General features: G+C 66.5%; 54 protein-coding genes, 1 tRNA gene and 1 other RNA gene (2 of these 56 running past the window's edge). 31 read left to right on the top strand and 25 right to left on the bottom strand.

The window, feature by feature from the left end:
• From ACQY78_RS21275 to ssrA, 3 genes are all read right to left on the bottom strand, one after another.
• A protein-coding gene (locus tag ACQY78_RS21275; protein WP_428678368.1) for a fumarate hydratase crosses the window boundary here: on the bottom strand, window positions 1-34 show its beginning. 1,583 nt of this gene lie to the left of the window's left edge; the window shows 34 of its 1,617 coding nt (coding positions 1-34); the start codon lies at window positions 32-34; the stop codon falls past the left edge of the window.
• A 67-nt stretch (window positions 35-101) separates the two neighbouring features.
• Complete coding sequence (locus ACQY78_RS21280; RefSeq protein ID WP_428678371.1) at window positions 102-662, bottom strand: SspB family protein; 561 nt, start codon at window positions 660-662, stop codon at window positions 102-104.
• A 105-nt stretch (window positions 663-767) separates the two neighbouring features.
• Window positions 768-1,089: a transfer-messenger RNA gene (gene ssrA / locus ACQY78_RS21285) on the bottom strand.
• A gap of 100 nt (window positions 1,090-1,189) precedes the next feature.
• Here ssrA and thyX point away from each other — a divergent pair.
• Both thyX and ACQY78_RS21295 read left to right on the top strand, forming a co-directional pair.
• Window positions 1,190-2,128, top strand: coding sequence for an FAD-dependent thymidylate synthase (thyX, locus tag ACQY78_RS21290; protein ID WP_428678374.1), 939 nt, complete (start codon window positions 1,190-1,192; stop codon window positions 2,126-2,128).
• Window positions 2,125-2,673 carry a GNAT family N-acetyltransferase gene (locus tag ACQY78_RS21295; protein WP_428678377.1) on the top strand — a complete coding sequence of 183 codons (549 nt, stop codon included), beginning with the start codon at window positions 2,125-2,127 and terminating at the stop codon, window positions 2,671-2,673. The genes thyX and ACQY78_RS21295 overlap by 4 nt, the downstream gene beginning before the upstream one ends.
• Window positions 2,674-2,773: 100 nt before the next feature.
• Here ACQY78_RS21295 and apbC read toward each other — a convergent pair whose 3' ends face one another.
• Complete coding sequence (gene apbC, locus ACQY78_RS21300) at window positions 2,774-3,919, bottom strand: iron-sulfur cluster carrier protein ApbC (RefSeq protein ID WP_428678379.1); 1,146 nt, start codon at window positions 3,917-3,919, stop codon at window positions 2,774-2,776.
• A 150-nt stretch (window positions 3,920-4,069) separates the two neighbouring features.
• Here apbC and hflK point away from each other — a divergent pair, with 150 nt between their 5' ends.
• The 3 genes from hflK to ACQY78_RS21315 all read left to right on the top strand — a co-directional run bounded on the left by hflK (window position 4,070) and on the right by ACQY78_RS21315 (window position 7,877).
• Entirely contained in the window at window positions 4,070-5,296 is a 1,227-nt protein-coding gene (hflK, locus tag ACQY78_RS21305) for an FtsH protease activity modulator HflK (RefSeq protein WP_428678382.1), read from the top strand.
• Window positions 5,293-6,180 (top strand): protease modulator HflC, encoded by an 888-nt coding sequence (hflC, locus tag ACQY78_RS21310; protein ID WP_428678385.1) that lies wholly within the window; start codon window positions 5,293-5,295, stop codon window positions 6,178-6,180. Before hflK ends, hflC begins: the two co-directional genes overlap by 4 nt.
• A gap of 209 nt (window positions 6,181-6,389) precedes the next feature.
• Window positions 6,390-7,877, top strand: coding sequence for a DegQ family serine endoprotease (locus tag ACQY78_RS21315; RefSeq protein WP_428678387.1), 1,488 nt, complete (start codon window positions 6,390-6,392; stop codon window positions 7,875-7,877).
• A gap of 155 nt (window positions 7,878-8,032) precedes the next feature.
• Here the strand turns inward: ACQY78_RS21315 and ACQY78_RS21320 are convergent, their stop codons facing one another.
• Window positions 8,033-9,037, bottom strand: a complete 1,005-nt coding sequence (locus tag ACQY78_RS21320; RefSeq protein WP_428678390.1) for an NADP-dependent oxidoreductase — start codon at window positions 9,035-9,037, stop codon at window positions 8,033-8,035.
• Window positions 9,034-9,915: a phosphoserine phosphatase SerB gene (gene serB, locus ACQY78_RS21325; protein WP_428678393.1), complete on the bottom strand. Its 882-nt coding sequence runs from the start codon at window positions 9,913-9,915 to the stop codon at window positions 9,034-9,036. The genes ACQY78_RS21320 and serB overlap by 4 nt, the downstream gene beginning before the upstream one ends.
• 49 nt (window positions 9,916-9,964) lie before the next feature.
• Between serB and miaA the strand changes: the two genes are divergently transcribed.
• From miaA to ilvN, 3 genes are all read left to right on the top strand, one after another.
• Window positions 9,965-10,900: a tRNA (adenosine(37)-N6)-dimethylallyltransferase MiaA gene (gene miaA, locus ACQY78_RS21330; RefSeq protein WP_428678395.1), complete on the top strand. Its 936-nt coding sequence runs from the start codon at window positions 9,965-9,967 to the stop codon at window positions 10,898-10,900.
• 107 nt (window positions 10,901-11,007) lie between these two features.
• Window positions 11,008-12,783 carry an acetolactate synthase 3 large subunit gene (locus ACQY78_RS21335; protein WP_428678397.1) on the top strand — a complete coding sequence of 592 codons (1,776 nt, stop codon included), beginning with the start codon at window positions 11,008-11,010 and terminating at the stop codon, window positions 12,781-12,783.
• Window positions 12,780-13,292 carry an acetolactate synthase small subunit gene (gene ilvN / locus ACQY78_RS21340; protein WP_428678400.1) on the top strand — a complete coding sequence of 171 codons (513 nt, stop codon included), beginning with the start codon at window positions 12,780-12,782 and terminating at the stop codon, window positions 13,290-13,292. The genes ACQY78_RS21335 and ilvN overlap by 4 nt, the downstream gene beginning before the upstream one ends.
• A 62-nt stretch (window positions 13,293-13,354) precedes the next feature.
• Here ilvN and ACQY78_RS21345 read toward each other — a convergent pair whose 3' ends face one another.
• Window positions 13,355-13,897: a hypothetical protein gene (locus ACQY78_RS21345; protein WP_428678403.1), complete on the bottom strand. Its 543-nt coding sequence runs from the start codon at window positions 13,895-13,897 to the stop codon at window positions 13,355-13,357.
• A gap of 174 nt (window positions 13,898-14,071) precedes the next feature.
• On the opposite strand from ACQY78_RS21345, the gene ilvC reads away from it, so the two are divergent.
• Complete coding sequence (ilvC, locus tag ACQY78_RS21350; RefSeq protein ID WP_428678405.1) at window positions 14,072-15,091, top strand: ketol-acid reductoisomerase; 1,020 nt, start codon at window positions 14,072-14,074, stop codon at window positions 15,089-15,091.
• Window positions 15,092-15,228: 137 nt separating this feature from the next.
• On the opposite strand, the gene ACQY78_RS21355 is transcribed toward ilvC, so the two are convergent.
• Window positions 15,229-15,987 carry an SDR family oxidoreductase gene (locus ACQY78_RS21355; RefSeq protein WP_428678408.1) on the bottom strand — a complete coding sequence of 253 codons (759 nt, stop codon included), beginning with the start codon at window positions 15,985-15,987 and terminating at the stop codon, window positions 15,229-15,231.
• A 114-nt stretch (window positions 15,988-16,101) separates the two neighbouring features.
• Entirely contained in the window at window positions 16,102-16,860 is a 759-nt protein-coding gene (locus tag ACQY78_RS21360; RefSeq protein WP_428678411.1) for an SDR family oxidoreductase, read from the bottom strand.
• Window positions 16,861-16,902: 42 nt separating this feature from the next.
• On the opposite strand from ACQY78_RS21360, the gene ACQY78_RS21365 reads away from it, so the two are divergent.
• The 9 genes from ACQY78_RS21365 (at window position 16,903) to ACQY78_RS21405 (ending at window position 25,705) form a co-directional block, all read left to right on the top strand.
• Window positions 16,903-18,003, top strand: a complete 1,101-nt coding sequence (locus ACQY78_RS21365) for a Zn-dependent alcohol dehydrogenase (RefSeq protein WP_428678414.1) — start codon at window positions 16,903-16,905, stop codon at window positions 18,001-18,003.
• 95 nt (window positions 18,004-18,098) lie between these two features.
• Window positions 18,099-19,250, top strand: coding sequence for an acyl-CoA dehydrogenase family protein (locus ACQY78_RS21370; RefSeq protein WP_428678416.1), 1,152 nt, complete (start codon window positions 18,099-18,101; stop codon window positions 19,248-19,250).
• A 156-nt stretch (window positions 19,251-19,406) separates the two neighbouring features.
• Window positions 19,407-19,745, top strand: a complete 339-nt coding sequence (locus ACQY78_RS21375) for a hypothetical protein (protein WP_428678418.1) — start codon at window positions 19,407-19,409, stop codon at window positions 19,743-19,745.
• Window positions 19,746-19,937: 192 nt separating this feature from the next.
• The gene (locus ACQY78_RS21380; protein WP_068189726.1) at window positions 19,938-20,978 is read left to right on the top strand and encodes a rod shape-determining protein; all 1,041 of its coding nucleotides are present in this window, start codon (window positions 19,938-19,940) and stop codon (window positions 20,976-20,978) included.
• A gap of 41 nt (window positions 20,979-21,019) precedes the next feature.
• Entirely contained in the window at window positions 21,020-21,916 is an 897-nt protein-coding gene (mreC, locus tag ACQY78_RS21385; RefSeq protein ID WP_428678421.1) for a rod shape-determining protein MreC, read from the top strand.
• Window position 21,917: 1 nt separating this feature from the next.
• Entirely contained in the window at window positions 21,918-22,490 is a 573-nt protein-coding gene (locus tag ACQY78_RS21390) for a hypothetical protein (protein ID WP_428678423.1), read from the top strand.
• Window positions 22,487-24,382, top strand: coding sequence for a penicillin-binding protein 2 (gene mrdA, locus ACQY78_RS21395; RefSeq protein WP_428678425.1), 1,896 nt, complete (start codon window positions 22,487-22,489; stop codon window positions 24,380-24,382). The genes ACQY78_RS21390 and mrdA overlap by 4 nt, the downstream gene beginning before the upstream one ends.
• A complete protein-coding gene (gene rodA / locus ACQY78_RS21400) occupies window positions 24,379-25,533 on the top strand; it encodes a rod shape-determining protein RodA (protein WP_428678428.1) in 1,155 nt (384 codons plus the stop codon). The genes mrdA and rodA overlap by 4 nt, the downstream gene beginning before the upstream one ends.
• A gap of 96 nt (window positions 25,534-25,629) precedes the next feature.
• Window positions 25,630-25,705, top strand: a tRNA-Lys gene (locus tag ACQY78_RS21405).
• A 380-nt stretch (window positions 25,706-26,085) separates the two neighbouring features.
• Here ACQY78_RS21405 and ACQY78_RS21410 read toward each other — a convergent pair.
• Window positions 26,086-26,535: a potassium channel family protein gene (locus ACQY78_RS21410; RefSeq protein ID WP_428678431.1), complete on the bottom strand. Its 450-nt coding sequence runs from the start codon at window positions 26,533-26,535 to the stop codon at window positions 26,086-26,088.
• 1,181 nt (window positions 26,536-27,716) lie between these two features.
• Here ACQY78_RS21410 and ACQY78_RS21415 point away from each other — a divergent pair.
• Window positions 27,717-28,562, top strand: a complete 846-nt coding sequence (locus tag ACQY78_RS21415) for a hypothetical protein (RefSeq protein WP_428678433.1) — start codon at window positions 27,717-27,719, stop codon at window positions 28,560-28,562.
• A gap of 92 nt (window positions 28,563-28,654) precedes the next feature.
• Window positions 28,655-29,512, top strand: coding sequence for a hypothetical protein (locus tag ACQY78_RS21420; protein ID WP_428678436.1), 858 nt, complete (start codon window positions 28,655-28,657; stop codon window positions 29,510-29,512).
• A gap of 97 nt (window positions 29,513-29,609) precedes the next feature.
• Here the strand turns inward: ACQY78_RS21420 and ACQY78_RS21425 are convergent, their stop codons facing one another.
• Complete coding sequence (locus tag ACQY78_RS21425) at window positions 29,610-30,257, bottom strand: TetR/AcrR family transcriptional regulator (RefSeq protein WP_428678438.1); 648 nt, start codon at window positions 30,255-30,257, stop codon at window positions 29,610-29,612.
• A gap of 80 nt (window positions 30,258-30,337) precedes the next feature.
• On the opposite strand from ACQY78_RS21425, the gene ACQY78_RS21430 reads away from it, so the two are divergent.
• Both ACQY78_RS21430 and ACQY78_RS21435 read left to right on the top strand, forming a co-directional pair.
• Window positions 30,338-32,131 (top strand): sulfatase-like hydrolase/transferase, encoded by a 1,794-nt coding sequence (locus tag ACQY78_RS21430; RefSeq protein ID WP_428678441.1) that lies wholly within the window; start codon window positions 30,338-30,340, stop codon window positions 32,129-32,131.
• Window positions 32,132-32,250: 119 nt separating this feature from the next.
• Window positions 32,251-33,828: a metallophosphoesterase gene (locus ACQY78_RS21435; RefSeq protein WP_428678444.1), complete on the top strand. Its 1,578-nt coding sequence runs from the start codon at window positions 32,251-32,253 to the stop codon at window positions 33,826-33,828.
• Between the two features lie 3 nt (window positions 33,829-33,831).
• Here ACQY78_RS21435 and ACQY78_RS21440 read toward each other — a convergent pair whose 3' ends face one another.
• Window positions 33,832-34,347 carry a DinB family protein gene (locus ACQY78_RS21440; RefSeq protein WP_428678446.1) on the bottom strand — a complete coding sequence of 172 codons (516 nt, stop codon included), beginning with the start codon at window positions 34,345-34,347 and terminating at the stop codon, window positions 33,832-33,834.
• Window positions 34,348-34,431: 84 nt separating this feature from the next.
• On the opposite strand from ACQY78_RS21440, the gene ACQY78_RS21445 reads away from it, so the two are divergent.
• The gene (locus ACQY78_RS21445; RefSeq protein WP_428678449.1) at window positions 34,432-35,505 is read left to right on the top strand and encodes an ATP-dependent 6-phosphofructokinase; all 1,074 of its coding nucleotides are present in this window, start codon (window positions 34,432-34,434) and stop codon (window positions 35,503-35,505) included.
• Between the two features lie 299 nt (window positions 35,506-35,804).
• On the opposite strand, the gene prmB is transcribed toward ACQY78_RS21445, so the two are convergent.
• Window positions 35,805-36,686 (bottom strand): 50S ribosomal protein L3 N(5)-glutamine methyltransferase, encoded by an 882-nt coding sequence (gene prmB / locus ACQY78_RS21450; protein WP_428678452.1) that lies wholly within the window; start codon window positions 36,684-36,686, stop codon window positions 35,805-35,807.
• Between the two features lie 20 nt (window positions 36,687-36,706).
• Between prmB and ACQY78_RS21455 the strand changes: the two genes are divergently transcribed.
• A complete protein-coding gene (locus ACQY78_RS21455; protein ID WP_428678455.1) occupies window positions 36,707-37,099 on the top strand; it encodes a hypothetical protein in 393 nt (130 codons plus the stop codon).
• 17 nt (window positions 37,100-37,116) lie between these two features.
• Window positions 37,117-38,256: a CaiB/BaiF CoA transferase family protein gene (locus tag ACQY78_RS21460; protein WP_428678457.1), complete on the top strand. Its 1,140-nt coding sequence runs from the start codon at window positions 37,117-37,119 to the stop codon at window positions 38,254-38,256.
• A gap of 26 nt (window positions 38,257-38,282) precedes the next feature.
• Here ACQY78_RS21460 and ACQY78_RS21465 read toward each other — a convergent pair whose 3' ends face one another.
• The 4 genes from ACQY78_RS21465 to ACQY78_RS21480 all read right to left on the bottom strand — a co-directional run bounded on the left by ACQY78_RS21465 (window position 38,283) and on the right by ACQY78_RS21480 (window position 42,124).
• A complete protein-coding gene (locus ACQY78_RS21465) occupies window positions 38,283-38,654 on the bottom strand; it encodes a thrombospondin type 3 repeat-containing protein (protein ID WP_428678460.1) in 372 nt (123 codons plus the stop codon).
• Window positions 38,655-38,839: 185 nt separating this feature from the next.
• Window positions 38,840-39,160, bottom strand: coding sequence for a hypothetical protein (locus tag ACQY78_RS21470; protein ID WP_428678463.1), 321 nt, complete (start codon window positions 39,158-39,160; stop codon window positions 38,840-38,842).
• Window positions 39,161-39,336: 176 nt separating this feature from the next.
• Window positions 39,337-40,860: an amidase gene (locus tag ACQY78_RS21475; protein WP_428678465.1), complete on the bottom strand. Its 1,524-nt coding sequence runs from the start codon at window positions 40,858-40,860 to the stop codon at window positions 39,337-39,339.
• 22 nt (window positions 40,861-40,882) lie between these two features.
• Window positions 40,883-42,124, bottom strand: a complete 1,242-nt coding sequence (locus tag ACQY78_RS21480; RefSeq protein WP_428678468.1) for an amidohydrolase family protein — start codon at window positions 42,122-42,124, stop codon at window positions 40,883-40,885.
• A 93-nt stretch (window positions 42,125-42,217) separates the two neighbouring features.
• Here ACQY78_RS21480 and ACQY78_RS21485 point away from each other — a divergent pair, with 93 nt between their 5' ends.
• Genes ACQY78_RS21485 through ACQY78_RS21500 form a run of 4 tightly spaced genes read left to right on the top strand, consistent with a single transcriptional unit; the run spans window position 42,218 to window position 45,838 of the window.
• On the top strand, window positions 42,218-43,201 hold the full coding sequence (locus tag ACQY78_RS21485; RefSeq protein ID WP_428678471.1) for a Bug family tripartite tricarboxylate transporter substrate binding protein: 984 nt from the start codon (window positions 42,218-42,220) through the stop codon (window positions 43,199-43,201).
• 48 nt (window positions 43,202-43,249) lie between these two features.
• A complete protein-coding gene (locus ACQY78_RS21490) occupies window positions 43,250-44,410 on the top strand; it encodes a thiolase family protein (RefSeq protein ID WP_428678473.1) in 1,161 nt (386 codons plus the stop codon).
• A complete protein-coding gene (locus ACQY78_RS21495; protein ID WP_428678476.1) occupies window positions 44,407-44,838 on the top strand; it encodes a Zn-ribbon domain-containing OB-fold protein in 432 nt (143 codons plus the stop codon). Before ACQY78_RS21490 ends, ACQY78_RS21495 begins: the two co-directional genes overlap by 4 nt.
• A gap of 28 nt (window positions 44,839-44,866) precedes the next feature.
• Window positions 44,867-45,838, top strand: coding sequence for a Bug family tripartite tricarboxylate transporter substrate binding protein (locus ACQY78_RS21500; RefSeq protein WP_428678479.1), 972 nt, complete (start codon window positions 44,867-44,869; stop codon window positions 45,836-45,838).
• A 91-nt stretch (window positions 45,839-45,929) separates the two neighbouring features.
• Here the strand turns inward: ACQY78_RS21500 and alkB are convergent, their stop codons facing one another.
• A complete protein-coding gene (gene alkB / locus ACQY78_RS21505; protein WP_428686458.1) occupies window positions 45,930-46,571 on the bottom strand; it encodes a DNA oxidative demethylase AlkB in 642 nt (213 codons plus the stop codon).
• A 47-nt stretch (window positions 46,572-46,618) separates the two neighbouring features.
• On the opposite strand from alkB, the gene ACQY78_RS21510 reads away from it, so the two are divergent.
• Window positions 46,619-47,008, top strand: coding sequence for a c-type cytochrome (locus tag ACQY78_RS21510; RefSeq protein WP_428678482.1), 390 nt, complete (start codon window positions 46,619-46,621; stop codon window positions 47,006-47,008).
• Between the two features lie 6 nt (window positions 47,009-47,014).
• On the opposite strand, the gene ACQY78_RS21515 is transcribed toward ACQY78_RS21510, so the two are convergent.
• The 3 genes from ACQY78_RS21515 to ACQY78_RS21525 form a co-directional block, all read right to left on the bottom strand.
• Window positions 47,015-48,220 carry an MFS transporter gene (locus tag ACQY78_RS21515; RefSeq protein ID WP_428678484.1) on the bottom strand — a complete coding sequence of 402 codons (1,206 nt, stop codon included), beginning with the start codon at window positions 48,218-48,220 and terminating at the stop codon, window positions 47,015-47,017.
• 63 nt (window positions 48,221-48,283) lie between these two features.
• Window positions 48,284-49,012: a class I SAM-dependent methyltransferase gene (locus ACQY78_RS21520; RefSeq protein ID WP_428678487.1), complete on the bottom strand. Its 729-nt coding sequence runs from the start codon at window positions 49,010-49,012 to the stop codon at window positions 48,284-48,286.
• A gap of 4 nt (window positions 49,013-49,016) precedes the next feature.
• Window positions 49,017-49,586: an NADPH-dependent FMN reductase gene (locus ACQY78_RS21525; RefSeq protein WP_428678489.1), complete on the bottom strand. Its 570-nt coding sequence runs from the start codon at window positions 49,584-49,586 to the stop codon at window positions 49,017-49,019.
• An 85-nt stretch (window positions 49,587-49,671) separates the two neighbouring features.
• On the opposite strand from ACQY78_RS21525, the gene ACQY78_RS21530 reads away from it, so the two are divergent.
• Window positions 49,672-50,145 (top strand): hypothetical protein, encoded by a 474-nt coding sequence (locus ACQY78_RS21530; RefSeq protein WP_428678492.1) that lies wholly within the window; start codon window positions 49,672-49,674, stop codon window positions 50,143-50,145.
• A 17-nt stretch (window positions 50,146-50,162) separates the two neighbouring features.
• Here ACQY78_RS21530 and ACQY78_RS21535 read toward each other — a convergent pair whose 3' ends face one another.
• The 4 genes in view from ACQY78_RS21535 to ACQY78_RS21550 are tightly spaced (at most 7 nt apart) and all read right to left on the bottom strand, a layout consistent with a single transcriptional unit that may run on beyond the window.
• On the bottom strand, window positions 50,163-51,263 hold the full coding sequence (locus tag ACQY78_RS21535) for an ABC transporter permease (RefSeq protein WP_428678495.1): 1,101 nt from the start codon (window positions 51,261-51,263) through the stop codon (window positions 50,163-50,165).
• A 5-nt stretch (window positions 51,264-51,268) separates the two neighbouring features.
• Window positions 51,269-52,402: an ABC transporter permease gene (locus tag ACQY78_RS21540; RefSeq protein WP_428678497.1), complete on the bottom strand. Its 1,134-nt coding sequence runs from the start codon at window positions 52,400-52,402 to the stop codon at window positions 51,269-51,271.
• Entirely contained in the window at window positions 52,399-54,126 is a 1,728-nt protein-coding gene (locus ACQY78_RS21545) for an ATP-binding cassette domain-containing protein (RefSeq protein ID WP_428678499.1), read from the bottom strand. Before ACQY78_RS21545 ends, ACQY78_RS21540 begins: the two co-directional genes overlap by 4 nt.
• A gap of 7 nt (window positions 54,127-54,133) precedes the next feature.
• A protein-coding gene (locus ACQY78_RS21550; protein ID WP_428678501.1) for an efflux RND transporter periplasmic adaptor subunit crosses the window boundary here: on the bottom strand, window positions 54,134-55,067 show its 3' portion. The gene runs 71 nt beyond the window's last position; only the last 934 of its 1,005 coding nucleotides appear in the window; its start codon lies beyond the right edge, outside the window — the gene reads right to left on this strand; the stop codon is at window positions 54,134-54,136.

Raw genomic sequence — 55,067 nt, forward strand, 5'->3', positions numbered from 1 at the left:
TCGGGAACATTTCCTGAAACTGGAACTCGGGCATGCGTCTTCTCTCCTGGCGACCCTGTCGGGGCGCCGGTTTCCTGCCGCAGCCGGGCGGCGGCGTCTACCTACTTCTTTCGGAAGCTGTCGAGCTTGACGACCTTGGAGGCCGCATCCTCGGGCTTGGGCGGTTCGGCGGTCGTGGCGTCGCCCTCGGTCGCGGCGGTCTCGCCTTCCTGGACAGGCGGCGCCGGCCGCTTCTCCGGCACGGGCAGCGGGGTCGGCGCGGCTGCGCCTTCCGGTTTCTCGGCGGAGAGCTTCTCCCCCGTGGCCTTGTCGCGGCGATCGAACTGCAGGCCGAAGCGGACCGACGGATCGACGAAGGCCGAGAGCGCGGCGAACGGCACCTTTATGCGCTCCTGCAGCTTGTTGAAGCTGACCGTGACCTCGAAATCGTCTTCGCGGATGATCAGGTCCCAGTACTGGTGCTGGAGCACGATAGTCATCTCGTCGGGATACTTCGCCCGAAGATAATCCGGCAGTTCCACGCCGGGATCGGTGCTGCGGAAGCTGATGTAGAAATGGTGCGAGCCCGGCAGTCCCGTTTCCGCGACCTGAGTCAGCACGCGTCGCACGACGCTGCGCAGCGCATCGTCGACGAGAGCGTCGTAGTGAAAGCGATCGTTCATGGCCTGTCGGAAATTTGTGAAAGCATCGCCCCCCGATGGGGGAGAGTCAACGAAGGCAATAGCGGGCAATTGCCGGGAAAGAAAGTGGGGATGGCTGGACGGAAGAGTGGGGGGCTTCTGTTGCCCGGTGCCCCCCGGACCGCGCTTACGTCCGCTGTTTAGGCGGCAGCAGCGAGTGTAACGGTGTTATCGTTAGCACTTGTGAATGGCCCGTCACGGCGGAACCATACCGAGCAAAAACCGCGTCTTTACCACGCCCGTCGATCCTGGTTCGCCCCCATCGGTTCCACCCAAGGGTGGAGAAATAATGGTGGAGGCGCCGGGTACTGCCCCCGGGTCCGAAACGCTTATGTCACGCGGCGTTTATCGCCATAGTCGGTTTCCCGACGCGCCCTATATAGGCGCTTCCTTCGGCTTTTTGAAGGCTTCCCGTGGCGTCGATTACCCGCGCGCCTTTCCGAGGTTTTCCCATGGCCTGCCGTCGCTCGCGCCCATAAAGTCCGGCGCAAACAAGGACGACGCAAACGATGCCCCTCTCCAGCGACCAGCAGGCAGAAATCGACCAGGCCCGGGCCGGCGCCCAGCCGACCTTGCGCCCGGTCGCTCCGGCGCTGGAGGAAATCCTCTACCAGGCGCTGCCCGTGCTCGATCACGGCTTCGTCCGCGTCGTCGACTACATGGGCGACGATGCCGCCGTGGTGCAGGCCGCGCGGGTGAGCTACGGCCGCGGCACCAAGAAGGTCAGCGAGGATCGCGGCCTCATCAACTATCTCATGCGGCACCGCCACACGACGCCGTTCGAGATGTGCGAGATCAAGTACCACGTGAAGCTGCCGATCTTCGTGGCGCGCCAGTGGATCCGCCATCGCACCGCCAACGTGAACGAATATTCCGCGCGTTACTCGATCCTCGACAACGAGTTCTACATCCCCAAGCCCGAGCATCTCGCCGCCCAGAGCGCGATGAACCGGCAGGGCCGCGATGCGGTGCTGGCGGGCAAGGAGGCCGAGCGCGTCTTCAACCTGCTGAAGCAGGACGCCGAGCTCGTCTACGAGCACTATCTCGAGATGCTGAACGAGGGCGAGGGCGGCGCGCCGCTCGATCCCGAGCGCTCGGGCCTCGCGCGCGAGCTCGCCCGCATGAACCTGTCGCTGGGCTTCTATACCCAGTGGTACTGGAAGACGAACCTCCACAATCTCATGCATTTCCTGTCGCTGCGCGCCGATGCCCATGCGCAGTACGAAATCCGCGTCTATGCCGAGACGATGCTCGATACGCTGAAGCGCTGGTGCCCGATCAGCCACGACGCCTTCGTCGAATATCGCCTGGGCGGCACGCACCTCTCCAAGACCGGGCTGGCCATCGTCAAGCGCATGCTGGCGGGCGAAACGGTGGATCAGAAGTCGAGCGGGCTCAGCGCCCGTGAATGGCGCGAACTGATGGCGTCGCTCGGTCAGGCGACGTGATCCGCGATCCCGGCCGGCTGCGGCTGCTGCGCCAGCGGCCGCGCGACAATACGGCGGTCGAGGAGATGAACGAGGCGGCCTTCGGCCCCGACCGCCAGCAGAAGACGGTCTACCGGTTGCGCGAGGGCGTGAAGCCGATCCGCGAACTGTGCTTCGTGGCGATCGACCAGAAGGACAGGATGGTGGCCTCGATCCGCAACTGGCCGATCCTGATCAACGACAAGTGGCCGGCGGTGATGCTGGGCCCGCTCGCCATCTCGCCCGAACTGCGCGGCCTGGGCTACGGCAAGGCGCTGATGTGGCACTCGATGGCGCAGTCGCGCATGCTGGGCCACAGCCGCATCATCCTGGTCGGCGACCCCGAATACTACAACCAGTTCGGCTTCCGCCGCGATCTCGCGCTGAACATCCAGCTCCCCGGCTGGGTCGAAGACCGCCGCTTCCTCGCCCTCGAACTGGTCGCCGGCTCGATGATCGGCGTCCACGGCCTGATCGGCCAATGGCGCCCCGGCTGGCGTCCCAAGAAGTCCCGCCAGCGCGGCTGAAACTCTGTCGTCCTGAGCGCAGCGAAGGACCTTGCTTCGCGGTCAGACGATATTTGTGCGGTGACGCAAGGTCCTTCGCTGCGCTCAGGACGACAATGATTTACTGCACCACGATGTTCGGGGCCCTGCGGGCGCCGCGCTGGTTGGCGGACAGCTGCTTCCAAACGCGGCCGGCGATGTTCTTGTAGGCCTGCGCATGGGCGCTGTCGGGCTTCGACACCACGATCGGATGGCCGCTGTCGGACGTGGTGCGGATGTCGAGATGAAGCGGGATCTCGCCGAGGAACGGCACGCCGAGCTTTTCCGCCTCCTCGCGGGCGCCGCCATGGCCGAAGATCTCCGAGCGCTCACCGCAGTGGGGGCACAGGAAGTAGCTCATGTTCTCGACGATGCCGAGCACCGGCACCGCGACCTTGCGGAACATGTTGAGGCCCTTGCGCGCGTCGACCAGGGCGATGTCCTGCGGCGTCGAGACGATGACGGCGCCGGCCAGCGCCACGCGCTGGGCCAGCGTGAGCTGGGCGTCGCCGGTGCCCGGCGGCATGTCGACGACCAGCACGTCGAGGTCGCCCCACTGCACGTCGCGCAGCATCTGCTCAAGCGCGCTCGACACCATGGGGCCGCGCCAGATCATCGGCGTGTCCTCGTTCACGATGTAGCCGATCGACATGGTCTTGAGTCCGTACTTCTCGATCGGCTTCAGCATCTTGCCGTCGGCCGACTCGGGCTTCTCCGTCACGCCCAGCATGCGCGGCATCGAGGGGCCATAGATGTCGGCGTCGAGCAGCCCGGTCGCGAGGCCGTTGGCGGCGAGGCCGAGCGCCAGGTTGACGGCGGTGGTCGACTTGCCGACGCCACCCTTGCCGGACGCCACGGCGATGATGTGCTTCACGCCCGGCACGTCGATGCGGCCGCCGCCGCCGGTCGTCTTGGCCGCGGGCGCGCCGTGGCTGTGGCCGTGGTGGCCGCCCGCCGCAGGCGGTGGGGGCGGCGCGGCGCGCTCCGCCGTCATCACCGCGGTCGCCGAGAGAACGCCGGGCATCGCGCGGATCGCCTGTTCGCAGGCCTGGCGCAGCGGTTCGAGCGCCGTGCCGCGCGCGGGATCGACTTCGAGGGTCACTGCGACGTGGCCGGCGCGGGTTACGACACCGCTCACCATGCCGAGTGCCGCGACGCTGCGGCTCGTCACCGGATCGATCACGGTATCGAGAACCTTGCGGACGGCCGATTCGGTGATTTCCGCCATGTTCTGCTGCTTCCGCTGCGGCGCAATTTCACGTCCGCCGCTTGATTGAAGGTGGGCCTGTCGTCACATATATGCAGAGCGTCTGGAAATCAAAAGCGACAACGCGCCCAAGCGCGGTGATAAGCGGCAGCAGGGGCCCTGAGGTGAAAAATGGCGTGGAATAACAACGGCGGCGGCGGCCCCTGGGGCGGCGGCGGCGGTAGTGGCGGCGGCGGCGGCGGCGGTGGTCCCTGGGGCGGCGGCGGTGGCGGTGGCAACAAGGGTGGCGGTGGTGGCGGCGGCGGCGGTCCGTTTGGCTCGCGACGCCCGCCCGATATGGAAGACGTGATCCGCAAGGGTCAGGAACGCCTCAAAAACCTCATGCCCGGCGGCTTCGGCACCTACAAGGGCATCGCCCTCGTGGTCCTGGGCGCGCTCGTCGTCTGGCTGGCCACCGGCTTCTTTCGCGTGCAGCCCAACCAGCAGGCCATCCAGCTCGTGTTCGGCAAGCCCTACGGAAAGCCGGTCGAGCCCGGCCTGCACTACAATCTGCCGGCCCCGATCGGCAATGTCGTGGTCGTGAACGTCCAGGACCAGCGCCGCACGGTCATCGGTTCGCGTGGCAGCCAGGCGACGACGCCCTATACCCGTGGGCCGCGCCCGACTTCGACGGAAAACCTGATGCTGACCGGCGACGAGAACATCGTCGACATCGAGTTCGCGGTGCTCTGGCAGATCAAAGACGTCTTCAAGTACGCATTCGACGTGCGCAATCCAGAGGAAAACGTGCGGGCCGGCGCCGAGGCCGCCATGCGCGAGGTCATCGGCAAGTCGAACCTGCAATATGCCCAGACCGAGGGCCGCAGCCGTATCGAGCAGGACACCAAGGACCTGCTGCAGGGCATTCTCGACGAGTATGGGCTCGGCGTCCGCATTTCGCAGATCCAGCTCCTGCGCGTGGACCCGCCGCAGGAAGTCATTGCGGCGTTCCGTGACGTCCAGGCCGCTCGCGCCGACAAGGAGAAGCTGATCAACGAGGGCAACACCTACCGTAATCAGCAGCTCCCGCGGGCAAAGGGCGAGGCGGAATCGATCATCCAGCGCTCCGAAGCCTACAAGGCCGAGACCGTGGCGCGCGCCAGCGGTGACGCCCAGCGGTTCGACCAGGTCTACGAGCAGTGGGCCAAGGCCAAGGACATCACCACCGAGCGTCTCTACCTCGACACGATGGAAGAGGTGCTGCGCAACGTGAACAAGGTGCTGGTCGACAAGGGCACGACCAACAACGGCGGCGTGCTGCCCTATCTGCCGCTGCCCGAGCTGCGCTCGGGCCAGACGCCGGGCGTCGGGCCGCAGCCACCGCGCGCACCTCAGCCCCTGCCGGGAGCCACGCGATGAGCAACCGTTCGATCATCGCGCTGGTCGTGCTCGCGATCGTGGGCTTCCTCGTGACCCAGACCTTCTACACGGTCGACCCGACCAAGCAGGTCCTGGTGCGCCAGTTCGGCGCCATCGTCGGCGATCCGAAGACCGACCCGGGTCTCTACGCCAAGATCCCGCTGATCCAGGACATCCAGCGGATCGACCGCCGACTGCTCGACTACGAAGCCGAGGAGTTCGAGATCATCGCGGGCGACCAGAAGCGTCTCGTGGTCGACGCCTATGCCCGCTACAAGATCGTCGCGGCCAAACTTTATGCGCAGACCGTGCCGGGAGGTGAAACCACCCTGCGCGGGCTCCTCGACTCGCTGATCAACTCCGAGATCCGCGGCGTGCTGTCGTCGGTGCCGCTGCATGCGGTGCTGACCGACCAGCGCGCAAACCTCATGGACGACATCACCCGGCGGGTGAACGTCAAGACCATGGAGCTGGGTGTCCAGACGGTCGACGTGCGCATCAAGCGGGCGGACCTGCCACAGGCCAACTCCCAGTCGGTCTACAACCGCATGAAGACCGACCGCGAGCGCGAGGCCGGCCAGCTTCGCGCCGAGGGCGACGAGGAGAACGCCCGCATCAAGGCGACGGCCGACCGAGAAGTGGCCGTCATCAAGGCTGATGCCGGGTTGAAGGGCCAGATCGTGCGAGGCGAGGCCGACGCCTCGGCGACCGAGATCTACGCCAAGGCCTTCAGCAAGGATAAGGACTTCTACGCCTTCTACCGGCGCATGGAGGCCTACAAGCAGGCGTTCGGTTCGGGTGGCACGACCATGCTGCTGAGCCCGGACAACGACTTCTTCCGGTTCTTCAACGACCCGTCCGGACTCCCCGCGCCGAAGCAGTAGGCTCCGGCAAAGATCGTACCGACCGGCGGCTGTGGCACTCCTGCCACGCCGCCGGTTTCTTTTTGGCCACATGGCCAAAACGCCGCAAAACCGCGCTCGATAACGACCTCTTTATTTGCGCCACAATCGGCCCGCAGTTAGACAGTAACTCTAACGCGCGGCGCCGGCCGTATCGACCGTTTGGCCTTGAGCGCCGTTGGAGGTCGGTCGTGATTCTAGCTGATTTTCAAGGCTATTTCAGAGGGGCCGTTCTTGCGGCCATCGCATCCGTCGGCCTCGTCGCGACGGAGCCCGCCTGGGCGCGTCAGCCGACCGAGAGCTTCGCCGAGCTGGTCGACAAGCTGATGCCGACCGTCGTCAACATCACGACCACGCAGAACGTGCCCCAGCAGGGGCCGCGTCTGCGGGACATGCCGCAGCTTCCGCCCGGCTCGCCCTTCGAGGAACTCTTCAAGGAGTTCTTCGACAAGCGCGGCGGTGAGGAGCAGCAGAAGCGCCGCGGCACGTCGCTGGGCTCCGGGTTCGTGATCGATGGCGAGGGCTACATCGTCACCAACAACCATGTGATCCAAGGCGCCGAGGACATCACCGTCATCTTCCGCGACGACACCCAGCTCAAGGCCAAGCTGATCGGCTCCGACAGCCGCGTCGACCTCGCCGTGCTCAAGGTCGAGCCGCCCAACAAGAAGCCGCTGCCGGCGGTGAAGTGGGGCGATTCGGACAAGTCGCGGGTCGGCGACTGGGTGATCGCCATCGGCAATCCGTTCGGCATGGGCCATTCGGTGACGGCCGGCATCATCTCGGCACGCGGCCGATCGCTGAACGACTCGCTCGACGATTACCTGCAGACCGACGCGGCCATCAACAAGGGCAACTCGGGCGGTCCGCTGTTCAACACCGACGGCGAGGTCATCGGCGTCAACACCGCGATCTATTCGCCCTCCGGTACCAATGCCGGTCTCGCCTTCTCGATCCCGTCGAACATGGTGAAGCAGGTCGCCGACCAGCTCCGCGAGTTCGGCAAGGTCAAGCGCGGCTGGATCGGAGTCAGCTACCAGAGCGTCACCGACGACATCGCCGATTCGTTCGGCCTCGACCGCGCCCGCGGCGTGCTGGTGGCCAATGTCACGGCCGACGGCCCGGCCGCCAAGGCGGGCCTGAAGCGCAACGACATCATCCTGTCGTTCGGTGGCCAGGAGGTTCTCGACCTGCGCCGCTTCCCGAGGGTGGTCGCCAATGCCCGCGTCGGCAACACCGTCGACGTCGTGGTCTGGCGCGGCGCCAAGGAAGTGCCGCTGAAGCTGCGCGTCGGCGAGCAGGAAGAGGCCGAGAAGCAGAACACCTCGGCCCAGGGCGGTCCGAAGAAGCCGGCCGAACCCGACCAGCCGGTGACCTCGACCATCGAGCAGCTCGGCCTGACCCTGCAGAAGGTGACCGACCAGCTGCGCGAACGCTACGGCCTCTCCGACCAGGTGAAGGGCGTGATCATCACCAAGGTGGCGCCCAACAGCCCGGCTGCCGAGAAGCAGCTGCAGGCCGGCGACGTCATCCTCGAGGTCGACCAGAAGCAGGTGACGACGCCGCAGGAGGTCACCGACCTCGTGACCAAGCTCCAGCAGCAGAAGAAGCGCTCCGTGCTCCTCTTCGTCGAGCGGCAGGGCGACCCGCGCTTCGCGGCTCTGCGGCTGCAGAAGTAACCCGGGTTCACCGGACAAGGAAAAGGCCGCGCATCGCGCGGCCTTTTTTGTTTCTCTGTCGTCTTGAGCGAAGCGAAAGACCTCACGTCCACAACGCAGGGCGCCGTCTGATCGTTCGGCGAGGTCCTTCGCTGGCGCTCAGGACGACAGACAGGTCAGCCGACCTTCACCACCAGCTTGCCGAAGTTCTCGCCCTTGAGCAGGCCCATGAAGGCCTCGGGGGCCTTGGCGAGGCCGTCGATCACGGTCTCACGGCTCTTGAGCTTGCCGGAGGCCACCAGTGCGCCGACCTCGTTCACGAAGTCGCCCATCAGGGCTGCGTGATCGGAGACGATGAACCCCTGCAGGGTGAGGCGGCGCTGGACGATGGTGAACATCTTCTCCGGGCCGGCCATCGGCGCGGCATCCTGGTACTCGGAGATGGCACCGCAGAAGGCGACGCGGCCGAAATTGTTGAGGCGCGCGAAGACGGCGTGGAAGATCTTGCCGCCGACATTCTCGAAATCGGCATCGATGCCCTGCGGGCAAAGCTTGTCGAGTACCGCGCCGACATCGCTCTCGGTCTTGTGGTTGAAGCAGGCGTCGTAGCCCGCCTCTCGCACTGCCCACTGGCACTTCTGTTCGTCGCCGGCGCAGCCCACGACGCGGGCGCCGGCGAGCTTGGCGAGCTGGCCCGCCACCTGGCCGACCGCGCCGGTCGCGGCGGAGACGAACACCGTCTCGCCCGCCTTGGGCTTGCAGATGTGCTTGATCCCGTACCAGGCGGTGAAGCTCGGCATGCCGAGCACGCCGAGATAGGCCGAAAGCGGCAGGCCGGCGGCGTCGATCTTGCGCAGGCCCTTGCCGTCATGGACCGTGTGGGTGGCCCAGTTCAGCATGCCCATCACGATGTCGCCCTTGGCATAGCGCGGGTTCTTCGACTCGACGACCTCGCCGATCGAGCCGCCGGTCAGCGGCTTCTCGAGCTCGAAGGGCGGCGTGTAGGAGCGCAGCTCGGTCATGCGCGGCCGCATGTAGGGATCGAGCGACAGGAAGCGCTGGGCGATCAGGATCTGGCCCTCGGCGAGGGCGGGGAGCGAAACGGTCTCGGCGCGGAAGCAGTCCGCGGTGACGTCGCCCTCGGGGCGCCTTGCGAGGACGATCTGCTGGATCTCGGTCATGGGTCTTTCCTCTCTTCGAAGTCGCTGCGGCGATAGCCCTGCAGGTAGAGCAACGCGCTCAGGTCGCCCTGGTCGATGCGGGCCGGCACCTGGGCCGCCACCGCCGGCTTGGCGTGGAAGGCGACGCCGAGGCCGGCGGCCTGCAGCATCGGCAAGTCGTTGGCGCCGTCGCCTACGCTTATCGCGTCCGCGTCGCCAAGGCCACGCTCTCCGGCCAGGCGACGCAGGGTCGTGAGCTTCGCCTCCTTGCCGAGGATGGGATGCGCCACCGTGCCGGCCAGGGACGTGCCGTCATGCTCCAGCACGTTGGCGGCATCGAGGTCGAAGCCCAGCGCCTTGCGCACCATCGCCGTGAAGTAGGTGAAGCCGCCCGACACCAGCGCGCAGTAGGCGCCGTGCTTCTGCATTGTCGCCACCAGCGTGGCGCCGCCCGGCATGTAGCGGATGCGCGTCGCGGCCTCGTCGAGCCGGCCGACGGGCAGGCCCTTCAGCAGGCCGACCCGCTCCTCGAGCGCGCCCGCGAAATCGATCTCGCCGTTCATGGCGCGGGCGGTGATGCCGGCGATCTTCTCGCGCAGGCCCAGGAAGTCGGCCAGCTCGTCGAGCATCTCGTTGTGGATCATGGTCGATTCCATGTCCGCGACCAGCAGCTTCTTGCGACGCCCTTGCGCCGGCAGAACCACCGCATCGACGCCGGCCAGGCTGATCGAAGGGGCGGTCCCGTCGAACGGCAGGTCGCAGGCAATGCCCTTGTCGAGCCAGTCGGGCGCGCCGACGGTGGCGCCGCTGCCCTTGAGGGCATCGATGGCGGAGGCCACGACCGCGTCGGTCACGGCGGGGCGGGCGGGATCGGAGATCAGGACCAGGACGTTTTTCACGCCCCGGCTCTAGCGGCGGGGTCGCGGATTTGCAAACAGTGCGCCGCTCATGACATCGCACGCTCAGACCCCCGTCATCGTCGTCGCCGGACCGACCGCCAGCGGCAAGTCGGCGCTGGCGCTCGACCTCGCCGAACGTCGCGGCGGCACGGTGATCAATGCCGATGCGATGCAGACCTACGACGCTTTCCCGATCCTGACGGCGCAGCCGACAGCGGAGGAGCGGGCACGGGTGCCGCACGCGCTCTATGGCGTGCTGCCGCTCGGCGAGACCGTGTCGGCCGCGCGCTGGCGCACGCTCGCAGCGGCGGAGATCGACCGGGTGCTGAAGGAGGGCCGCGTGCCCATCCTGTGCGGTGGCTCGGGCCTCTACATCCGGACCTTGATGCAGGGAATCGCTGCCATTCCAGAGGCGCCGCCGGACCTGCGCGAGCAGGCCAATGCCGACTGGGCGGTCCTGGGGTCGCGGGCGTTCCGGGAGCGGCTGGCTCTGCACGATCCTGAAATCGTCGCGCGGCTGAAGCCGGAGGACCGTCAGCGCCACGTCAGGGCCTGGGAGGTCTGGCAGGCCACGGGGCGGCCGTTGAGCGAGTGGCAGAGGGGGGAGGCGTCGGCGGCGCCCTGGCGGTTCGCCACCGTGCTGCTCGCGCCCGACCGGGACTGGCTGCGCGAGCGTATCGCGCGGCGCTTCGATGTCATGATGGCGGCCGGCGTCATGGCCGAGGTCCGCGCCGTCTTCGACCGGCAGCCCGACCCAGCCTGGCCGGGCCTGAAGGCGCATGGCGCACCCGAATTTTTCCGGCACTTCCGGGGGGGAATTACGCTGGGCGACGTCCAGCGCATCGCCATCGACCATACACGGCAATATGCCAAACGCCAGATGACGTGGTTCCGTCACCAAATGACACCAGATGTTGTGTTGGATCCAAGGCCCGATTCAGATTCGGGCGAGATTGAGAAATATTTGGACAATCTGGCAGGGTGAAACTTTGCGTTTCGATCTTTTCGATTGACCGCTCCAAACGCCGCCCCTATGTTCCGCCGCGCCGCAAAACCCCCGTTTTGCGGCACATTTGTCAGAAGGAGACCGCTGTGTTGAAGCCCGAGGAGCCCGCCACGACTGGCGCCGATCTGTTGGTGAAAGCCTTGATCGACGAGGAAGTCGAGGTCGTCTTCGGCTATCCCGGCGGTGCGGTCCTTCCGATCTACGATTCGCTCTTCAAGCAGAACCGGCTGCGCCACATCCTGGTGCGCCACGAGCAGGCCGCCGTGCATGCCGCCGAGGGCTATGCCCGCTCGACCGGCAAGGTCGGCGTGGTGCTGGTGACCTCCGGCCCCGGCGCGACCAATGCCGTGACCGGCCTGACCGACGCACTGATGGATTCGATCCCGATCGTCTGCCTGACGGGCCAGGTGCCGACCCACCTGATCGGCAACGACGCCTTCCAGGAAGCCGACACGACCGGCATCACGCGCCCCTGCACCAAGCACAATTACCTGGTGAAGGCGGTGAGCGACCTCGCGCGCACGGTTCACGAGGCCTTCTACGTGGCGCGCTCCGGCCGTCCGGGCCCGGTCGTCATCGACCTGCCCAAGGACGTGCTGATGAACAAGCACGAATACACGGCGCCGCCCAAGGTCGCGGTGACGCACAAGAGCTACCGGCCGCAGACCCAGCCCGATCCGAAGAAGATCGAGCAGGCGGTCGAGATGATCGCCAATGCCAAGCGTCCGGTGTTCTATGCCGGCGGCGGCATCATCAATGCCGGCCCCAAGGCCTCGAAGCTGCTGACGCAGCTCGTGCACCTCACGGGCTATCCGGTCACCAACACGCTGATGGGCCTGGGATCGTTCCCCGCGTCGGACAAGCAGTTCCTCGGCATGCTGGGCATGCACGGCACCTACGAAGCCAACCTGGCGATGCACGGCTGCGACGTGATGATCAACATCGGCGCGCGCTTCGACGACCGCATCACCGGCAACCTGACGAAGTTCTCGCCGGGCTCGAAGAAGATCCACGTCGACATCGATCCTTCGTCGATCAACAAGAATGTCCATGTCGACCTCGCCATCGTGGGCGATGCCGGCATCGTGCTGGAAGAGCTGCTGAAGGCCTGGAAGGCGAAGCAGCCCAAGGTCGACCAGAAGGCGCTGAAGGCGTGGTGGGCCGAGATCGAGACGTGGCGCGCGCGCAACTGCCTCGCCTACAAGCCGAACAAGCAGGTGATCAAGCCGCAGTATGCGCTGGAGCGGCTCTATCACCACATCAAGGACAAGGACCACTACATCACCACCGAAGTGGGCCAGCACCAGATGTGGGCGGCGCAGTTCCTGAAGTTCGAGCAGCCCAACCGCTGGATGACCTCGGGCGGCCTCGGCACCATGGGCTACGGCTTCCCGGCGGCGCTGGGCGTGCAGATCGCCCATCCCGAGGCGCTGGTCATCGACGTGGCCGGCGAGGCATCGATCCTGATGAACATCCAGGAGCTCTCGACGGCGGCCCAGTATCGCCTGCCGGTGAAGATCTTCGTGCTGAACAACCACTACATGGGCATGGTCCGGCAGTGGCAGGAGCTGCTGCACGGCGGCCGCTATTCCGAGAGCTATTCGGAATCGCTGCCCGACTTCGTGAAGGTCGCCGAGGCGTTCGGCGCCAAGGGCCTGCGCTGCGACGATCCGGCCAAGCTCGACGATACGATCAAGGAGATGATCGAGCTGAAGCATCCCGTCATCGTCGACGTCATCGTCGATGAGAAGGAGAACTGCTTCCCGATGATCCCCTCGGGCGCGGCCCACAATGAGATGCTGCTGGGTCCGGACGACAAGCAGTCTGCGAAGGTGTCGGAAGAAGGCATGGTGCTGGTGTGAGCAAGGATACGTCTATCGTCGCCCACACGATCTCCGTCCTGGTGGCCAACGAGCCGGGCATCCTCGCGCGCGTGGTCGGCCTCTTTTCGGGGCGCGGCTACAACATCGAGAGCCTGACCGTCGCGGAGACCAACGCGAAGGAAAGCCAGTCGCGCATCACCATCGTGACCAAGGGCACGCCGATGATCATCGAGCAGATCAAGGCGCAGCTCGATCGTCTCGTGCCGGTCTATCGCGTGCGCGATCTCACCGTCGAGGGCCCGCACATCGAGCGCGAGCTGGCGTTGGTGAAGGTGAAGGGCGTCGGCGAGAAGAGGGTCGAGGCGCTGCGCCTGGCCGACGTGTTCCGCGCCAAGGTGATCGACGCCAAGTCCGATTCCTTCGTCTTCGAAGTCACCGGCAACACCGACAAGGTGCAGACCTTCATCGGCCTGATGGAGTCCCTGGGCCTGGTCGACGTCGTCCGCACCGGCATCGTCGCCATGTCGCGCGGCGGCGAGGCGCTGTAGCGCCTATTGCTCTGCTCCTCACCTCCCCCGTCATACGGGGGAGGAGAAGAACGCCAGTTCCGTTAGTAGTTCGACAGCCCCTTGATCGAGGCCACGCGGCCCTCGATCTCGGCCAGGTTGGCCGGCGCCTTGTCGATCACGAACAGCGCCTGGGTGCGCCCGTTCATCTGCAACGGGTCGCCGCCCTCGCGCTGCTGCATCTCGCCGAGGAACGTCCCGGCGGGGCGGCAGGTCAGGGTGGCGCTCAGCCCGCCGAAATTGACCCCGGGATAGCGCAGGCAGATCTGGGTGATCTGCTGGCCGCTGGAATCGCTGGTGTTCTGGACCGTCCATTCGCCCTGGAAGACGCGTCGCTGGCCGACCATCCAGACCAGGTCGCGGCCGTCCGCCGTCGAATAGTGGATCTGGGCCGGGCCGGGGCCGCGCGTCCACAGCCAGGTGTGGTTGCGCATCGCCCGCGCGGCACCGTGGACGGTCGAATTCTCCACCGCGTAGTCGATGCCGGGCATCGGGGTGGCCGGGTTCGTCGGGGCGTCGGAAGGCTGGTTACAGGCAACCAGCGCGAGAGCCAAAGACGCGGGGACGAAGGCGGAGCGAAGGGACATTGCGGGCTTTCCTCGGGGATCTACGGGGCTGGGTTGCCCTCCGAGAGGCATACCATATGTAGAAGCGCAAGGGGGACATGCGATAAGGCGGGATTCGAGGCTGGTTTTTGCGAGCCGGGTTGTCTACTAACCCCCGTTCTTTGCAAGAAGCAGCTGCCAGGAGGATTGGCCCCTATGCGTGTCTACTACGATCGTGATGCCGACGTGAACCTGATCAAGGGCAAGAAAGTCCTGGTCGTCGGCTACGGCAGCCAGGGTCATGCCCACGCCATGAACCTCCGTGATTCGGGCGTGAAGGACGTGCGCATTGCGCTGAAGCCCGGCTCGGCCACGATCAAGAAGGCCGAAGGCGCCGGCTTCACCGTGATGAGCCCGGCCGACGGCGCCAAGTGGGCCGACATCGTGATGATGCTGACCCCGGACGAGCTGCAGTCGGACATCTACAATGCCGACCTCGCCGGCAACATGAAGCAGGGCGCGGCGCTGGCTTTCGCGCACGGCCTCAACGTCCACTTCAACCTGCTGACGCCGCGTCCCGACCTCGACGTGTTCATGATCGCGCCGAAGGGCCCGGGCCACACCGTGCGCTCCGAGTATGTGCGCGGCGGCGGCGTGCCCTGCCTCGTGGCGGTGGCGCAGAACCCCTCGGGCAACGCGCTCGAGATCGCGCTGAGCTACTCGTCGGCGGTGGGCGGCGGTCGCGCCGGCACCATCGAGACCTCGTTCAAGGAAGAGTGCGAGACCGATCTGTTCGGCGAGCAGGTCGTCCTGTGCGGCGGCCTGGTCGAGCTGATCAAGGCCGGCTTCGAGACGCTGGTCGAGGCGGGCTACGCGCCGGAGATGGCGTACTTCGAGTGCCTGCACGAAGTGAAGCTGATCGTCGACCTCATCTTCGAGGGCGGCATCGCCAACATGAACTACTCGATCTCCAACACCGCCGAGTACGGCGAGTACCGTTCGGGCCCGCGCATCGTGACGGCCGAGACCAAGGCCGAGATGAAGCGCGTGCTGGAAGACATCCAGTCGGGCCGCTTCGCGCGCGACTGGATGCTGGAGAACAAGGTCAACCAGGCTTCGTTCAAGGCCACGCGCAAGAAGATGGCGGAGCACCCGATCGAAGAGGTCGGCGAGAAGCTGCGCGCCATGATGCCGTGGATCAAGGAAAAGGCCTTGGTGGACAAGGCGCGCAACTAGCGCGCCTTGGACGCCGGCGGGCGGCAGCGCTTGTAACCAAGCGCGAGAGCCCGCACCGGGCAGAAAGATTGAAGGCGCCGAAACCGGCGCCTTTTTTCTTGTCTGTTCTGCACCCGGTGCGCAACGAGTTGCGCACCTTAGATAATATACCCCCCGCCCGACGCATCGAGCATCGCGCCGGTGATGAAGGACGATTCGTCCGACAGCAGCCACAGGACCGCCTGGGCGATCTCGGCTGAGGTGCCGACACGGCGCATCGGAATCGAGGCTTCGATGCTGCTGAGGAAGGCCGGGTCCTTCAGCCGTCCTTCGGTCATCTCGGTCAGCACCATGCCGGGGCGCAGCGAGTTCACGCGGATGCCCTCGGCCGCGACCTCGCGGGCGAAGCCCTTGGTGAAAGCGTCGACCGCGCCCTTGCTCGCGGCATAGGCCGAGGAGCCCAGCCGTCCGCCGAGCGTCGCCGCCATCGACGAGACGTTGACGATCGAGCCGCCTTTGCCGCCATGCTTGGTCGACATGCGCCGGGCCGCCTCGCGACAGCACAGCATCAGGCCGGTGACGTTGGTGGCGAACAGATTGGCCAGCACCTCGGCGTCGTATTCGTCGACCCGGCCGCGCTTTCCGTTGGTGCCGGCGCTGTTGACCAGATGGGTGATCGGTCCCAGCGCCTTCTCGGTCTCCTCGAACAGCCGCACGATGTCGGCCTCGCGCGCCATGTCGCCGGGCAGGGCGATGGCCTTGCCGCCCTGGGCCTCGATGTCGGCCACGACCTTCTTGGCCTGCGTGTCGCGGGTCCGGTAGTTGAGGGCGATGCCGTAGCCGCGGGTCGCGGCCTGGCGGGCGGTCTCGGCGCCGATGCCCGAGGCGCCGCCGGTGATCAGGAGGGTTTTGCTCATGGGCCGATGGTATAGCGCCGGCCCCGATTCGGGAGCAAAAACTTGAAGCCCGCCGTTCTGTTCAAGCCCAACGACCCGTTGCAGATGACGAGGACGTGGGGCCTGAAGCCGGCCCTAGATGATGTACCCGCCACCCGACGCATCGAGCATCGCGCCGGTGATGAACGAGGCCTCGTCCGACAGCAGCCACAGGATCGCGTCCGCAATTTCATGCGACTCGCCGATCCGCTGGATCGGAAGCGACGCGGCGACGGCGGCGAGGACTCCCGGCTCGTTGAGGCGTCCCTCCGTCATTTCGGTCATCACCGGGCCGGGGCGGATCGCGTTGACCCGGATCCCCTCGGCGGCGACTTCCCGCGCAAAGCCCTTGGTGAAGGCATCGACTGCGCCCTTGGTAGCGGCATAGGCCGACGCGCCGCGGCGTCCGCCCAAGGTCGCCGCCATCGACGAGACGTTCACGATGGCGCCGCCCTTGCCGCCATGCTTGGGCGACATGCGTCGGGTCGCCTCGCGGCAGCACAGCATCAGGCCGATGACGTTCACCGCGAAAAGATTGGCGATCACCGCGTGTTCGTACGCGTCGATCCGGCCGCGGCTGGGGTCGATTCCGGCGCTGTTGACCAGGTGCGTGACGGGCCCGAGCGCACGCTCGGCTTCGTCGAACAAACAGACGATGTCGGCTTCGCGCGCCATGTCGCCGGGCAGGGCGATGGCCTGGCCGCCCGCGGCCTCGATGTCGGCCACCACGGCCTTGGCCTGGGCGTCACGGCTGCGATAGTTGATGGCGACGCGGTAGCCGCGCGCGCCGGCGCGGCGGGCGGTCTCGGCGCCGATGCCGGAGGCGCCGCCGGTGATCAGGAGGGTTTTGCTCATGGCCCGATGATATAGTGGCGGCAACGTTCCGGGAGGAAATTCATGAAAGCCGCTGTTCTGTTCAAGCCCAACGAGCCGCTGCAGGTCGTCGAGTGCGAGCTCGACCCGCCCAAGGCGATGGAAGTGCGTGTGAAGATGAAGGCGTCGGGCGTCTGCCAGAGCGACTGGCACATCATGAACGGCGACTGGCCGTCGCCGATGCCGATCGTGCCGGGCCACGAGGCGGCGGGCGAGATCCTCGAATGCGGGCCGGGCGTCACGACGGTGAAGCCGGGCGACCATGTGATCTTCTCGTTCCGCCCGCATTGCGGGCGCTGCCGTTACTGCACCCAGGGCCGCACCGTGCTGTGCATCGGCCGCGCCTCGGTGCCGCCGGGCTCGCAGTATGACGGCACGCTGCGGCTGAAGCACAAGGGTGAGGGCATCAACCAGATGGCCCGCATCGGCACCTTCGCAGAAGAAGTCGTGGTGCCGGAAGAGATGGTGATCCCGATCCGCAAGGACATGCCGTGGCCGCAGGCGGCCCTGGTCGGCTGCTGCGTGGCGACCGGCGTCGGCGCGGTGACGCGCCATGCCAAGATCGAGGCCGGCTCGACCGTGCTGGTGATCGGCTGCGGCGGCGTCGGCCTCAACGCCGTGCAGGGCGCCATGCTCTCCGGTGCGAGCAAGATCATCGCGGCCGACATTCTCGACAACAAGCTCGAGATGGCCAGGACCTTCGGCGCGACCCATACCGTCAACACCGCGACCGACAACGACCCGGTCAAGAAGGTGAAGGAGATCACCGGCGGGCTCGGCGTCGACTATTCCTTCGACGCGGTATCGATCGGCCCGACGCAGGCGCTGGCCTTCGACGCGCTGGCGCCCGGCGGCCACGGCGTCGCGGTCGGCATCGCGGCGGCGACCGCGAAGGCGCAGTACTCGCCGATGGCGATGGTGTTCGGCGAGAAGACGATGAGCGGCACCTTCTACGGTTCGGTGCGGCCCGATCTCGACTTCCCAGTGCTTGTCGACCACTACATGAACAAGCGCCTGAACATCGACGGCCTGATCAGCCGCACCTACAAGCTCTCGGAGATCAACGAGGGCTTCAAGCGCATGATGGCGGGCGAGGTCGCGCGCGGCGTCGTGGTGTTCGACTGATCATGTCGCCCTTCGAGATCCTGGGCCTCGTGGCCCTCGCCGCCGCCGGCGGCTACGCCTACTACCTGTACCGCCAGGACACGAAGCCGAAGTAGATGAGCACCCTCGACGAGTTCGGCCTGACGGAAGAGCAGGTCCTGATCCGGCGCAACGTCGCCGAATTGCTGGCCCGCGTGCTGCCGCCGGAGGAGATCCGGCGGCTCGACGAGGAGTCGGCGTTCCCGCACGCGGCCTTCGAGGCGTTGGCGGCGGCCGGCTACATGGCGCTGCCCTACGATCCGGCCTATGGCGGCATGGGCGGCAGCCGCAAGGATCTCGTCGTGCTGGTCGAGGCGCTGGCGCGTCACTACAGCGGCGCCTCCTCACTCTACCTGCCGACGGTCGTCTATGGCGGCATGCATCTGCAGCTCACGGCGGGCGAGCATCTCAGGCGGCGCTATCTGCCCGAGATCTGCGCCGGCAAGCTGAAGTCGGCTTTCGCGCTGTCGGAGCCCGACACGGGCTCCGATGCGTCGGGCATCAAGACGCGCGCGGTGCGCGACGGCAACGGCTATCGCCTCACCGGGCAGAAGCTCTACATCAGCGCCGCCCACGTCGCCGACTATCTGATGGTGGTGGCCAAGACCGACAGCGAGGCTCGGCACAAGGGCGTGACGCTCTTCTGGGTCGATGCGCGCGCCGCCGGTCTCACCATGAAGCCGCTGCCGACCTTGGGGCGGCGCACCACGCATGCCAACGAGATCTTCTTCGACGGCGTGTTCGTGCCGGCCGATCATGTGATCGGCGAGGAGAATCGCGGCTGGTCGGGGCTGATGAAGGGGCTGAACCTCGAGCGGCTCTGTCTCGCCGCGCAAGCCTGCGGCAACATGCATTTCGCCATCGAATACGCCAAGCGCTTCGCCCAGGAGCGTGTGCAGTTCGGCCAGCCGATCTCGAAGTTCCAGGCGATCCAGCACAAGTTCGCCGACATGCGCATCGCGCTGCGCACGACCCAGGCGCTGACCTATCGCCTGGCCGACATGCTCGATGCCGGCCTCGATCCGGTCGAGGAGACGGCGATCGCCAAGATCCAGGGCACCGATGGCGAATTCAAATGCGCCCATCTCGCGATGGAGATCATGGGCGGCGCCGGCTACACGATGGCGCACGACATCCAGCGCCTGTTCCGCGACGTGCGCGTGGGGTCGATCGGCGGCGGCACCAACGACATCCAGCGCAACACCATCGCCAAGATGATGGGCCTCTGAGGTGCGCAGGATCGGGACAACCCTCACCCTGAGGAGGCGCGCAGCGCCGTCTCGAAGGGTGGCTTCAAGAGGGATGTGCGTAGTGCGCACCCTTCGAGACGCGCCCCTGCGGGGCGCTCCTCAGGGCGAGGCCGGTCGTTTGCCGGTGAGCGCTTAGTGCGCAAGATCGGCGACGCGTCGTTCTTCCGCATCGTCGATCGACTGCTGGAACCCGGTACGACGCGCATGCCGCGCACCGCCTGGAGCGTCGACGGCGTCGAGTGGCAGCGCGAGCGGCACTCCTACGCCGGCGCCAGCCATGGCTTCACGGTCGAGGTCACCACCGGGCGCAAGACGGGCATCGCGCCGTGGACGATGATCGTGGTGAAGGAATACTGGCGCTCGGGGCGGGGCGACGAACTGAAGTCGCATCAATGGGCGCATATCGAGGCCGGCCGCCGCGCCGACGTCGTGGCCTGGCTCCAGCGGCAGGAACGCCGGCTGGAAGGCGCCTGAAACGCCCGTTGCACGCAACTTTTCAGTCGTTGCGAAGCTTGGACGAGCACAAACGGTGACCATCGATGCGACCGTTTGAATCGCCTTGCGAGCCTTGCCCTGCCGGTCTAAACCCGGTCGCACCCTCGGTGCCGGACCTCGGAATGGCACGAGTATTTCAAGATTTCGCCGTAATTACAGAGACTTAACTCAATGCTGTCGCGCGTCATCGGGCTATTTTCGGCGGACATGGGTATCGACCTCGGTACGGCGAACACGCTGGTCTATGTGAAGGGTCGAGGCATCGTTCTGAACGAGCCGTCGGTCGTGGCGCTCACCACGCAGAGTGGCAAGCGCCAGGTCCTCGCCGTCGGCGAGGAAGCCAAGATGATGCTGGGCCGTACGCCCGGCAACATTCAGGCAATCCGCCCGCTGCGCGACGGCGTCATCGCCGACTTCGAAGTCGCCGAGGCGATGATCAAGCACTTCATCTCGAAGGTGCACAATCGCCGCAGCTTCGCCCATCCGCAGATCGTGGTCTGCGTGCCCTCCGGCTCCACCGCCGTCGAGCGCCGCGCCATCCAGGAATCGGCCGAGAGCGCCGGTGCCCGCAAGGTCTGGCTGATCGAGGAGCCGATGGCCGCTGCGATCGGCGCCGGCCTGCCGGTGACCGAGCCCACGGGCTCGATGGTCGTCGACATCGGCGGCGGCACCACCGAGGTGGCCGTGCTGTCGCTGGGCGGCATCGTCTATCCGCGCTCGGTGCGCGTCGGCGGCGACAAGATGGACGAGGCGATCATCGCCTACATCCGCCGCAATCATAACCTGCTGGTCGGCGAAAGCTCGGCCGAGCGCATCAAGAAGACCATCGCCTCCGCCTGCCCGCCCGATGACGGCGAAGGCCGCACGATGGAGATCAAGGGCCGCGATCTGATGAACGGCGTCCCGAAGGAACTGGTCATCACCGAGCGGCAGATCGCCGAGAGCCTGCAGGAGCCGGTGAGCGCCATCGTCGAGGCCGTGAAGGTCGCGCTGGAGAACACCGCGCCCGAACTGGCCGCCGACATCGTCGACAAGGGCATCGTGCTCACGGGCGGCGGTGCGCTGCTCGCGAACATGGACACCGTGCTGCGCCAGGCGACCGGCCTGCCGGTCTCGGTGGCCGAGGATCCGCTGCTCTGCGTGGCCCTTGGCACGGGCCATGCTGTCGAGAACATCGTACGACTGCGTGGCGTTCTTTCGTCGATGTACTAACAGGCCACGCCGCCGCCCGCTTGGGTTAGGATGGGCAGGAAATGGCGATTCGGGACGACTTCGAGGTAGCCGCGAGCCAGGTGCGCACCGTCGTGCAGCGCTTCGCCCTCGGCCTGCTCGTGATCGTGACCTTCGGCGTCATGCTGGTCGGCAAGGCCGACACCGTCCTGGTCGAGCATGCCCGTGTGCTGGCGCTCGACATGGTGAGCCCCGTGCTGGAGGCCATCGCCCGGCCCGTCGCCTACGCCAATCGGGCCATCGCCGATCTCCGTGAATTTGCCTCGCTGCGTGACGAAAACGCGCGCCTGCGCGAGGAGAATGCCCGCCTGCTGGCCTGGCAGACCGCCGCGCGGAGGCTTGAGAACGAAAACGAGGGACTTCGGAGCCTCGCCAAGTTCCGCGAAGGGCCCGAAGCCTCCTTCATCACCGCCCGCCTCGTGGGCGACAGCGTCAGCGCCTACATGCGCGGGGCGCTGCTGAACGTCGGTCGCCGGGTCGGCGTCGCGCCGGGCCAGGCGGTGGTCACCGGCGAGGGGCTGGCGGGCCGCATCGCCGAGGTCGGCGAGAACAGCTCGCGCGTCCTCTTCGTGACCGACGTAAATTCGCGCCTGCCGGTGCTGGTCGAGCGCACCCGCGAGCGCGCCATCCTGGCCGGTGACAATTCGCCCCGGCTGCGCCTCGCCCTGCTGCAGAGCATCGCCGGCGTGCAGACCGGCGACCGGATCGTCACCTCCGGCCATGGCGGCAGCTTCCCGGTCGGCATTCCGGTCGGCGAGGTCGTCGAGACCAGCGAGGGCACCGTGCGCGTGCGGCCCTTCACCGATTTCTCGCGGCTCGAATTCGTGCGGGTCGTCGACTACGGCGTGACCGGCTTGGTGGGCAGCGGCGCGGGTACCCCTGCGCCGTCGGCGCCGCCCGCCGGCGTGCGGGTCCGCTGACATGCGTACCGACAGCACGCTCGCCATCCTCGACCGCTGGGGCCGCGCGGCGCTTCCCGGCACCGTTCTGCTGTTCTTCGTGCTGCTGACCCTGGCGCCGCTGCGCGCGCCCTATCTGTCGGACACCCTGCCGCTCTTGCCGGTGCTGGTCGTCTTCCAGTTCAGCCTGGCCACGCCTGAGCGCCTGCCGGGGCCGCTGCTGCTGGTAATGGGCGTCCTGCTCGACCTGCTGCTGGGCGGACCGGGCGCGCCCGTTGGCATCAGCGCGCTGGGCTTCATCCTGGTCCGCGCCGCCGTCATCTCCAACCGGCGCTATCTGGTGGGCGTTCCGTTCCTGTTCCAGTGGATCGGCTTCTGCATCCTGTGCTGGGGCTTCGTGGCGCTGGTCTGGGCGTTCACGACGCTGTGGACATGGGCCCCCATCGATCCGATCCCCGCGATGTTGCAGTATATCGTGGTGATCGTGATCTATCCGCTGCTGGCCCCCTTGCTCGCCCGCGTTCGTGCCCGCGATCCCCTGAACGTGCCCGAGCTGTCGCGCGGTTCGGCGCGGCCCGGTGAGACCACGACATGAAGCATTTCAGGAAGGGCGACGGCGAACGCAGCGGCCTCTTCACCCGCCGGGCCCTGCTGCTGGGCGGCGCGCAGGCCGTGCTGCTGACGGCGCTGGCCGGCCGTCTCTACCAGCTCCAGGTCGTCGAGACCGATCGCTTCTCCACGCTGGCCGAAGAGAACCGCGTCAGCATGCGGCTGCTGCCGCCGTCGCGCGGGCTGATCTTCGATCGCGGCGGCGTGCCGCTGGCCGTCAACCGCAACAACTTCCGCGCCATGGCGACGTCGGACCGCGGCCGCGGCGCCGATATCCTGGTCGATCGCCTCGACCAGATCCTGAGCCTGGGCGATGCCGACAAGGCCCGCCTGCTGCGCGAGCTGCGCCGCAGCCGCAACGCGCAGCCCGTCGTGGTGCGCGAGAATCTCGGCTGGGAAGAGGTCGCCCGGCTCGAGTTCAACGCCCCCGACCTGCCGGGCGTATTCATCGATCTCGGCCAGTCGCGCGACTATCCCGAAGGCGACCTGATGAGCCACATCGTGGGCTATACCGGCCGCGTCGCCGACGAGGATCTCGCCGGCCGCGACGATCCGGTGCTGCAGCTCGCGACCATGCGGTTCGGCAAGAAGGGCGTCGAGCGCTCGCTCGAGGATGATCTGCGCGGCCGCGCCGGCGCCGTCCAGGTCGAGGTGAATGCCGTGGGCCGCGTCGTGCGCGAGCTCGAACGGACCGAGGGCCAGCCCGGCGCCAATGCGCTGCTCACCATCGATCTCGACATCCAGCGCTTCGCCGCCGAAAAGATGAAGGAGCACCAGAGCGGTTCGGTGGTGGTGCTCGACGTGATCACCGGCGACGTGATCGCCATGGTCTCGACGCCCGGCTTCGATCCCACGACCTTCGCCCGCGGCATCACGCAGGGCGAATGGCGCGACCTGCTCGACAATCCCGAGAGGCCTCTGCACAACAAGGCGATCGCCGGCGTCTATCCGCCGGGCTCGACCTACAAGATGGTGACGGCACTGGCCGCGCTCGACGCCAAGGTGATCGACCCGTGGACGCGCCTGCCGTGCGCCGGTTTCCTCGAGCTGGGCAAGATCAAGTTCCATTGCTGGCTGAAGGGCGGGCACGGCTCGACCAACGTCAGCGAGGCGATCGCCATGTCGTGCGACTGCTTCTTCTACGAGGCGGCGCGCCGGGCCGGCATCGACCGCGTGAGCGACATGGCCCAGCGCCTGGGCTTCGGCAAGGTGAGCGAACTCGGCCTTCCCGGCGAATCGGCCGCCAACCAGCCGACCCGCGTCTGGAAGCAGGAGAAGATCGGCAAGGCCTGGCAGCACGGCGACACGTTCAACCTCGGCATCGGCCAGGGCTACATGACGGCGACGCCTCTGCAGCTCGCCATCATGACCGCGCGCCTCGCCAATGGCGGCTACGAGGTCCAGCCCAACCTGCTGCTGGCCAAGGCCACGCCGCGCGAGGAACTCGCGCCGCCGGCGCCGCGCACCAAACCGACGGCACCGTCGCTGCGCCTGAACCCGCAGCATCTCGCGGTGGTCCGCCAGGGCATGGTGGACGTGGTCAATGCCGGTCATGGCACGGCCAACACGCTGCGCGCCAAGCAGCCCGAGTTCACCTTTGCCGGCAAGACCGGCACCGCACAGGTCAAGCGCATCACCGAGCGCGAGCGCGAGATGGGGATCACCCAGGCCTCGCTGCCCTGGCACCTGCGCCACCATGCGCTGTTCGTCTGCTACGGGCCGGTCGACAATCCGCGCTATGCCTGCGCCGTGATCGTTGAGCACGGTCAGGCGGGCGGCGCGACCGCAGGCCCGATCGGCCGTGACGTGCTGATCGAGACGATGAAGCGCGACCCGTCGCGCCGCACCGACCGCTTCAAGAAGATGGCATCGCGATGAGCCTCGCCGCCCTGGGCGGCGGTCCGTCGCTCGACGCGCCGGCACCGGTCGGCTTCGCCGAGAAGATCTGGCGGATCAACTGGGGACTCGTGCTGGTGCTGACGGCAATCGCCGGGGTCGGTGTGCTGGCGCTCTATTCCGCGGCCGGCGGGCGCTTCGAGCCGTGGGCGGCGCGCCATGCCGTGCGCTACGGCTCGGCCCTGATGCTGATGCTGGTGGTGGCGCTGGTCCATCCCAAGATCTGGCTGACGCTCGCCTGGCCGATCTACATCGTGTCCGTGCTGATGCTGGTTGCGGTCGACGTGATCGGCAAGATCGGCATGGGCGCCCAGCGCTGGCTGGTCATCGGCCCGCTGCAGATCCAGCCCTCGGAAATCGCCAAGGTGGCGGTGATCATGGTGATCGCGCGCTATTATCACGGGCTGCGGCGCGAGCAGGCCGGCCAGTTCCTCTACACGCTTCCGCCGCTCGCCATGATCCTGGTCGTGGTCGGCCTCGTCATGGTCCAGCCCGACCTCGGCACCGCCATGATGGTGCTGATGGGTGGGGGCGCGTTGCTGTTCGTGGCCGGTGTGCGGATCTGGATGTTCCTGGCCGCCGGCATCAGCGCCGTGGCCTGCCTGCCGATCGCCTGGTCGCTCATGCACGAGTACCAGAAGAAGCGGGTGCTCACCTTCCTCGATCCCGACCGCGATCCGTTGGGCGCCGGCTATCACATCACCCAGTCCAAGATCGCCATCGGCTCGGGCGGCATGTTCGGCAAGGGCTTCCTGAAGGGCACGCAATCGTCGCTGAACTTCCTGCCCGAAAAGCAGACCGATTTCATCTTCACGACCTTCGTCGAGGAGTGGGGCATGGCCGGCGCCCTGGTGCTGCTCGGCCTGTTCGCGCTGGTCGTGGTCTGGGGCTTTTCCATCGCCTTCCGCAGCCAGCATCATTTCGGCCGCCTGCTGGCGCTCGGCGTCACGGCGATGATGTTTCTCTACGTGTTCATCAACACCGCCATGGTGATGGGCATGCTGCCGGTCGTCGGCGTGCCGCTGCCGCTGGTCAGCAACGGCGGCACCGCGCTCCTGTCGGTGATGTTCGCCTGCGGCCTGCTGATCGGGGTCAATGTCTACCGCGATGCGCAACTCCCGAGGACCCGATAGGTCGATCTGAAAATTCTCTCGCACGAGGCTATCGACAAGGCGGAACAGCCTTGGTATAGCCGCCGCCTTCCGGGCAATGACCCTGCTAAGCAGTGGGGGCGCATAGCTCAGTTGGTAGAGCAGCTGACTCTTAATCAGCTTGTCCCAGGTTCGAGCCCTGGTGCGCCCACCAATGCCCGGAAAGCAAAGAAGCCCCGAGAGATCGGGGCTTTTCGCTTTCTGGGTGCAGTGGATGGTGGCTCGCCCAAGGCCTAACTCCGCAAGTTTACATAGCGCGACTGGGCCGAGTTTACACATTTCCTGAGCTTTTCCTGGCGCGCCTGCGGTCTGCTTGCTCTTGAAGCTTGATGGCGATTGCCGCCATGACGGCTGCGCCGAAGCCTGGGAGGCGGGCGAGGAGACCACTAATTCCCGATAAGCCCGCTCAACGACGCGGCGAGCCCCGGCGGAAGCAAACGGTTGTCGGCCTGCATGAAGTCGACCTGGCGCATCGCTTTCAGTGACGCCGGCGGGACAGGCCTGGACTTTCTCCTCGGTACCAGCGCCAACGCCTCAATCCGCGCCGGTTTTCTCCAGCCAGTCATGCTCCAGCAATCTCAGCCTGCTGGTGACGGAAAGCAGGAAGGCTGTCGACCAGCCGAACAGGATCAGCCCGTTGCCCGCCTCGATTGCGCCAAACAGCCGCCAGTTGCCCTCGAGCACGACGTCCCCGTAGCCCAGGGTCGTAAAGGTCACGGTCGAAAAATAGAGTGCCGTTTCGAAATCACTCACGGCACCGATCGCCCAGAAAGCGGCCCCATACAGCCAGATCTCGACCGAATGGATGGCCACCAGCCCCAGGACCACGAACAGGATGACGCCGAGCGGGACGAGGCGGCTTTCGTGGGCCCGGATGCGATGCGCCCTATCGCGCAGCACCCACAAGAGGCCGAGCAGACCGCCGAGATGGACGGCGACGGTGAGGCTGACCATCAAGGTCGCGAGCGCGAGGTTGGCAAACATGCGTTGTCCGACATTCCCCAGATGAACCCTTGGAAGAGCTATGGTCGAAAGTTGGTGACGGTTTTGATCAGGAGGGCGGCATATCGTGGAGTAGTTGAAGCCTCTACCTCTCCATCGAAGGAGTGATATGACGTTTCAAATTCTAACGTCGTCACACTAGTTCAGCCAGGCACTTTCAGCGATCAGCTCACTGAAGTCTTGCGCCGTCTGGCGTGTCGCCCTGCTGGGGAGCAGCCAATCGCGCATAGGCCTCGTCGAGCTTCTTCTGAGACTTGGCCAGTTCCCCCGGGCGGTGGCGTCCTAGCCCGCCAGCGCCTTGAACATGCGGGCCACGTCTTCCCGGAAGGGTGCGACACTCCCCCGTGGGAAGCCTTGGAACGCTGTGGGACACAGTGCTGTCGCACCTGTCGCCAAGCACTTGTTCCCGTCTCGGGACACGAATTTTGATACCGACAGCGTTTACACAAATGCGCAGTTGGCCACGATTATCGTGCGTCGGCTCATGAGCTTACAGCCTAGGATTCTGTAATCGTTTGCAAATTGCCCGCCTCTTAATCAGCTTGTCCCGGGTTCGAGCCCTGGTGCGCCCACCAATGCCCGGAATCAAACGAAGACCGCATCTCTTGGTTTTCATCGCTCGTAGAGGATGCTGCGGACTTGCTTATTGTTGCAGCAGCACCCCTCATCCGTTCCGGAAGCCACCCGGTAGCCACGGTGGATTACAGCCAGACGGCCGCCGCGGGCGTGAATTCTGGGAGTCAGAATTGACGCCGTCGTTTTGCCGTTCGCGCTGAAGGCATTGTCGACGTTGTGTCAGGCGACACTGGGAGCGGTCCGACGCCGCCGGTAGGCATTTACAGACCCGGTCCGGCCAACGAGCCGCTTATGCTTCACTGTAACCTGGACTTCCCGCACTGTGCCCCTCGCTCGCGCCTCGCTTTTCCTCATCGAGACGCGGGAGCGCACGTTCAAGAGCGTGCTTCCGAGAGCCGACATCACCGAGTAGGCCGAAGAAGCGACTTCGTTTGGCATGCCTGGCCATCTCGCTGTTGGCGCTCAAAACAAGAACGCCGCGCTGCCAATAGAAATCGTCGCGGCTCGCAAGGCCGCAAAAAATGCATCCATATTTATGCTATGAGCGTGCTATTACCGGTTGTGTCTGAAATGGGGAAAGCGGCGCCATGAGTGAAGTGGCTACGGCCATCCTGTCAGGTGATTCACATCAGAGCATGCACCCGTCCGTGCAGCTCGACCCTTCCAGAGACAATACCGAACGTCTTCAGGGCGCGCTGAATCTCACCGGAAAAGAAGGCGGCGGCACCGTGCTCTTGCCGGCGGGCGTGTGGCCGATTTCTGCTTCGTTGCGTCTGCCGGACAATGTCACATTGCGTGGCGTGAGCACCACTGCGTCCGTGCTCAGACGCCTCGAGGGCGACGGGCCTTGCATCGAGTTCGGCAAGCGGGAGGGAACGCTTGGGGAAGGGTGCGCAATCGAAAGCCTGACGCTCGATGGAAAAAGTCGTGGAGGCGAGCCGACTTCTTGCGGTGTTCTGATCAATGGAGATGCTGCTTACGGAATCGTCCGACACGTCAAGATCAGCAACATGAACGGTGACGGAATTCGCTGCGAAGGCGGATCAATCAACTGCCTCTATCTTGAGGGCATTTCTATCGAATCTTGCCTTGGCTCAAGCATCTACCTGCAGCCGGATCGTTCATCGAGCGGCATCTTTCTGTCGGATATTTCGGTCAAGAATGCGAACCCGATCAAGAGCTCCCGGCCTTGCGCCGTCTGGCTCCGCGGCAGGTGCATGATTTCCCAGCTTCAAGTGGACCTGGTCCAGTTGGGGCATGTTGGTGTGTTCTTCGATGAGGGAAGCGATTTCTCCTTAGTCAGCGGCCTGTACGTTGGCGGTCATCACGACGAGACTGTCGTCATGGCACCTGGGGTAAAGAATGTTCCGTTGTCCAATATCATCACCAGGCGCGGACCTCAGAATCTTGTGCCCAAACAGCTCGGATCGTAGAGGTGCAAGCTGCCCTTGACCTCCGGAGCTACTTTCCGGGACGGGTCGACCCATCCGATCCGGAGTTGGTTTCGCGAGCCTTTGAGCGGGCATTGCATGACGTCGAAGGAGGTGGGAGCAGCATCTTAACTGTGCCACCAGGTGTCTGGACGCTGGCGAGGAACCTTCGGCTGACCGCCCCGGGAATGAGCCTGTGCGGTGCCGGGATGCGGGCAACCCGCCTGAAGCTGGTCGGTGGCGCTGCCTCTAGTGTCGTTACGGTAAATGCGTCAGGCGTTGTCCTGCGTCGCCTGACAATCTGCGGAAACATCGATGACCCGCCAACGGGAGCACGCCCGCACGGGCTGGTCATCAAGGCGGATCCCGCTCAGACGAACCTGCAGGACTTGGTTGTCGAATCGGTCTGTGGGTACGGAATCCTCATACGGGGTCGAGGTGATGATCGCGGCGCGTTTGTGGATGTCCGATTGCACAACGTGGTTGTTCAGAACTGTGGGAACGACGGCATCGACTTTAAGGCCTTGCGACATCCTCGTTCGTCAGTGAAGGGTTCCTTGTGCGCGCGCGCCTTCCTTCGAAACATTGTGGTGCGAGACTTCAGTCTCTTCAAACCGCATCCCGACCTGCGCGGTGGAGGCGAGTGCGGCGTCGATGTCCGCGGTCAGGTATATATGATCGGCATAGAGATACTCGGCGTGAAGCCCGGGGACTTCGGCAAGCCCGGCGCGCTCGGAGTTCACTTCCGGAAAGAGAACCCCGCTCCAGAACAGCACGGTCGCGGTAGCGGCGGGTCCAGTTTGCAGAACTACTATATTTCACTCCGGGCGCCAGCTGATATCGGTGGCAAACGCGGTCGTGCTTTGGCTATTGGCGGAAATGTAAAGCGTCGGATTGCTATCGGGGAAGGACACGTCGTCGACGAATTCGGTGATGCTCTCAACGAGAAATAGATGGGTCGATCGGCGGTAACAGACCTCCCCAGCTGACAGTGCCCCACCAATGCCCGTGAGTTCCTCACAATTGTATTCCGCCAGTCTCCGGGCGCCGTCAGAAGAGCGGCAGGGGATCTGAAGCCGCCCGCCTTGCCTCTGCGGCGGGAACGCCCAGCGCCCGCAGGATCACCTCGGTCACCCGCGTCGCATGGCCCTTGCGGGCGGTGCCGAGGGCGATGTTGCGCATCCCCTCCATGGTAGCGCCGATCACCAGGTCGAGCGCCGCCGCCGCATCGCCTGCGGTGAACTCGCCCGACCGCAAACCCTTGCGCAGCTCCGTCGCCACGAACCCCGTGATCGTCTTGCGAAAGTCGGGATCGATCGAGGCGACGTCGAGGATGAGCAGCGCCCAGCGCGGCGTGGTCTCGGCCAGACCGAGATAGCGCCGGCAGCCTGCGGCCATCTGTTCCGTGGCCGTCTTCAGCTGGGCCCGTCCCGGTGCGCTGCGGGCGCGGATGGTCCCGGCGATCTCGACGGCGACGGCGCTCACGATCTCGGCCTTGCTGCGGAAGTGGTTGTAGATGGTGCCGACGGTCACGTCGGCCGTGGCGGCGATATCTGGCAGCGATGTCTCGGCGACGCCGCGCGCGGAGAAGGCCTCGATCGCCGAGGCGATCAGCAGGCGCCGTGTGCGCTCCCGCTTCGGATGCCGCGTGCCCGGCGGGGCGGGCTGCAGGAGGTCGGGCAGGGGCTCGAGCTTCATTGAATTAAATACACTTGTCGTCCAATTTTGTATGGGTCATACAAATTTCGGGGGAGTGTCTTCCAGTATCAGGCGTTCGCATGACATTTCACAAGGATCAGAAACCCGACCCGGCCCGACGGGCTTTCCTGGCGGCCGCCTCCGGCGCCGCCGCTGCCTCGCTTCTGGGACCGGCCCTCGCCGGTGTCGCGCGGGCGCAGGGACAGCCGGCCGCGCCGGCCGTCGTTCCCGCCTCGGGCAGCCGGAGCGCCCGGCCCAACATCCTCTTCGTCTTCACGGATCAGGAGCGCTACCACGCCAAATGGCCCCAGGGGCTGTCGCTGCCGGGGCACGACCGCCTGCAGAGCAAAGGAGTCACGTTCACGAATCACCAATGTCCGGCGACGATGTGCACGTCGTCGCGCTCGGTGATGATGACGGGGCTGCAGACTCCCGACAATGGCATGTTCGAGAATCTCGACGTGCCGTGGATGCACGATCTGCCGCTTTCGACGCCGACCCTCGGGCACATGCTGCGCAAGGCCGGGTACTACACGGCCTATAAGGGCAAGTGGCATCTCAGCAAGGCGACCGACACGCGCGAGATCGGCTCGTTCATGACCGCCGAGATGGAGAAGTACGGCTTTGCCGACAACTTCTCGCCGGGCGACCTGATCGGCCATACGCTGGGCGGCTACGGCTTCGACCATCTCACCGCCGGCAGCGCCATCAACTGGCTGCGCACGTCGGGGCGGCCGCTGTCGGACCAGGGTAAGCCGTGGTGCATGACGGTGAGCTTCGTCAATCCGCACGACGTCATGTACTTCAACACCGACGCGCCCGGCGAAAGCGTGCAGGACAGCGGCAAGCTGCGCATGCATGCCGCGCGTGCGCCCGAGCACGCGCTCTACAAGAACAGCTGGGACGTGGCGATCCCGGCGACCCTGCGCCAGCCGTTCGACGCGCCGGGCCGCCCACAGGCCCACCGCGAGTTCGATCGCGTCTGGGATTATATCCTGGGCGACATCCCGCTCGAGGACGTTCGCTGGAAGCGGTTCAACGATTACTACATCAACTGCATCCGCAACGTGGACCGGTCGATGGCGGCGCTGTTCGCCGAGCTAGATGCGCTGGGCCTGGCCGATTCCACCATCATCGTCTTCACCGCCGACCACGGCGAGATGGCGGGCGCGCACGGCCTGCGCGGCAAGGGACCCTTCGCCTATCGCGAGACCAATCACCTGCCGATGCAGATCGTCCATCCCGACGTGAAGGGCGGGCAGGCGTGCCAGGCCCTGTCGAGCCACATCGACATCGTGCCGACGCTTCTGTCGATGGCCGGCGTGAAGCCGGGTCAGGTGGGCGAACTCGCCGGCCGCGAGCTGCCGGGCCGGGACCTGTCCGCCGTGCTCGCCAATCCGGGGAGCCAGGCCGTCGATGCGGTGCGGCCCGCGACGCTGTTCACCTACAGCGGCCTCGCCAGCAACGATGCCGCCGTCTTCGACTTCGCCGCCAAGGCGGTGATGGCCGGCAAGGACCCGAAGGAAGAGGCCAAGCGGGAGGGCTTCAAGCCCGATCTCCGCAAGCGCGGCCACGTGCGGTCGGCCTTCGACGGTCGCTACCGGTTCACGCGCTACTTCTCGCCGCTCGACCACAACAGCCCGAAGACGCTGGACGAGCTGTTCAAGTGGAACGACGTCGAGCTGTTCGACCTGTCGAGCGATCCGACCGAGGTGAACAATCTCGCGGTCGACCGTGCGGGCAATGCGAACCTGCTCACGACCATGAACGGCAAGCTCGAGGCGATCATCAAGCTCGAGATCGGCAAGGACGACGGTCGCGAGCTGCCGAACATCGCGGGCATCGATTGGGGCGTCGACAAGATCGATCTCTAGGGAGCGACGGTCGGCATGGAAAAAGCCCCGCTCGGGAAGGCGGGGCTTTTTCTTTTTTCGGCCAGAGATTTTCCACCGGGCGGGCTTGCTACAACGGACGGCTTCCGGAGTTCGCCACCATGCGCATCGTCTGCATCGTCCTCGCTCTCACGCTTGCAAGTCTCGGCGCCCGCGCGCAGACGGCGGCGCCGGGCTTCTTCGCCTTCGTGATGCTGGGCGAGGGGAGCGATGGCCGGCCCGTGCCGATGGTGCGCAGCGTCGCCGAACGCACGATCGCCTGTCCGGTGTTGCGTTCTTCTGCAGGCGGAGTGACGACGGCCATGGTGCCGCGTCGTCGCCCGCCGGGCGGCCACTTCGACGAGGTGACGGTCTGCGAGGCGCTCTATCCGGTGGGCGAGACCGCCAGCGTCTTCGTGGGCGATCGCCGCATCGACCTGCCGAACGTTTCGCTCGGCACGCCGCGCCGCGTGGTGCTGATCGGCGACAGCGGCTGCCGCGGGCCGGCCAAGGACAAGCCGCAGGATTGCGGCGGTGACGGCTTCGCCAAGGTCTGGCCGTTCGGCGTGCTGTCCGACGAGGAAGCGGACAAGCGTCCCGACCTGATCGTGCATGTCGGCGACTACAATTATCGCGGCACCGAGCGCGGTCTCGTCCTGCCGCCCAGCCTCACCGGCTACGCGGCACCGCTCAGCGTGAACGTCTACGATACCGGTGATCTCGACGACGAGGACATCGCCAGCCTGCCGATCGGTGCGGCCTACTGGAGCCAGAACATCGAAGGCAGCCCGAACCCCGACAAGTGGACCAACTGGCGCGACGATTTCTTCGCGCCCGCGGCCAGGCTCCTGGTCGCAGCCCCCTGGCTGATGAGCCGCGGCAATCACGAATTGTGCAGTCGTGGCGGCCCCGGCTGGTTCTACCTGCTCGATGCCGGTTCGACGCTGCTGGGGCCGGGCCACAAGCAGGAGGAATGCCCGCCGCAGCTGCCGCCGGACTGGCGGCCCGGCGCCTGGCCCAAGCCGCCGGCGCTGCCCTTCGCGGGACTGACCTTTCCCACACACACCGCCGCGCCGTTCCGCCTGAAGCTTGGCCGCCTCAACATCATCGCCGTGGATTCGGCGAACGCCGCCGACGCCGTGCTGTTCAATCTCGATACCTACATTTCGCAATATCGCGAGGTTGCGCGCCTGCTGGCGGAGGACCCGACCCCGACCTGGGTGGTGACGCACCGTCCGATCTGGGCCGTGGTGAAGCGCGACAAGGGCGGCCCGATCGGCCTCACGCCTTACGGCTTCATCAACGAGACCCAGCGCGAGGCGATCGACCGCGTTTTCGGCCGCGGCCTGCCGCCTCACGTCACCGCCGTGATCGCGGGGCACATGCACCGGTTCCAGGCGATCGGCTTCGAGGGGCCGCGCCCTCCTCATCTGGCCGTCGGCACCGGGGGCATGGAGCTGTCGCATGTGCAGCCGCCGCCTTCGCCGGACAATCCCAAGGCCCCCATCCGCGTGGAAGGGCTCGACAGAAGTCCCGCCTGGGTCGTCGGTCTGCGAGACTTCGCGGCGATGATCGTGCGGCCGGTGGAGGACGGGACCTGGACCAGCGTCCTCTACGGCACCGAAGGCGAGACCCTGGCGATCTGCGATTCGCGCTGGCCGGGTCCCGGCCGCAACCGCTCGGTCTGTGAACTCCAGTAAAGTTCAGGAGCGGCGTAGGCCGGAGGCGACCTCGCGCTGGTAGAAGAGCAGGTCGAGCTCGGGCGCGACCTTCCCGAGGCTCGTCAGGATCATGTGGGCGTGACCGCGGTGATGGGTCTGGTGGTTGAACCAGTGATCCAGCGCCGGCATCAGCTCCTGCACGAACGCTTCGGGGTTCGATACGCGGCGATAGCGGATGACGCTGGCAAGGCTCGCCTTGTCGAGACTCTCGATCCACGCCGCGATGCGCCGGTCCTCGGCTTCGCGCGCCGTGCGTAATTCAGTGAATCCTTCATGCAGGATGGCGTCGAGCCGTTCCGGTGCATCGCCGGCGCCGGTAAAGCGTTTCATCCAGATGCGATCGGTTGCCAGCAGGTGATTGAGCGTACCGTGCATCGACTTGAAGAAGGCGCCGCGATCGGCCCGGTACTCGGCATCGCCGAGCTCGGCAGCGGCATCGTAGAGCCGGCGGTTGGCCCAGGCATTGTAGCCGGCGAAGGTGTGGTAGTGCTTCTTCATGCCGGCATCCTGCACCGGTCCCGTCCGCCTTCAAGATTGATCGGTTCTTTCAACCTGTCGTCCGCGGCAGCCAGGAGTCTCCAGATGACCAAACGCATCGGCATTCTCACCAGCGGCGGCGATTGCGCCGGGTTGAACGCCACGATCCGCGCGGTGGCGCTGCGGGCGCATCATGGCCATGGCTGGACGACGATCGGCCTGCGCTACGGCACGCTGGGCCTGCTCGAGCGCCCCGTGGAGGCGGTGGAACTCGATCCCGACCGGCTGAGTGCGGCTTTGGCGCGCCAGGGCGGCACGTTCCTCGGCAGCACCAATCGCGGCGATCCCTTCGCCTTTCCGATGCCCGACGGCAGCCGCAAGGATCGTTCCGGCGAAATGATCGAGGGCCTGAAGCAACTTGGCCTCGACGGGCTGATCGGCGTCGGCGGCGACGGCAGCCTCGCCATCCTGCGCAAGCTGCTGGCGCCCTCGGGGATTCCCTTTGTCGGCGTTCCCAAGACCATCGACAACGATGTCGGCCACACCGAGCGCGCCGTCGGCTACTCGACCGCCGTCGCCATCGCCACCGAGGCGCTCGACCGGCTGCAGCCGACCGGCACCAGCCACGAGCGCACGATGGTGCTGGAAGTGATGGGCCGCGATGCCGGCCACATCGCCATCGCCGCCGGCATAGCGGGTGGCGCCGACGTCGTTCTGATCCCCGAAATCCACTGGAAGCTGGAGCGAGTCGTCGAGCATATCGCGCAGCTGCGCGCCGTGGGCCGCACGTCGGCGCTGGTCGTGGTGGCGGAAGCCGCCGGCCAGTCGGACGAGGCGGTGGATCCCGCCGCCGATGCGCCCGATCACGGCGTCGGGGACTGGCTGGCCAAGCGGCTGGCCAAGGCCACCGGCGCGGAAGCGCGCGCCACGGTCCTGGGGCACGTGCAGCGCGGCGCCATGCCGACGGCGGAGGACCGGCTGCTCGCTTCGGCGCTAGGCGTGCGGGCGGTCGACCTGCTGGCGGAAGGAAAAGGCGACCATATGGTGGCCTGGTGGAACCGCCAGGTGATCGACGTGCCGCTCGCCAAGGTGGTCGGCCGGTCGCGCACTGTCGATGCCGACGGCACCCTCATCCGCACCGCCCGCGCGCTGGGAATCTGCCTGGGGGACGCTGTTTAGCGGCCCTTCCGCCTTCACCTTGAACCGCACTACCTCATCCTCAGGAGCGCCGCGGAGCGGCGCGTCTCGAAGGATGGGTAACAGGCGGGGTGCGCGTGCCCACCCTTCGAGACGCTCACTGCGTTCGCTCCTGAGGATGAGGTCGGTGTTGGAGTGCCCGGCTCGATCTATGGTCGGAGTCGGGCGGATAAACGAAACGAACGAAATAAACGAAACAAACGAAGCCAGAGTCGCACTCCTCCGTGACTCTGGGGCAGTGGTAACCGTTAAGCTTCGGAAAAGCCTTTTAAAACAACCCGCTAAGCGAGATCGCTGCGCGACAGCCAGAAGACCTCGCCCTCGCTCAGCTCGGTGTCGAGCCAGATGAAGGGAAGCCGCGGATAGGCGGCTTCGAGCGGCGGGCGGCCGCGGCCGATCTCGCACACCAGGCCGCCGCTCTTGGTCAGATGCGCGGGCGCTTCCGCCAGGATGCGATGGACGAGGTCGAGCCCGTCGTCGCCGGCGGCCAGCGCCATGCGCGGCTCGTGCCGGAACTCCGGGGGCAGCTTTTCCATCCCGCCGGCATCGACATAGGGCGGGTTGCTGATGATCAGGTCGTAGCGCTGGCCCTGCAGCGGCTTGAACAGATCCCCGCGATGCAGGGTGATGCGGTCGCCCAGTCGGAGCGTCGCCACGTTGCGCCGGGCCAGCGCCAGCGCGCCCGGCGACAGGTCGACGGCATCGATCTTCGCGCGCGGGAAGGCGAGCGCGGCGAGGATGGCCAGGCAGCCCGAGCCGCAGCAGAGATCGAGGATGCGGCGCGGCCTGGCGGTCGGCAGGGCGCCGCCGGCCAGCAGATCGCCAATGAAGGAACGCGGGATCAGCGCCCTGCGGTCGATGTGGAACCGCACGCCGTGCATGTAGGCGGCTTCCAGCAGGTAGGGCGCCGGCATGCGCAGCCCGATCCGCGCCTCGATCAGGGTCATCAGGCGCGCCTTCTCGGGCTCGGTCGGCACGAGGTCGAGCCACGGATCGATGCGGGAGATTGGCAGACGCAGCGCCTCGAGCACCATGAAGGCGGCCTCGTCGACGGCATTGGTCGTGCCGTGGCCATAGGCCAGCCTCGCGGCGCGGAAGCGCGCGACGGCGAAATGGAAGAAATCACCCAGGGTGACGAGAGAGGATTTGGTCGCGCGTGCCATGCGGGCCTACATTAGCGGATATGAATCGCCGCGCGCTTCTTTTCGCCGGACTCGCTGTCGCGGCGGCCGCCGGTGCTCCGGCACGGGCCCTCCCGGCGGAGATCAGGGTGATCCTGATCGGCGGACCGGACTGTCCACCCTGCGTCCGCTGGAAGCGCGAGTATCTCGAAGCCTGGATCGCCTCGCCCGAGTTCCGCCAGGTCGTCTGGGAGGATGTCGAGGCGGCGCGTTTCCGCGAAGTCTATCAGGAGCGATACTGGCCGGGCGACCTCGCGCCCATCCTCGCCCAGATCCCGCGCAAGAGCGGGGCGCCGCGCTTCCTGATCGTGCAGGCGGGCCGCATCGTGTCGAACCAGCTCGGCGTCAGCAAATGGGCCAACACGCTCAACGATCTTCGCAAACTTCTGGGATAGGCACGGGAAAAGACAATATGGCAGGCGCTCTCGACGGTCTGGTCGTCCTCGATCTCACGACCCATCTCTCTGGTCCCTTCTGCGGCATGCAGCTCGCCGACATGGGCGCCGACGTCATCAAGATCGAGAGCCCCCAGGGCGATTCAATGCGCGGCGCGCCGCCGTTCATCGAGGGCGAGTCGGCGCCCTTCATGCTGTGGAACCGCAACAAGCGCGGCCTGAAGCTCGACCTCAAGAACGAGGACGATCTCGAGGTCTTCTGGGGGCTGGTCGACGGCGCCGACGTGGTGCTCGAGAATTTCCGGCCCGGCGTCATGAAGCGGCTGGGTCTCGGCTGGGACGCGCTGCACGCGCGCAACAAGCGACTGGTGCTGGGCTCGATTTCGGGTTTCGGCCAGACCGGTCCTTACGCGGGGCGCGGCGGCTTCGATCTGATGATCCAGGCGATGTCGGGTCTCATGTCCGTGACGGGTCCGAAGGACGGCCCGCCGTACCGCATTCCCCTCGCCATCTCCGATGTGGGCGCCGGCCTCTATCTCACCATCGGCGTGCTGAGCGCGCTGCAGGCGCGTCACAAGACCGGTGAGGGCCAGTGGGTCGAGACCTCATTGCTCGAGGCCACGGTGTCGCTGGGCGTCTACGAGGCCGCCAACTTCTTCGCCAACGGCATCCGTCCGGAGAAGCTCGGCCAGGCGCATCGCGGCTCCTCGCCCTACCAAGTGTTTCAGACGGAAGATGGCTGGCTGACCATCGGCGGCGCGCAGCAGAACTTCTTCCGCAAACTCTGCGCCCTGATTGGCCGGCCGGAGCTGCCCGAGGATCCGCGCTTCAAGGCCAACGCCGACCGGGTGAAGAACAACGAGCAGATCGTCGCCATCTTGCAGGCGGAGATCGCCAAGCGCACGACCGACGACTGGATGGCGGCGCTGGAGAAGGAAGGCATCCCTGCCGGACCCGTACTTCACCATGACGAGGTCTTCGCCGATCCGCAGATCCTGGCGCGCGGCATGGTGACTGAAGTCGAACACGCCAAGGCCGGCAAGCAGAAGACGCTAGGGGTGCCGCTCAAGCTGTCGGCGACGCCGGGCGGCGTTCGCCGTCCGGCGCCGACGCTCGGTCAGCACGATGCTGAAATCCGGGGTGCCAAGCGCCGTTGAAGATAGGCCAGGCTCTGCTTGGCCTGTCACCAGCGCGAGCGCTGGTACTTGTCGGGGACGCCGTCGCCGTTGCGGTCGCGGTCGTAGCGGTCGGGGATGCCGTCCCGGTCGCTGTCCCTCCCCCGATGATACTGCGGCCTCGGCGGGGCCACCGGCACCGGCACATAGCGCGTCTGGGTGACCACCTGCGGCCGGGGCGGCGGCGGTGCGTAGTAGGTCGGGGCCGGCCGGTAGTAGCTCGGCTGGCTGACATAGTTGTTGGAATAACCGGAGTAGCCGGAATAGTTCGACCCGTAGCCGGGGCTGTAGCCATAAGTCGTCGGATAACCCGACTGTTCAACGCACCCCGCCGTCACCATCACAAGGCCCGCGGCGGCGAGCCAACTGACGCAGCGCATTCTGTCCCTCCAAGAGGAACGCCCGGTTTTCGAGGGGGACGTTCCCATGCAAGCAGAGTCGCGAGCGACGGCGGCGGGCCGTGGACGCAACGGCGTCTTAATGAAGGCGAGCTGTGATCGAGTAGTGACCGGACGCGAAAACGGCTCCCGGATTTCTCCGGGAGCCGTTCTGGTGACTCGTGGCCCTAGCGCTGGAAGGCGTCCGGGATGCGATCGCCGTTTGCATCGACGTCACGCTTGTTCGGAACGCCGTCGCGGTCGTAATCGCCATTGGGACCGCGCGGGTTCGGCGGGCGGGCGTAGTTGGCGTTATTGTTGTAGCCGCCGTTGTTGTAGGCGTAGTTGCCGCCGTAGGGCGGACGCGGGGCGTTGTTGGGAACAGTGTTGTAGGCAGGGCGGGTATTGTACCCGCTGTTGTAGGCGTACGAATTGTCGTAGCCGGTCTGGGTGCACGCCGCGGTCGCGGCCAGCAGGCCCGCCGCCATCACGAACTTCAGCTTGTTCATCGCTACCTCCGTTTGGGGTGGAACCGTGTCTCGCGACAGGTGCTTGCCCTCTAGAACGAGGTACGTCGCCGGAAGTGGCATCGCCCGGGCGAAAATATGAAGTTGTGTAAAGTGGAACGCCCGGCAACCACTGGGGATGCCGGGCGTTCGCTGCCTCGTTTCTCTACAGCGCGCCGTTAAAGGGCGCCCGGCGCCGGGCCGCGCGCGACCTTGGCGTTGAGCTTGGGCGGATGCGTGACGATCGACTTCAGCGCCGGCACCGGCTTGTGCAGCTTGCCGATGTTGGGCAGCGGGCGGGCAAGCACGGGGTTGGTCTTGAACGCCTGCTCCATGGCGTGGGCGGCGCCCAGCACCTCGCCGTCGCCGCGGAAGCGGCCGACCACCTGCAGGCCGAACGGCATCTTGTTGCCGTCGACGCCGCAGGGCAGGGAGACGGCGGGGTTCGACGTCAGGGTGACGAAGTACTTGGTCGCCATCCAGTGATAGTAGGTGCCGAGCTTCTTGCCATCCATCTCCTCGATGTAAAGCTGCTTCCAGGGGAAGGGCGAGAAGCCGACGGTCGGACCGATGACCAGGTCGTACTCCTTGTAGATCTCCTGGAAGGCCCGGAAGATCCGGGTCTGCTCGCCATGAGCCCAGGCGAAGTCGGCCAGGCTGAGCTTCGCGCCGAGCTCGTAGTTGGCGATGATGTTCGGCCCGAGCATCTCGCGATTGTTGGCGTAGGCATCGTGGTAGCGCGACAGGAAGCTCACCGCGCGGATCACGTCGAAGCAGCGGTCGGCGCCGCCGTAATCGACCTCCACCTTGTCGAGGCTGCGGAAGAACGGCTTCATCGCCTTGATCTTCTCGCGGAAGGTCTGGCGGATCGACTTCTCGACCGGCGCGCCGCCGAAATCCTCGGTGTAGGCGACCCGCAGGCTGCCGAGATCGACCGGCCACGGGTCGGCATAGGCTTCCGGCTCGAGCGGGAAGCTGAGCGGATCGCTGTCATGCTGTCCGACCTGGGTGGCGAACAGCAGGCAGACATCGGCGACGCTGCGGCCCATCGGGCCCAGCACCGAGATCGGCGTCCAGCCCATGGCGCGCCGTTCGACCGCGACCATGCCGGGCGAGGGGCGGAAACCCACGACGCCGCAGAAGGCGGCCGGGTTGCGCAGGCTGCCGCCGGTGTCCGAACCGGTGCAGACCGGCAGCATGTCGGTGGCCAGCGCGGCGGCCGAGCCGCCGGACGAACCGCCGGCGTTCAGCATCGGGTTGAAGGGATTGCCGGTGGCGCCCCAGACCGGGTTGCGGCTGTTCGAGCCGGCGCCGAACTCCGGCACGTTGGTCTTGCCGACGACGATGGCGCCGGCAGCACGCACGCGGCCGACCATGACGTTGTCGTAGCCCGGCACATAGTCGCGGTAGAGCGGCGAACCGTAGGTGGTCAGCAGATCCTTGGTCTCTTCGAGATCCTTGATGCCGGTAGGCAGGCCGTGCAGCAGCGGCAGGTCCTCGCCACGGCGCACCGCGGCCTCGGCGGCCTTGGCTTCCTTGCGCGCGCGGTCGACGCACATCGCGGTCACGGCATTGACGGCGGGGTTCACCTCCTCGATGCGTTCGAGACAGGCGTCGAGCAGTTCGACCGGTGAGATTTCCTTGGTGCCGATGCGGCGGCGCATCTCCACCGACGACAGGGAGACGAGTTCTTCTTTCGACATAGCTTCCTCTTCTTGAAATCGATTACGGCCGGTGAAGTTCGACGGGGGTGCGCGTCACGGTGCGGCGGCCGTTCTTGTAGGCGGCCAGTACCGGCGCGATGGTCCTGAGCGCCATGACCGAATCGGGGGCATCGAGGACCACGAGGTCCGCGGGTCCGCCGACGGCGATGCCGTAATCGTCCTTGCGCATCAGCTTGGCGGCCGTCTTGGTCGTCATGTCCCACAGCGCCTTCACCTCGTCGTCATTGGCGCGCTGGGTGACGATGGCATGCATGTTGACCTGGCGCAGCAGCTGGCCATCGCCGAACGGCGTGAACGGGTTGAGGATGTTGTTGGAGGCGACGGAGCAGGTGACGCCGCGCTCGGTGAGAAAGTTCAGGTCGAGGACGTTGCGCGGCACGTTGTGGTCGGTGTGGCGGCCGCCGAGATAGAGGTCGGTCGCGGTCAGCACGGTTGCGGCGACGCCGGCGTCGGCCATGCGCTGGGCGACCTTGTCGAGGTCCTTGAACGGCATCGTCGAGAGCTTGCCGACATGACCGACGGCGACGCGGCCGCCCCATTTGTATTTCTCGGCGAGATCGCAGACCAGCAGCGTGTCGAGATGCTCGGCCGTGGGACCGCTGTCGACATGCATGTCGATATCGGCATCGAACTCGCGTGCCAGTTCGAAGACGCGATGGATCTGGGCGGCGCTGTCGCTGTCGTAGCTGGGTGCTGCGCCGACGACCCTCGCGCCGTTCTTCAGCGCCTCGACCATCAGCTCGTCGGTGCCGGGATTATTGGTGAGGCCTTCCTGCGGCATGACGCAGATCTCGATGTCGATCGCCCACTTGTACTTGTCGACCAGTGCCTTCACGCCCTCGAAGCCACGCATCCCGATCTTGGGATCGACCTCGCAATGGGGGCGCATGCGGGTGGCGCCGTGGCCGATGCATTTCTCGATGGTCGCCGAGGCGCGCTCGAACACGTCCTCGACCGTCATCGTGTGCTTGACCGCCGACACGCGCTCCATCGCGAGGTGCGGCATGCGCTTGGTGTTGTGTTCGCAGCGGCCGAGGATGCAGGACTTGTCGAGATGGATATGGGTATCGACGAAGCCGGAGCAGACGAGGCGGCCATGGCCCTTGTATTCTTCCCGGGCGCTGCCGCCCAGCTTCGGCGCTATGGCCGCGATGCGGCCCTGGACGACGCCGATGTCCGTGGTCGGTTGATCGGGCGTACTGTCGGGAAGCCGCACATCGCGCAAGACAAGGTCGAAATCCATCATCACTCCAGTCGCCGGCGGCGGCCGGCACGCATGTTGCACCATGCCATCGCCCATTAACAGCCCGACGGCCCCGGAGGCTCAGCAAGAACCATGCTTTCTCGACGTCATCTCCTGATCGCAGGTTCGGCCGCCGCCGCCTTTCCGAGCATCGCCGCGGGGCAGACCGCGACTCCGCCGTGGCCGACCAAGCCCATCCGCTGGATCGTCAACTTCCCGCCCGCCGGTGCGGCCGACATCATGTCGCGGGCGCTGGCCGAGTTTTTCGGCACCAAGCTCGGCCAACCCATCGTCGTCGAGAACAAGCCCGGCGCCGGCGGCATGCTGGGGGCCGATATCGTGGCCAAGGCGCGCGGCGATGCCCACATCGTCATGATCTCCAGTGCCGCGTCGCACGGCATCGGGCCGGTCCTCTACAAGGACGTGCCCTACGATCCGCTGGCCGACTTCACGCACATCCATCTGGTGGGCACCTTCCCGACCGTGCTGGCGGTGAACGGCACCTCGCCGATCGGATCGGTGAAGGAGCTGATCGAGATGGCCCGCGCCAAGCCGGGCGAGGTGACCTACGGGTCGGGCGGCAACGGCACGATGAACCACCTGGTCGGCCAGCTGCTGGCGCTGTCGACCAAGACGCAGCTCACGCACATTCCTTATCGCGGCTCGGCACCGGCAATGAACGACCTGATGGGCGGCCAGATCACGGCGCTGATGGAGAGCCTGCCAACGGCGAGTGGCTACTTCTCGTCCAAACGGATGAAGCCGCTGGCGGTGAGCGAGGACCAGCGGGCGCCGACCCTGCCGGATGTGCCGACCTTTCGCGAGGCGGGATTTCCGGAAGTCGTGGCGACCAACTGGTTCGGCTTCTCGGCGCCGGCCGGTATCCCGCCCGAGATCGCCAAGCGCTGGGAGGTGGAAATCGCCGCCGCCCTGCAAAGCGCCGAGATCAAGGAGCGGTTCGACAAGCTCGGCATCCGGCCCGGCACCTTGGGCGCGGCGGGTTACACCGCGCTCATCGCCAAGGAACTGCCGCGCTGGCGCGAGGTGATTGTCGCGGGAAATATCCGCGCAGACTGATTGCCTGACGCACCGCTTCCGGCACAATGCGCGCCGGAGGAAATCAAGATGGTGCATCCGCTTCGCGACAAGGCGGCAGTGAGCGGCATTGGCGAGACCGCGTACACGCGCGGCACGACCAAGAGCGGGCTCGCGCTGCAGCTCGAGGCCAGTCTCAAGGCGCTCGACGATGCCGGGATCGACCCTCGCGACGTCGACGGCGTCATTCCGTACTTTCCGGGCGGCGCCATCGCCGAGGACTTCATCGCCAATCTCGGCTTGAAGGATCTCACGCTTTCGGCCTTCATCCCGATGGGCGGCGCCACCTGCGTGGCGGCGATCCAGATGGCGGCGATGGCGGTGACGACCGGCGTCTGCAAGCACGTGCTGATCTCGGTCGGCCGCACGGGGTATTCCGGCTCGCGCGTGTCCACGCGCCTGCAGCAGTTCCCGGTATTCGCGCAGGCCGCCGAGTTCGAGGCGCCGATCGGCATGTTCGCGCCGGCCCAGCTCTACGCGCAGGGCGCACGCCGCCACATGGAGCTCTACGGCACGACGGCGCGCCAGTTCGCCGAAGTGGCCGTCGTCACGCGCCAGCACGCGATCCTCAACGGCAATGTCGTGATGAACAAGCCGCTGACGGTCGAAGACCATCACGCCTCGCGCATGATCTCCGATCCATTCCGGCTGTTCGACTGCAGCCTGGAGAGCGACGGCGGCGCGGCGGTCGTCATCAGCGCCACCGATCGCGCGAAGGACCTCAGGAAGCCGCTCGTCACAATCGCCGGCACGGCCGAAGGTCATCCCGATTCGCCCGCTTCGATCGCGCAGCGGCCTGACCTGCTGGAGTTCGGCCTCGTGAAATCCGCGCCGCGCGCCTTCGCGATGGCCGGCGTCGGTCCGAAGGACATCGACGTGGCCGAGATCTACGACTGCTTCACCTTCACGGTGATCCGCCAGCTCGAAATCCTGGGTTTCTGCAAGACCGGCGAGGGTGGCCCGTTCGTGATGGACGGCCGCATCGCGCTGGGCGGCGAGCTGCCGATCAACACCCATGGCGGGCTGCTGAGCCAGGGCCATGTGGTCGGTCTCAACCATGTGATCGAACTGACGCGCCAGCTGCGCGGCGAAGCCGGCCGGGCGCAGGTGAAGGATGCCGAGACCGGCCTCGTCACCGGCTATGGCGACATGGGCGACGGGTCGATCGCGATCCTGAGGAGGGCGGCATGAGCCAGGCTCCCATACCGGTCGCGCCGGCACCGGAACGTCCGCTGCCGACACCGACCCGCGAAAGCCAGCCCTACTGGGATGGCATGCGCGAGGGCCGCTTCCTGCTGCAATACTGCTCGTCCTGCGGCAAGGTCCGGCACTATCCGCGGCCGGTCTGTTCGCACTGCTTCTCGATGGAGAGCGAGTTCAAGGAGGCGCCGCTGGGCGGCAGCCTCCATGCCTGGACGGTATGTCACCATCCGTTCAATTTCTTCTTCAAGGCCTCGGCGCCCTACATCGTGGCGCTGGTCGACATGGATGCCGGCGTGAGGGTCAATGCGCAGCTGCACGGCATTCCCGAGGCCGAGCTGAAGATCGGCCGGCGCGTGAAGCTCGGCTTCGAGCCGGTCAACAAAGAGGTGACGCTGCCCGTCTTCGTCGCCGAATAGATAAGACAGAGAATCCTGGGAGGAAAAAATGAAGCGTTCCGTATTCGTGGCGTCGGCCTTGGCCGCGCTGCTGCTGCCCTTTGCCGTTTCCGCGCAAGCCGATTGGCCGACCAAGCCGATCTCGATGGTCGTGCCCTATCCGCCGGGCGGCGTGAACGACGCGGTGGCCCGTGTCTATGCCGAGAAGCTCTCGACCGAACTCGGCAAGCCGGTGATCGTCGACAACCGCGCGGGTGCTGCCACCACCGTGGCGTCCAACTTCGTCGCCAAGGCGGCCCCCGACGGCTACACGATCTATGCCGCCGGCACCTCGCTGATCATCAACCCGACGCTTACGGGTCAGGTCCAGTACGACCCCAACAAGAGCTTCGAGCTCGTGTCGCTGATGTCGTTCACGCCCTTCATCCTGCACGTGAACGCGGACTTCCCCGCCAAGAACATGGCCGAGCTGATCGCCTACGTGAAAGCCAACCCCGGCAAGTTCAACATCGCGAGCTCGGGCATCGGCGCGACCAACCATCTCGCGGCCGAACTGCTGAAGGCGCAGGCCGGCCTCAACATCACGCACGTCCCCTACAAGGGTGGTGCGCAGGCCGGCCAGGACGTGGCCTCGGGCCAGGCCCAGATGATGTTCTCGGCCGCGCTCGAAGCAAAGCCGGTGCTGGCGACGGGCCGCACCCGGGCCATCGCCATCTCGAGCCTCAAGCGCTCTCCCGCCTTTCCCGACATTCCCACCGTCGTCGAGGCGGCCGGCCTGCCCGACTTCGAGGCGGTGTTCTGGCAGGGCATGGTGGTGCCCGCCGGCACGCCCAAGGCGATTGTCGACAAGCTGCAGAAGGCGATCGCCAAGATCGCGGTGGAGCCCGAGATGATCGAGCGCTTCAAGCCGCAGGGCGTGGAGATCCGCGCCTCGACACCGGCCGAGTTCAAGACCTTCCTCGCGAAGGAAGAGAAGCGCTGGACGACGCTGATCAAGGAACAGAACATCAAGCCGGAGTAAGTGTCCGGCAGTATAAAAACTCCTCACCCTGAGAAGCACCGCGAAGCGGTGCGTCTCGAAGGGTGAGGTCGGTGACTTGGTCGAGCGCTTTCTAAAGCGCTTTGCGAAGCGTGAGATTGAAGCGGCGGCGTCCGGTCAGCGGATGCTCGCCGCTTTTCAATGTCAGCACGCCGTGATGGAAGAGCCGTGACGGGCCGCCCCAGACGACCACGTCGCCATGTTCCAGCGCGATCTTCCGCACGGGATCGCCGCGCCTGGGGCCTCCGAACTGGAACGTGGCGGGCAGACCGAGCGACACCGACACGATGGGATGATTGTAATCGGCTTCGTCCTTGTCCTGATGCAGCGATAGCTTCGTGCCGGGCTCGTAGCGGTTGATCAGGCAGGCGTCGGGAACGAAGCTTGCGAAGCCGGCTTCGGTCGCGGCTTCGTCGGCGAGCGCCAGAAACCCGGGCGGCATCGCGGGCCATGGGACGCCGCTTTGCGGGTTGTGCGCCTGATAGCGGTAGCCCGTTCGATCCGTGACCCAGCCCGCGCCGCCGCAATTGGTCATCGCCACCGACATCTCGAATCCGCCGGGCGTCACCATGCGCCGGAAGGGTGCCTGGGCCGCGATCGCCTCGATCGCCGCGAGCAGCGCGCGATCACGCTTTCGTGCGAATCCGCGCAACACCGCGGCGCCGGGCGCCAGCGCCTCCTTTCCGCCATTTGCGTCGAACAGGCTTTGCTGCATCGCACCGATATAGGGCATCTTCCGCCGGAAGCATCAGGAGTAGCGTGATGAAGAACTGGATCACTGCCGCCGCTGTGATCGTCGCCGCAACGGCGACCGCGGCCGGCCCCGCCGCGGCGCAATCGGGTGAGGCCGCGAAGGGCCAGCGCATCTTCAATACCCAGTGCAAGTCCTGCCACACGGTGGAGAAGGACGGCGCGCAGGTGACGGGGCCCAACCTGCACGGGCTGTTCGGCCGCAAGGCCGGCACGAACGCGGGCTATGCCTATTCCGATGCGATGAAGAACTCGGGCATCGTCTGGGACGAGGCGACGCTCGCCGAATACAATCGCGATCCCAAGGGCAAGGTGCCCGGCACCAAGATGCTCTACAACGGCGTGAAGAACGCTGGCCAGCTCGCCGACCTCGTCGCCTATCTCAAGGAAGCGACGAAGTAGGCCGCCTCATGGCGTGAAGCTGTCGCGCGCCCGCACATAGGCGAACGAGCCTACGACGAGTCCGGCGGCGAGCATGCCGAACACCCAGCGATAGGCCGTGTCTCCGGCGCCGAAGGCTTCGACGATGTAGCCGGCGGTGGCCGGCAGCACGGCGAGCCCAAGGCATTGGGCCATGTTCACGGTGGTGACGCCCCGCCCCGCCAGCCGGTCGGGAAACAGCGTGCGGCCCTGCGCCACGATCACGGTGCCGTAGGCGCAGAAGAAGCAGAAGGCGATCAGCAGCGAGACCGCGAGCCAGAGCGGCGGATGGGGCAGCGCCGCCAGGATCGCCAGCAGCACCATGGAGATCGCCGCCCCGCCGAACACCACCCGCTTGCGCGAACGCAGCACGCGATCCATCGGCCCATAGGCTAGGATGCCGAGGAGCTGCGCCACGCCCATGGCGAGCAGCACGTTGCCGCGGGTCACGCCATCGAGCTTATGCACATCGTAGAGATAGGGGCCGCCCCACACGCCCAGCACCGTCAGCATCGTCGCGTAGGCAAAGAAGTGCATGGAGAGCACCGGGCCAAGGCCCGGCGTCCGCCAGACTTCCCACAACCCGCGCAGGATCTGACCTGGTGATTCGCGTGCGGGCTCGGGGCCGCGATATTCCGGCGGCCGGTCTTGCACGAAGACCAGGAAACCCACGGCGACCAGCAGCGTGACGACGGCGAGGCCCAGGAAGCCGCTGCGCCAGCCGACCGTGGCCGCGATCCAGGCGAGCGGCGTGGCCGCCGCCAGGGTGCCGATGTTGGAGGCCGCGAACACCCAGGAGAGTCGTGTGGCGAGCTTGGCCGGCTCGAACCAGCGCGAGCACAGGAACACCACCGACATGAACGAAGCGGCGCAGCCCACACCGACGATGGTGCGGCCGGCGATCAGGTCGGCGGCGTCCGTGGCACGGGCGATCCACAGCGAGCCCAGCATGGCGAGCAGGGAAAGCGCGGCCACGGTGCGGCGCGCGCCGAACCGGTCGAACCAGAGGCCGACCGGGATCTGCACCGCGAACAAGGCGAAGAAGAAGGCGCTGCCCGCCCAGCCGAGCTGGCGCGCGCTGAGATCGAGATCGCGCACGAGCTCCGGCGCGATCACGCTGTTCGACACGCGATAGAACTGGCTGAGGCACGTGACGGCGATCAGCAGGATGAGGAGGGGCAGTCTCGACGCCATGGCCCGGCTTGCTACCACGGATGCGACGAACATTCCTTCGGCCTGGACCGAAGGATCGCATACTCACCAATGCGCGGCGATAAGCAGGAACGAAGGCCGCTCGTCGGCACCCGCCCAGTCGGGATGGGCGGCAACGTCGTCAGAGCTCGCGGACCATTCTTCCAGTCGCGCGAGGGTGAAGCCGCTCTCGATCAGCAGGTTGACGTAACTGGCGAGGGTACGGTGCTGCTTGATCACGCCCTTGGCCAGCCAGTCGGTCGAGCGCGCGCCTTCCTGGGCGTAGCGGTTCACCGGCCAGGCGAGGCGGCCGTCGGGATCGTGCGTCCAGCCGGGCTTGGCCGGCGCGGTGTACATCGGGTGCTCGACCGAGAAGACGAAGCGGCTGCCGGGCACGAGGCTGCGATGCACCTCCTCGAACAGGCCGCGCAGGTTCGCGATGTAGTGCAGCGTCAGCGAGCTGTAGACGAGATCTAAAGCGCCCTTGGCCAGCGCGAGTGATTCGAGGTCGGCGCGTTCGTAGCGGATGGCGGAATCGGCCGTGGTCTCGCGCGCCCGCGCCAGCATGTTCTCCGACACGTCGAGGCCTTGGACGGAGGCCGCCCCCGCCTCGCGGGCCCAGCGGCAGAACCAGCCGAAGCCGCAGCCCAGATCCGCGACCCGCAGCCCCTGCAGGTCGGGAAGCATCGACTGCAGGGTCGGCCATTCCGGCGCGGCCGCCAGTCCTTCCACCGAGCGCGGAAGGCGGCTGTAGCCCGCGAAGAACTCGGCGGTGTCGTAGATGTTCTGCGTCATCGTCCTATTTGACGGACGCGGCCGCCTTGGCCTGGCGGCAGGCGAGCGCCAGCGCGGCGCCGAGATCGCCGAGCAGCTTGCCCGTCATCTCGTCGGTGAGCTTGCCGTCGGCAAACTTGTTTTGCGCCTGGGCGATCATGACCTCGGGCTTGTTCACCGGCCGGCCGTCGAGGAACACCAGCGTCTGGCGAAGCTGGTACTGCGCGCGCGCCGTGCCGAGGACGCCCATCGAGGCGCCGAACAGGGCGACCGGCTTGGCCGCGAAGGGCTGCGGGGTCATGCGCGACAGCCAGTCGATGGCGTTCTTCAAAACGCCCGAGATGCCGTAATTGTATTCCGGGCTGACGAGGACGATGCCGTCGGCCTCGAGCATGGCCTTCTGCGCGGCCTGCACCTTGTCGGGGAAGCCCTTGGCCTGAAGGTCGGCGTCGTAGAGCGGCCAGTCGCCGATCTCGATCGTGTCGCAGGTGACGCCGGCCGGGAGCCGCTCGACGAAGGCGTGCAGCGACAGGCGGTTGAACGATGCCTTGCGCAGGCTGCCGCAGAAAGCGACGAGTTTCAGGCTCTCGGACATGCGAAGGGTTCCTTTGTCAGCGTGGGCTCGGGCGGCTACATAGGTGGCCCTTGGATAGTTGGCAAACCCGGGAGCAGGGCGAAAGATGATGCGATCCGTATTCGTGGCCGCGGGCGTTGCGGCCGCCGCCGTGACCCTTTCGCCGCCGGCTTCCGCGCAGGACCAGCCGCCCGACAAGTGGGTGATGTACTGCTCCTCGGAGGGCGGCAAGGATTGCGGCGCGCAGGCGACGATCGACGGCAACAGCCTGCTCGGCCAGTTCCTCGTGATGCGCTACTCGGCGGCCTACAACAAGATCTCGGTGGTCGGCGACGGCCAGGGCGTGCAGGCCAGCATCCAGGTCGATTCCAACCCCTTCATCTCGACCAGCATCTGTGGACAGGGCATCTGCCAGTTCGACGACGCGAAGTCTGCCGAGCTGCTGCAGCAGCTGCGCACGGGCTCGCAGATCCAGGTCCAGCTCCAGTTGCAGGGCACGATGGCGGGACCTTTCGTGCAGTCGCTCAAGGGCTTCGAACGCGAACTGCAGAGGGCGATCCAGGCGCAACGCGGCGGCTGAGCGACGAAGCGCGCCGCCTACTCGAGGCGGCGCGAGAACAGCCAGGTCGCGTAGCCCAGCGTGACGCAGCCGATCAGCGCCATCGGCCAGAGCTGCGGCCAGGCGAGCGCCCAGGAGAGATCCTGCAGGAAGATGCCGCGGCTCAGGGTCACCATGTAGCGGATCGGGTTGAGGTGGGTGAGGGCCTGGGCCCAGTCGGGCATGTTGGCGATCGGGGTCGTGAAGCCAGACAGCACCGCGGCGGGCGACAGGAAGAGGAAGACCCCCAGGATCGCCTGCTGCTGCGTCTTTGCGATCGATGAGATGACCAGGCCGATGCCCACCGCCGACAGCACGAAGACCGCGATGGCGACGTTGAACAGGGCGGCGCTGCCGACGAACGGCACGCCATAGGCGAAACAGGCCAACGCGGCGATGACGTTCGCCTCGACGAAACCGATGCAAAGCGCCGGCACGGTCTTTCCCACCAGGATCTCCATCGGGCGCAACGGCGTCACGAGAAGCTGCTCGAACGTGCCGAGCTCGCGTTCGCGGGCGACCGAGAGGGCGGTGACGAGCAGGATCGCCACGATGGTGAGCAGCACCGTCAGTCCCGGCAGGATGAACCAGCGGCTGTCGAAGTTGGGATTGAACCAGGCGCGCGACTGGATGTTCAGCTCGGCGATGGCCTGGCCCGCTCGCGCGAGATTGTAGCTTTCGACGATTCCCAGCGCGTAGCTCTGCAGGATGAGGGCGGCGTTCGACTTGCGGCCGTCGAGCAGCAGCTGGACGCGGGCGGGGCGGCCGGCCGCGACATCCGCCGAGAAGGTCTGTCCGACATGGAGCACCGCCTTCACTTTCTGCGAGTCGAGTGCGTGCTGGACGGCCTGCGGATTGTCGAAACGCGCGACGACGTGGAAGGCGGGCGAAGCCTCGAAGCGGCTGACCAGTTCCTGCGCCGGAGACGCCCGGTCCTCGATCCAGAGGCCGAGCGCGGCATCCGTGACCTCGAAGGTGGCGGCGCTGGCGAACAGAATGAGCTGCACCAGCGGCGGGACCACGAGCACCATGCGGCTCTTGCGGTCCTTCCACAGCATCTTGAATTCCTTGAGGATCAGCGCGGCGATGCGGCGCCACATGGTCGTTACTCCAGACTGCGGCGGGTGCGGGCGATGGCCAGCGCGAGAAACAGGACGGCGAAGCCCACCAGCATGGCGAGGTTGGGCAGCAGCACCGGCCAGACCGTGCCCGCGAGGAACAGCGTCTGCAGGCTCGACACGAAGTAGCGGGCCGGAAAGACCGTCGTCACGGCCTGTACCCAGCGCGGCATGCTCTCGATGTCGAACATGAGGCCCGACAGGATCAGCGCCGGCATGAAGGTGACGAGGAAGGCGAGCTGGGCGGCGACGAACTGGCTGCGCGCGACCGTCGAGATCAGCAGGCCCATCGCCAGGGAGACGATGAGGAACACCGAGGAAATGGCAATCAGCACCTCGGCCGAGCCCCGGAACGGCACCTCGAAGACGACCAGGCCGATGAACACGGAGACTGCGAGGCCACCCAGTCCCAGCACGAAGTAGGCGACCAGCTTGCCGAGCAGGATCTCGGTCATGCTGGCCGGGGAGGCGAGCATGGCCTCCATGGTGCCGCGCTCCCATTCGCGGGCGACCACAAGGGCCGTCAGCAGGGCGCCGATCATGGTCATGACCATCGCGATGAGGCCGGGCACGATGAAGTTGGTGCTGCGGATCTCGGGATTGAACCAGTAGCGGTTCTCGATCGTGACGGGCGACACAGCCGGCTGGGCGCGATCGCGCCGATGGCCCAGCAGCCACGTCGCGACGACACCCTGGGCATAGCCGGTGACGATGCGGGCATTGTTGGCATCGACGCCGTTGACCACGATGGCGATGTCGGCCGCGCGGATCGGATCGGCCACGCGCCGGGAGAAGTCGCTGCGCAGCACCACGAAGCCTTCGATGTCACCGCGCATCAGGGCGGCTTCGGCCGCCTTCGACGTCAGGAAGGAAAACGGACGGAAGTAGGGCGTGTTAGCGAAGGCCTGGAAGAGGCCGGCCGACTCGATGCTGCGGTTCTCGTCGACGATGCCGAAGCGCACATTGCGGGCGTCGAGAGAGATGCCGAAGCCGATCAGCAGGAGCAGGACCACGGGCATCACGAGCGCGATCGCGATCGACGAGGGGTCGCGGACGATCTGCACGAACTCCTTGTGCAGCAGCCCGCCGAAGCGACCGAAGAAGGCTCGGGGCGATGTCATGCGGCTGCCGCGCCTTGCGGTTCCATGTCATGCTCGCGGATCAAGCCTACGAACGCGTCTTCGAGCGTCGGCTCCGGCAGATCCGCCGTGACGAACCGCTGCTTCATGGCATCCGGACTGCCGGAGGCGATCATCCTTCCGGCATAGACGATGCCCAGCCGGTCGCAGTATTCGGCTTCCTCCATGAAGTGCGAGGTCACCAGCACCGTGACGCCGCCCTCTGCCAGCGCGCCGATGCGCGACCAGAATTCCCGCCGCATCAGCGGATCGACACCCGAGGTGGGCTCGTCGAGGAACAGGACCTGCGGTTCGTGCATGAGCGCGCATCCGAGCGCCAGGCGCTGCTTGAAGCCGAGCGGCAAGCTCCCTGCCTCCAGGTCGGCGACGGCCTCGAGGTCGAAGCTCTCGATCGCCCAGGCGATGCGGCTCGACCGACGACGGCCGGCCAGGCCGTAGACGCCGCTGAAGAAGTCGAGATTGTCGCGAACCGACAGGGTGCCGTAGAGCGAGAATTTCTGGGACATGTAGCCGATGCGTTCGCGTGCCGTGGCGCGGGCGCGCCCGAGATCGACGCCGGCGACATGCGCCGAACCGGCGCTTGGCGCGAGCAGGCCGCAGAGCATGCGAAAGGTCGTGGACTTGCCCGCACCGTTGGGGCCCAGCAACCCGAAGATCTCGCCGGGCTTGACGGTGAAGCTCACCTTGTCGACCGCGCGGAATTTTCCGAAGTCGCGCGTGAGGTCGCGGGCCTCGATCGCGATGCCGTCGCTGGAAAGGGCTGAGCTCGCCTGCATCGCCGGCGCTGCGAAGGGCGGCCGATCGGCCAGGAGCAGGCTCACGAACGCGTCCTCGAAGCGGGGCCGCGTCGGACGTGCGGTCGCGCTGGCGCCGGCGAGTGCCGCGACGTCGGGGAGGACCCGCCCTTCCTTGAGGACGAGCCGCAGGCTGCGGCCCTGGATGGTGGCGTCCGCGACGGCGGGCAGCGAGGCGGCTTCACGCTGAATCCGATGCCGCTGCCCCTCGGGCAGGTCGATCAGGAAAGTGCGCCCCTCCAGCCGGCGCGTGAAGTCGGCAGGATTGCCGGAGGCAAGAAGTCGGCCACCATCGAGCAGAAGGAAGCTGTCGCACCGTTCGGCCTCGTCGAGATAGGCGGTGCTCCAGACGATGGCGACACCTGTTCCCGCCATCGTCCGCACGATGCGCCAGAGTTCGCGTCGGGAGGCGGGATCGACGCCGGCGCTCGGCTCGTCGAGCAGCAACAGCTTCGGTCGCGGCAGCAGGGCACAGGCGAGCCCGAGCTTCTGCTTCATGCCGCCCGAGAGCTGCCCGGCCAGCCGGCGGGTGAAGGGCGCAAGGCCCGTGAACTGCAGCAGCGTCGCGAAGCGTTCGCCGCGCGCTGCCTTGTGCAGCTCGTGGAGATCGGCCTGGAGGTCGAGATTCTCCTGGACCGTCAGATCCTCGTAGAGCCCGAAGCGTTGCGGCATGTAGCCGATGTCGCCGCGCACCGCGTCCCGGTCCGTGGCCGCGTGGCCCAGGACCTCCAGCGTTCCCGTGTCCGGCGTGAGCAGGCCGGCGATCAGGCGCAGCAACGTGGTCTTCCCCGCACCATCCGGGCCGACGAGACCGGTGATCTGGCCGGCACTGACGGACGCCGTCACACCCGAGAGCGCGGCCGTCGTCCCGAAACTCTTGCCGAGGCCGGTGAGGGTGACGCTTGCGGGCATGGCCAGCCTAGCTGGCGCCGAGCGGGACGCGGACCGTGACCGGCATGCCCTGGCGCAGGCGATCGTCGGGATTCTTGATGAACACGCGCAGGCGATAGACGAGCTGGGTGCGCAGTTCGGTGGTCTCGACGGTCTTCGGCGTGAACTCCGCGGTCGGAGAGATGAAGCCGATCCAGCCCTCGTAGGGTCGGGTCGGGTCGGTGTCGGTGACGACGGTCACCGCCATCCCGGGGCGGATGCGACCGAGGTCGGGCTCGGAGACATAGGTGCGGACCCAGACCTTGTCGGTGAGCGATAGGGTAAAGATCGGATTGGCGGGGCTGACCATCGCGCCCGGCTCGACGATGCGGCTGAGCACGATTCCCTCGGCCGGCGACTTCAGCACCGTGTCGGCAAGCCGCCGCTCCGCCAGCGAAAGAAGCGATTCTTCCGAACGCAACAGGGCCTTTGCCTGGTCGATATCCTCCCGGCGGGGGCCGATCTCGGTGAGCCGCGAGGCCTGCTGGGAAATGTCGAGACGGGCCCGTGCCGAATCGTAGCCGTTCTTCGCCTCGTCATAGAGCTGCCGCGAGACGTTGCCGCCGGCCAGCAGTTCCGTCCGGCGCGTGAGCAGGAGTTCCGCGTCCACGACGGCGGCCCTGTTGGCATCGACCTGGGCGCGGTCGCGGGCGATTTCCTCGGGGCGGCTGCCGGTCTCCAGCCGTTCCACGGCCGCGCGCTGCGCCTCGACCCGGGCCCGGGCGAGGGAAGCGGCGTCGCGATAGGTGTCGGCCTCCATCACCGCCACTGTCTCGCGTTCCTTCACCGCGTCGCCTTCCTCCTTGCGCAGTTCCTGGAGGCGGCCGGTGGCGTTGAAGGCGAGGTCGACCTGGCGGATGTCGACGTTGCCGTACAGGGTGAGGAACGTCGGTTGGGCCCGCGGCCAGAAGCGGTAGGCGGCA

It is taken from the genome of Reyranella sp. (genome assembly GCF_965279625.1).
In the GTDB taxonomy this organism is placed as follows: domain Bacteria; phylum Pseudomonadota; class Alphaproteobacteria; order Reyranellales; family Reyranellaceae; genus Reyranella.

What these genes read in the sequence shown, in the direction of transcription:
- ACQY78_RS21435 (WP_428678444.1), top strand. Translation starts at nt 32,251, where the DNA reads ATGCGCATCGTCTGCATCGTCCTCGCTCTCACGCTTGCAAGTCTCGGC.
- thyX (WP_428678374.1), top strand. Translation starts at nt 1,190, where the DNA reads ATGCCCCTCTCCAGCGACCAGCAGGCAGAAATCGACCAGGCCCGGGCC.
- ACQY78_RS21515 (WP_428678484.1), bottom strand. Translation starts at nt 48,220, where the DNA reads ATGGCGTCGAGACTGCCCCTCCTCATCCTGCTGATCGCCGTCACGTGC.
- ACQY78_RS21535 (WP_428678495.1), bottom strand. Translation starts at nt 51,263, where the DNA reads ATGTGGCGCCGCATCGCCGCGCTGATCCTCAAGGAATTCAAGATGCTG.
- ACQY78_RS21440 (WP_428678446.1), bottom strand. Translation starts at nt 34,347, where the DNA reads ATGAAGAAGCACTACCACACCTTCGCCGGCTACAATGCCTGGGCCAAC.
- ACQY78_RS21280 (WP_428678371.1), bottom strand. Translation starts at nt 662, where the DNA reads ATGAACGATCGCTTTCACTACGACGCTCTCGTCGACGATGCGCTGCGC.
- ACQY78_RS21475 (WP_428678465.1), bottom strand. Translation starts at nt 40,860, where the DNA reads ATGTCGAAAGAAGAACTCGTCTCCCTGTCGTCGGTGGAGATGCGCCGC.
- mrdA (WP_428678425.1), top strand. Translation starts at nt 22,487, where the DNA reads ATGAAGCATTTCAGGAAGGGCGACGGCGAACGCAGCGGCCTCTTCACC.
- ACQY78_RS21490 (WP_428678473.1), top strand. Translation starts at nt 43,250, where the DNA reads ATGGTGCATCCGCTTCGCGACAAGGCGGCAGTGAGCGGCATTGGCGAG.
- ACQY78_RS21500 (WP_428678479.1), top strand. Translation starts at nt 44,867, where the DNA reads ATGAAGCGTTCCGTATTCGTGGCGTCGGCCTTGGCCGCGCTGCTGCTG.
- ACQY78_RS21445 (WP_428678449.1), top strand. Translation starts at nt 34,432, where the DNA reads ATGACCAAACGCATCGGCATTCTCACCAGCGGCGGCGATTGCGCCGGG.
- ilvC (WP_428678405.1), top strand. Translation starts at nt 14,072, where the DNA reads ATGCGTGTCTACTACGATCGTGATGCCGACGTGAACCTGATCAAGGGC.
- ACQY78_RS21455 (WP_428678455.1), top strand. Translation starts at nt 36,707, where the DNA reads ATGAATCGCCGCGCGCTTCTTTTCGCCGGACTCGCTGTCGCGGCGGCC.
- ACQY78_RS21380 (WP_068189726.1), top strand. Translation starts at nt 19,938, where the DNA reads ATGCTGTCGCGCGTCATCGGGCTATTTTCGGCGGACATGGGTATCGAC.
- ACQY78_RS21525 (WP_428678489.1), bottom strand. Translation starts at nt 49,586, where the DNA reads ATGTCCGAGAGCCTGAAACTCGTCGCTTTCTGCGGCAGCCTGCGCAAG.
- prmB (WP_428678452.1), bottom strand. Translation starts at nt 36,686, where the DNA reads ATGGCACGCGCGACCAAATCCTCTCTCGTCACCCTGGGTGATTTCTTC.
- ACQY78_RS21345 (WP_428678403.1), bottom strand. Translation starts at nt 13,897, where the DNA reads ATGTCCCTTCGCTCCGCCTTCGTCCCCGCGTCTTTGGCTCTCGCGCTG.
- ACQY78_RS21415 (WP_428678433.1), top strand. Translation starts at nt 27,717, where the DNA reads ATGAGTGAAGTGGCTACGGCCATCCTGTCAGGTGATTCACATCAGAGC.
- ACQY78_RS21410 (WP_428678431.1), bottom strand. Translation starts at nt 26,535, where the DNA reads ATGTTTGCCAACCTCGCGCTCGCGACCTTGATGGTCAGCCTCACCGTC.
- alkB (WP_428686458.1), bottom strand. Translation starts at nt 46,571, where the DNA reads ATGCAGCAAAGCCTGTTCGACGCAAATGGCGGAAAGGAGGCGCTGGCG.
- ACQY78_RS21425 (WP_428678438.1), bottom strand. Translation starts at nt 30,257, where the DNA reads ATGAAGCTCGAGCCCCTGCCCGACCTCCTGCAGCCCGCCCCGCCGGGC.
- apbC (WP_428678379.1), bottom strand. Translation starts at nt 3,919, where the DNA reads ATGGCGGAAATCACCGAATCGGCCGTCCGCAAGGTTCTCGATACCGTG.
- ACQY78_RS21480 (WP_428678468.1), bottom strand. Translation starts at nt 42,124, where the DNA reads ATGGATTTCGACCTTGTCTTGCGCGATGTGCGGCTTCCCGACAGTACG.
- ACQY78_RS21465 (WP_428678460.1), bottom strand. Translation starts at nt 38,654, where the DNA reads ATGCGCTGCGTCAGTTGGCTCGCCGCCGCGGGCCTTGTGATGGTGACG.
- ACQY78_RS21355 (WP_428678408.1), bottom strand. Translation starts at nt 15,987, where the DNA reads ATGAGCAAAACCCTCCTGATCACCGGCGGCGCCTCGGGCATCGGCGCC.
- ACQY78_RS21365 (WP_428678414.1), top strand. Translation starts at nt 16,903, where the DNA reads ATGAAAGCCGCTGTTCTGTTCAAGCCCAACGAGCCGCTGCAGGTCGTC.
- ACQY78_RS21320 (WP_428678390.1), bottom strand. Translation starts at nt 9,037, where the DNA reads ATGACCGAGATCCAGCAGATCGTCCTCGCAAGGCGCCCCGAGGGCGAC.
- miaA (WP_428678395.1), top strand. Translation starts at nt 9,965, where the DNA reads ATGACATCGCACGCTCAGACCCCCGTCATCGTCGTCGCCGGACCGACC.
- hflK (WP_428678382.1), top strand. Translation starts at nt 4,070, where the DNA reads ATGGCGTGGAATAACAACGGCGGCGGCGGCCCCTGGGGCGGCGGCGGC.
- ACQY78_RS21510 (WP_428678482.1), top strand. Translation starts at nt 46,619, where the DNA reads ATGAAGAACTGGATCACTGCCGCCGCTGTGATCGTCGCCGCAACGGCG.
- mreC (WP_428678421.1), top strand. Translation starts at nt 21,020, where the DNA reads ATGGCGATTCGGGACGACTTCGAGGTAGCCGCGAGCCAGGTGCGCACC.
- ACQY78_RS21360 (WP_428678411.1), bottom strand. Translation starts at nt 16,860, where the DNA reads ATGAGCAAAACCCTCCTGATCACCGGCGGCGCCTCCGGCATCGGCGCC.
- ACQY78_RS21470 (WP_428678463.1), bottom strand. Translation starts at nt 39,160, where the DNA reads ATGAACAAGCTGAAGTTCGTGATGGCGGCGGGCCTGCTGGCCGCGACC.
- ACQY78_RS21545 (WP_428678499.1), bottom strand. Translation starts at nt 54,126, where the DNA reads ATGCCCGCAAGCGTCACCCTCACCGGCCTCGGCAAGAGTTTCGGGACG.
- ACQY78_RS21485 (WP_428678471.1), top strand. Translation starts at nt 42,218, where the DNA reads ATGCTTTCTCGACGTCATCTCCTGATCGCAGGTTCGGCCGCCGCCGCC.
- hflC (WP_428678385.1), top strand. Translation starts at nt 5,293, where the DNA reads ATGAGCAACCGTTCGATCATCGCGCTGGTCGTGCTCGCGATCGTGGGC.
- ACQY78_RS21390 (WP_428678423.1), top strand. Translation starts at nt 21,918, where the DNA reads ATGCGTACCGACAGCACGCTCGCCATCCTCGACCGCTGGGGCCGCGCG.
- ACQY78_RS21540 (WP_428678497.1), bottom strand. Translation starts at nt 52,402, where the DNA reads ATGACATCGCCCCGAGCCTTCTTCGGTCGCTTCGGCGGGCTGCTGCAC.
- ACQY78_RS21460 (WP_428678457.1), top strand. Translation starts at nt 37,117, where the DNA reads ATGGCAGGCGCTCTCGACGGTCTGGTCGTCCTCGATCTCACGACCCAT.
- ACQY78_RS21520 (WP_428678487.1), bottom strand. Translation starts at nt 49,012, where the DNA reads ATGACGCAGAACATCTACGACACCGCCGAGTTCTTCGCGGGCTACAGC.
- ACQY78_RS21430 (WP_428678441.1), top strand. Translation starts at nt 30,338, where the DNA reads ATGACATTTCACAAGGATCAGAAACCCGACCCGGCCCGACGGGCTTTC.
- ACQY78_RS21530 (WP_428678492.1), top strand. Translation starts at nt 49,672, where the DNA reads ATGATGCGATCCGTATTCGTGGCCGCGGGCGTTGCGGCCGCCGCCGTG.
- rodA (WP_428678428.1), top strand. Translation starts at nt 24,379, where the DNA reads ATGAGCCTCGCCGCCCTGGGCGGCGGTCCGTCGCTCGACGCGCCGGCA.
- ACQY78_RS21370 (WP_428678416.1), top strand. Translation starts at nt 18,099, where the DNA reads ATGAGCACCCTCGACGAGTTCGGCCTGACGGAAGAGCAGGTCCTGATC.
- ACQY78_RS21495 (WP_428678476.1), top strand. Translation starts at nt 44,407, where the DNA reads ATGAGCCAGGCTCCCATACCGGTCGCGCCGGCACCGGAACGTCCGCTG.